The 56,738-nt window shown below is 71.5% G+C and carries 49 protein-coding genes and 1 pseudogene (2 of these 50 cut by a window edge); 20 read left to right on the top strand and 30 right to left on the bottom strand.

From position 1 onward, the window contains the following. On the top strand, positions 1-145 hold the 3' portion of the coding sequence (locus tag ACZ5WE_RS21495; protein ID WP_467691283.1) for a winged helix-turn-helix transcriptional regulator. Its footprint begins 263 nt before the window's first position; only the last 145 of its 408 coding nucleotides appear in the window; its start codon lies beyond the left edge, outside the window; its stop codon occupies positions 143-145. Here ACZ5WE_RS21495 and ACZ5WE_RS21500 read toward each other — a convergent pair. Beyond that, complete coding sequence (locus ACZ5WE_RS21500) at positions 142-567, bottom strand: hypothetical protein (RefSeq protein WP_467691285.1); 426 nt, start codon at positions 565-567, stop codon at positions 142-144. The genes ACZ5WE_RS21495 and ACZ5WE_RS21500 overlap by 4 nt on opposite strands. 231 nt (positions 568-798) lie before the next feature. Between ACZ5WE_RS21500 and ACZ5WE_RS21505 the strand changes: the two genes are divergently transcribed. Genes ACZ5WE_RS21505 through narI form a run of 4 tightly spaced genes read left to right on the top strand, consistent with a single transcriptional unit; the run spans position 799 to position 7,396 of the window. Continuing rightward, complete coding sequence (locus tag ACZ5WE_RS21505; RefSeq protein WP_467691286.1) at positions 799-4,491, top strand: nitrate reductase subunit alpha; 3,693 nt, start codon at positions 799-801, stop codon at positions 4,489-4,491. Positions 4,492-4,494: 3 nt separating this feature from the next. Further along, on the top strand, positions 4,495-6,108 hold the full coding sequence (narH, locus tag ACZ5WE_RS21510) for a nitrate reductase subunit beta (RefSeq protein ID WP_467691288.1): 1,614 nt from the start codon (positions 4,495-4,497) through the stop codon (positions 6,106-6,108). Then, positions 6,105-6,674, top strand: a complete 570-nt coding sequence (gene narJ / locus ACZ5WE_RS21515) for a nitrate reductase molybdenum cofactor assembly chaperone (RefSeq protein ID WP_467691290.1) — start codon at positions 6,105-6,107, stop codon at positions 6,672-6,674. The genes narH and narJ overlap by 4 nt, the downstream gene beginning before the upstream one ends. Further along, complete coding sequence (gene narI, locus ACZ5WE_RS21520) at positions 6,674-7,396, top strand: respiratory nitrate reductase subunit gamma (protein WP_399391052.1); 723 nt, start codon at positions 6,674-6,676, stop codon at positions 7,394-7,396. Before narJ ends, narI begins: the two co-directional genes overlap by 1 nt. A 72-nt stretch (positions 7,397-7,468) precedes the next feature. Here narI and dnaK read toward each other — a convergent pair whose 3' ends face one another. Together dnaK and ACZ5WE_RS21530 are read right to left on the bottom strand one after the other, a co-directional pair. After that, positions 7,469-9,340, bottom strand: coding sequence for a molecular chaperone DnaK (gene dnaK / locus ACZ5WE_RS21525; protein ID WP_467691293.1), 1,872 nt, complete (start codon positions 9,338-9,340; stop codon positions 7,469-7,471). A 160-nt stretch (positions 9,341-9,500) separates the two neighbouring features. Next, positions 9,501-9,926 (bottom strand): OsmC family peroxiredoxin, encoded by a 426-nt coding sequence (locus tag ACZ5WE_RS21530; protein WP_467691294.1) that lies wholly within the window; start codon positions 9,924-9,926, stop codon positions 9,501-9,503. Positions 9,927-10,171: 245 nt separating this feature from the next. Here ACZ5WE_RS21530 and ACZ5WE_RS21535 point away from each other — a divergent pair, with 245 nt between their 5' ends. Continuing rightward, complete coding sequence (locus ACZ5WE_RS21535; RefSeq protein ID WP_467691296.1) at positions 10,172-11,806, top strand: DUF6345 domain-containing protein; 1,635 nt, start codon at positions 10,172-10,174, stop codon at positions 11,804-11,806. 13 nt (positions 11,807-11,819) lie between these two features. Here ACZ5WE_RS21535 and ACZ5WE_RS21540 read toward each other — a convergent pair whose 3' ends face one another. The 3 genes from ACZ5WE_RS21540 to ACZ5WE_RS21550 all read right to left on the bottom strand — a co-directional run bounded on the left by ACZ5WE_RS21540 (position 11,820) and on the right by ACZ5WE_RS21550 (position 15,999). Then, positions 11,820-13,247 carry an amino acid permease gene (locus tag ACZ5WE_RS21540; protein WP_467691297.1) on the bottom strand — a complete coding sequence of 476 codons (1,428 nt, stop codon included), beginning with the start codon at positions 13,245-13,247 and terminating at the stop codon, positions 11,820-11,822. 82 nt (positions 13,248-13,329) lie between these two features. Continuing rightward, positions 13,330-15,477 carry a phage holin family protein gene (locus tag ACZ5WE_RS21545; protein WP_467691299.1) on the bottom strand — a complete coding sequence of 716 codons (2,148 nt, stop codon included), beginning with the start codon at positions 15,475-15,477 and terminating at the stop codon, positions 13,330-13,332. Positions 15,478-15,576: 99 nt separating this feature from the next. Then, positions 15,577-15,999, bottom strand: coding sequence for a hypothetical protein (locus ACZ5WE_RS21550; RefSeq protein WP_467691301.1), 423 nt, complete (start codon positions 15,997-15,999; stop codon positions 15,577-15,579). A gap of 99 nt (positions 16,000-16,098) precedes the next feature. Between ACZ5WE_RS21550 and ACZ5WE_RS21555 the strand changes: the two genes are divergently transcribed. Continuing rightward, positions 16,099-16,887 carry an MBL fold metallo-hydrolase gene (locus ACZ5WE_RS21555; protein ID WP_467691302.1) on the top strand — a complete coding sequence of 263 codons (789 nt, stop codon included), beginning with the start codon at positions 16,099-16,101 and terminating at the stop codon, positions 16,885-16,887. After that, positions 16,884-17,501, top strand: a complete 618-nt coding sequence (locus tag ACZ5WE_RS21560) for a DedA family protein (protein ID WP_467691304.1) — start codon at positions 16,884-16,886, stop codon at positions 17,499-17,501. The genes ACZ5WE_RS21555 and ACZ5WE_RS21560 overlap by 4 nt, the downstream gene beginning before the upstream one ends. Here the strand turns inward: ACZ5WE_RS21560 and ACZ5WE_RS21565 are convergent. Together ACZ5WE_RS21565 and ACZ5WE_RS21570 are read right to left on the bottom strand one after the other, a co-directional pair. Further along, entirely contained in the window at positions 17,498-18,703 is a 1,206-nt protein-coding gene (locus tag ACZ5WE_RS21565; protein ID WP_467691306.1) for an aminotransferase class I/II-fold pyridoxal phosphate-dependent enzyme, read from the bottom strand. The genes ACZ5WE_RS21560 and ACZ5WE_RS21565 overlap by 4 nt on opposite strands. A gap of 93 nt (positions 18,704-18,796) precedes the next feature. After that, positions 18,797-19,516 carry an ANTAR domain-containing response regulator gene (locus ACZ5WE_RS21570; RefSeq protein WP_467691307.1) on the bottom strand — a complete coding sequence of 240 codons (720 nt, stop codon included), beginning with the start codon at positions 19,514-19,516 and terminating at the stop codon, positions 18,797-18,799. 75 nt (positions 19,517-19,591) lie between these two features. Here ACZ5WE_RS21570 and ACZ5WE_RS21575 point away from each other — a divergent pair, with 75 nt between their 5' ends. Further along, positions 19,592-20,716, top strand: coding sequence for a PAS domain-containing protein (locus ACZ5WE_RS21575; protein WP_467691309.1), 1,125 nt, complete (start codon positions 19,592-19,594; stop codon positions 20,714-20,716). On the opposite strand, the gene ACZ5WE_RS21580 is transcribed toward ACZ5WE_RS21575, so the two are convergent. Next, the gene (locus ACZ5WE_RS21580; protein WP_467691310.1) at positions 20,713-21,510 is read right to left on the bottom strand and encodes an RNA polymerase sigma factor SigF; all 798 of its coding nucleotides are present in this window, start codon (positions 21,508-21,510) and stop codon (positions 20,713-20,715) included. The two genes, ACZ5WE_RS21575 and ACZ5WE_RS21580, sit on opposite strands and share 4 nt — an antisense overlap. 327 nt (positions 21,511-21,837) lie before the next feature. Between ACZ5WE_RS21580 and ACZ5WE_RS21585 the strand changes: the two genes are divergently transcribed. Continuing rightward, positions 21,838-22,209 (top strand): CBS domain-containing protein, encoded by a 372-nt coding sequence (locus tag ACZ5WE_RS21585; protein ID WP_467691311.1) that lies wholly within the window; start codon positions 21,838-21,840, stop codon positions 22,207-22,209. A 258-nt stretch (positions 22,210-22,467) separates the two neighbouring features. Here the strand turns inward: ACZ5WE_RS21585 and ACZ5WE_RS21590 are convergent, their stop codons facing one another. From ACZ5WE_RS21590 to ACZ5WE_RS21600, 3 genes are read right to left on the bottom strand one after another with little or no spacing between them, the layout of a single operon-like run. Further along, positions 22,468-23,457, bottom strand: a complete 990-nt coding sequence (locus ACZ5WE_RS21590) for an AraC family transcriptional regulator (protein ID WP_467691313.1) — start codon at positions 23,455-23,457, stop codon at positions 22,468-22,470. Between the two features lie 45 nt (positions 23,458-23,502). Beyond that, positions 23,503-24,114 carry a TIGR03086 family metal-binding protein gene (locus tag ACZ5WE_RS21595; RefSeq protein ID WP_467691315.1) on the bottom strand — a complete coding sequence of 204 codons (612 nt, stop codon included), beginning with the start codon at positions 24,112-24,114 and terminating at the stop codon, positions 23,503-23,505. Between the two features lie 58 nt (positions 24,115-24,172). Continuing rightward, positions 24,173-25,792 (bottom strand): ABC-F family ATP-binding cassette domain-containing protein, encoded by a 1,620-nt coding sequence (locus ACZ5WE_RS21600; protein ID WP_467691316.1) that lies wholly within the window; start codon positions 25,790-25,792, stop codon positions 24,173-24,175. Between the two features lie 193 nt (positions 25,793-25,985). Here ACZ5WE_RS21600 and ACZ5WE_RS21605 point away from each other — a divergent pair, with 193 nt between their 5' ends. Then, a complete protein-coding gene (locus tag ACZ5WE_RS21605; RefSeq protein ID WP_467691317.1) occupies positions 25,986-26,795 on the top strand; it encodes a class I SAM-dependent methyltransferase in 810 nt (269 codons plus the stop codon). A 69-nt stretch (positions 26,796-26,864) separates the two neighbouring features. Further along, positions 26,865-27,035, top strand: a complete 171-nt coding sequence (locus ACZ5WE_RS21610) for a hydrophobic protein (protein WP_190080846.1) — start codon at positions 26,865-26,867, stop codon at positions 27,033-27,035. 27 nt (positions 27,036-27,062) lie between these two features. On the opposite strand, the gene ACZ5WE_RS21615 is transcribed toward ACZ5WE_RS21610, so the two are convergent. The 3 genes from ACZ5WE_RS21615 to ACZ5WE_RS21625 are packed head-to-tail and all read right to left on the bottom strand — an operon-like array spanning position 27,063 to position 30,679. Then, positions 27,063-27,818 (bottom strand): GvpL/GvpF family gas vesicle protein, encoded by a 756-nt coding sequence (locus ACZ5WE_RS21615; protein WP_467691319.1) that lies wholly within the window; start codon positions 27,816-27,818, stop codon positions 27,063-27,065. A gap of 60 nt (positions 27,819-27,878) precedes the next feature. Further along, positions 27,879-28,826, bottom strand: coding sequence for a non-homologous end-joining DNA ligase (ligD, locus tag ACZ5WE_RS21620; RefSeq protein ID WP_467691320.1), 948 nt, complete (start codon positions 28,824-28,826; stop codon positions 27,879-27,881). Then, positions 28,823-30,679, bottom strand: coding sequence for a transketolase (locus tag ACZ5WE_RS21625; RefSeq protein ID WP_467691321.1), 1,857 nt, complete (start codon positions 30,677-30,679; stop codon positions 28,823-28,825). Before ACZ5WE_RS21625 ends, ligD begins: the two co-directional genes overlap by 4 nt. Positions 30,680-30,989: 310 nt before the next feature. Between ACZ5WE_RS21625 and ACZ5WE_RS21630 the strand changes: the two genes are divergently transcribed. The 4 genes from ACZ5WE_RS21630 to ACZ5WE_RS21645 all read left to right on the top strand — a co-directional run bounded on the left by ACZ5WE_RS21630 (position 30,990) and on the right by ACZ5WE_RS21645 (position 34,788). Beyond that, positions 30,990-32,090, top strand: coding sequence for an enolase C-terminal domain-like protein (locus ACZ5WE_RS21630; protein WP_467691323.1), 1,101 nt, complete (start codon positions 30,990-30,992; stop codon positions 32,088-32,090). 98 nt (positions 32,091-32,188) lie between these two features. Further along, entirely contained in the window at positions 32,189-32,542 is a 354-nt protein-coding gene (locus tag ACZ5WE_RS21635; protein WP_467691324.1) for a VOC family protein, read from the top strand. A 52-nt stretch (positions 32,543-32,594) separates the two neighbouring features. After that, a complete protein-coding gene (locus ACZ5WE_RS21640) occupies positions 32,595-33,278 on the top strand; it encodes a GntR family transcriptional regulator (RefSeq protein WP_467691326.1) in 684 nt (227 codons plus the stop codon). A gap of 214 nt (positions 33,279-33,492) precedes the next feature. Next, the gene (locus tag ACZ5WE_RS21645; RefSeq protein ID WP_467691327.1) at positions 33,493-34,788 is read left to right on the top strand and encodes an amidohydrolase family protein; all 1,296 of its coding nucleotides are present in this window, start codon (positions 33,493-33,495) and stop codon (positions 34,786-34,788) included. Positions 34,789-34,826: 38 nt separating this feature from the next. Here the strand turns inward: ACZ5WE_RS21645 and ACZ5WE_RS21650 are convergent, their stop codons facing one another. From ACZ5WE_RS21650 to ACZ5WE_RS21690, 9 genes and pseudogenes are all read right to left on the bottom strand, one after another. Next, entirely contained in the window at positions 34,827-36,806 is a 1,980-nt protein-coding gene (locus tag ACZ5WE_RS21650; RefSeq protein WP_467691329.1) for a DUF5107 domain-containing protein, read from the bottom strand. Between the two features lie 81 nt (positions 36,807-36,887). Then, a pseudogene (locus tag ACZ5WE_RS21655) lies at positions 36,888-37,022 on the bottom strand (GNAT family N-acetyltransferase); the annotation flags it as partial. Between the two features lie 11 nt (positions 37,023-37,033). Further along, complete coding sequence (locus tag ACZ5WE_RS21660) at positions 37,034-37,282, bottom strand: LapA family protein (RefSeq protein WP_467691331.1); 249 nt, start codon at positions 37,280-37,282, stop codon at positions 37,034-37,036. 131 nt (positions 37,283-37,413) lie between these two features. Continuing rightward, positions 37,414-39,234 carry an alpha/beta fold hydrolase gene (locus ACZ5WE_RS21665; protein ID WP_467691332.1) on the bottom strand — a complete coding sequence of 607 codons (1,821 nt, stop codon included), beginning with the start codon at positions 39,232-39,234 and terminating at the stop codon, positions 37,414-37,416. A 151-nt stretch (positions 39,235-39,385) separates the two neighbouring features. Continuing rightward, positions 39,386-40,309, bottom strand: coding sequence for a S66 peptidase family protein (locus tag ACZ5WE_RS21670; protein WP_467691333.1), 924 nt, complete (start codon positions 40,307-40,309; stop codon positions 39,386-39,388). Further along, on the bottom strand, positions 40,306-42,300 hold the full coding sequence (locus ACZ5WE_RS21675) for an LpqB family beta-propeller domain-containing protein (protein WP_467691392.1): 1,995 nt from the start codon (positions 42,298-42,300) through the stop codon (positions 40,306-40,308). The genes ACZ5WE_RS21670 and ACZ5WE_RS21675 overlap by 4 nt, the downstream gene beginning before the upstream one ends. A gap of 36 nt (positions 42,301-42,336) precedes the next feature. Then, the gene (locus ACZ5WE_RS21680) at positions 42,337-43,689 is read right to left on the bottom strand and encodes a M20/M25/M40 family metallo-hydrolase (RefSeq protein ID WP_467691335.1); all 1,353 of its coding nucleotides are present in this window, start codon (positions 43,687-43,689) and stop codon (positions 42,337-42,339) included. Next, positions 43,682-44,515, bottom strand: a complete 834-nt coding sequence (locus ACZ5WE_RS21685; RefSeq protein WP_467691336.1) for a M55 family metallopeptidase — start codon at positions 44,513-44,515, stop codon at positions 43,682-43,684. The genes ACZ5WE_RS21680 and ACZ5WE_RS21685 overlap by 8 nt, the downstream gene beginning before the upstream one ends. 171 nt (positions 44,516-44,686) lie before the next feature. After that, on the bottom strand, positions 44,687-46,087 hold the full coding sequence (locus tag ACZ5WE_RS21690; protein ID WP_467691394.1) for an MFS transporter: 1,401 nt from the start codon (positions 46,085-46,087) through the stop codon (positions 44,687-44,689). 254 nt (positions 46,088-46,341) lie between these two features. Here ACZ5WE_RS21690 and ACZ5WE_RS21695 point away from each other — a divergent pair, with 254 nt between their 5' ends. Then, the gene (locus ACZ5WE_RS21695) at positions 46,342-47,283 is read left to right on the top strand and encodes a LysR family transcriptional regulator (RefSeq protein ID WP_467691338.1); all 942 of its coding nucleotides are present in this window, start codon (positions 46,342-46,344) and stop codon (positions 47,281-47,283) included. On the opposite strand, the gene ACZ5WE_RS21700 is transcribed toward ACZ5WE_RS21695, so the two are convergent. Continuing rightward, the gene (locus ACZ5WE_RS21700; RefSeq protein WP_467691340.1) at positions 47,267-47,458 is read right to left on the bottom strand and encodes a hypothetical protein; all 192 of its coding nucleotides are present in this window, start codon (positions 47,456-47,458) and stop codon (positions 47,267-47,269) included. The genes ACZ5WE_RS21695 and ACZ5WE_RS21700 overlap by 17 nt on opposite strands. A gap of 116 nt (positions 47,459-47,574) precedes the next feature. On the opposite strand from ACZ5WE_RS21700, the gene ACZ5WE_RS21705 reads away from it, so the two are divergent. Then, entirely contained in the window at positions 47,575-47,877 is a 303-nt protein-coding gene (locus tag ACZ5WE_RS21705; RefSeq protein ID WP_467691342.1) for a hypothetical protein, read from the top strand. Positions 47,878-47,937: 60 nt separating this feature from the next. Here ACZ5WE_RS21705 and ACZ5WE_RS21710 read toward each other — a convergent pair whose 3' ends face one another. The 4 genes from ACZ5WE_RS21710 to ACZ5WE_RS21725 all read right to left on the bottom strand — a co-directional run bounded on the left by ACZ5WE_RS21710 (position 47,938) and on the right by ACZ5WE_RS21725 (position 54,486). Beyond that, a complete protein-coding gene (locus tag ACZ5WE_RS21710; RefSeq protein WP_467691344.1) occupies positions 47,938-48,663 on the bottom strand; it encodes a class I SAM-dependent methyltransferase in 726 nt (241 codons plus the stop codon). 155 nt (positions 48,664-48,818) lie between these two features. Next, a complete protein-coding gene (locus tag ACZ5WE_RS21715) occupies positions 48,819-51,245 on the bottom strand; it encodes an ATP-binding SpoIIE family protein phosphatase (protein WP_467691346.1) in 2,427 nt (808 codons plus the stop codon). A 159-nt stretch (positions 51,246-51,404) separates the two neighbouring features. Beyond that, positions 51,405-53,825, bottom strand: a complete 2,421-nt coding sequence (locus ACZ5WE_RS21720; protein WP_467691348.1) for an MFS transporter — start codon at positions 53,823-53,825, stop codon at positions 51,405-51,407. Between the two features lie 217 nt (positions 53,826-54,042). Further along, positions 54,043-54,486: an SRPBCC family protein gene (locus ACZ5WE_RS21725; protein WP_467691350.1), complete on the bottom strand. Its 444-nt coding sequence runs from the start codon at positions 54,484-54,486 to the stop codon at positions 54,043-54,045. 164 nt (positions 54,487-54,650) lie between these two features. On the opposite strand from ACZ5WE_RS21725, the gene ACZ5WE_RS21730 reads away from it, so the two are divergent. Next, positions 54,651-55,694 carry an Rv2578c family radical SAM protein gene (locus tag ACZ5WE_RS21730; RefSeq protein ID WP_467691352.1) on the top strand — a complete coding sequence of 348 codons (1,044 nt, stop codon included), beginning with the start codon at positions 54,651-54,653 and terminating at the stop codon, positions 55,692-55,694. 10 nt (positions 55,695-55,704) lie between these two features. On the opposite strand, the gene ACZ5WE_RS21735 is transcribed toward ACZ5WE_RS21730, so the two are convergent. After that, positions 55,705-56,274, bottom strand: coding sequence for an adenylosuccinate lyase (locus tag ACZ5WE_RS21735; RefSeq protein ID WP_467691354.1), 570 nt, complete (start codon positions 56,272-56,274; stop codon positions 55,705-55,707). Positions 56,275-56,620: 346 nt separating this feature from the next. On the opposite strand from ACZ5WE_RS21735, the gene ACZ5WE_RS21740 reads away from it, so the two are divergent. Further along, on the top strand, positions 56,621-56,738 hold the start of the coding sequence (locus ACZ5WE_RS21740; protein ID WP_467691356.1) for a 3-hydroxyacyl-CoA dehydrogenase family protein. The gene runs 1,664 nt beyond the window's last position; the window shows 118 of its 1,782 coding nt (coding positions 1-118); it begins with the start codon at positions 56,621-56,623; its stop codon lies beyond the right edge, outside the window.

Consider the following 56,738-nt stretch of genomic DNA (forward strand, 5'->3'; position numbering starts at 1 on the left):
CGAGTACCACCTGACCGAGGCGGGCGAAGGGCTGCTCGCCACGGTCGACGGCATGTGCGCCTGGACGCACCGGTACCTCGCCGAGATCGAGGCCGCCCGCAGCCGCTTCGACGCGCGCGGCACCGAGCCGCCCCTCAAGGCCTAGGAGCGAAGGCCCCGCAGCGCCGCGTACTGCACGGCGGCGAAGCCCCCGACGGTCACGGCCTGGAGCGGGATCCACACGGCGCCCGCGGTGCTGGGCGAAAGCCAGGCGATGAGGGCGACGACACTGAGCACCGCCCAGGCCGCGTTCGCCTCGATCACCGCCCGGACGGGCAGCGCGGGCGGGCTCTTGCGTGACGCGAGGCAGCCGACGCCCACGCCGTACAGCGTGAGGAAGACCCCCAGGCCGAGGAGGAGCCCAGCCTCGACGCCGAGGAAGTGGCCGAGCGGGCCCGAGGCGGCGGCGTACGCGAGGCCGTTCCCGGTGGTCACGACCGCGTCGAGGGCGAGGAAGCGGCGCAGCATCGTCTTCGGGTCGTTCGTGCGGGCCAGGGCGGTGAGCGGGTGCGCGGAGTACGTGGACATGACGGGTGGCCTCCAGGCAGCGAAGGAGAAGAGGGGGCCGGATCCGGTCCGGAGTGCGCCGGACCGGGTCCGGTGGGGCCACCCTGCCGGGACCGCGGGCGGGGGTCGATTACCTCAGGGGTAAGCGCCGATGCCACGAGCGTCCCCCGCAACCCGTACGGCGGTCGCCGCCGTGTGCCCCCGCCGCCCCGGACCTAGGTTCGTTGAAAGGCAGACCTAGGGAGCTCAAGGGTGACAGAGACGACCGAGCCCGGCGCCGCGCTGCTGCGTGCGGGGAAGTTCTTCCGCCGCGGCACCGCCGCCCCCGACCTGCACAGCATCGGTCTTGTCGGCGGCCGGGACGCGGACGCCTTCTACCGGGACCGGTGGAGCCACGACAAGGTCGTGAACTCGACGCACGGCGTGAACTGCACGGGCTCCTGCCGCTGGAAGGTGTACGTCAAGGACGGCATCATCACCTGGGAGACCCAGCAGACCGACTACCCCTCCGTCGGCCCCGACCGCCCCGAGTACGAGCCGCGCGGCTGCCCGCGCGGCGCCGCCTTCTCCTGGTACACGTACTCGCCGACCCGGGTGCGCTATCCGTATCTGCGGGGCGTGCTCCTCGAGATGTACCGGGAGGCGAAGTCCCGCCTCAAGGACCCGGTGCTCGCCTGGGCCGACATCCAGGGCGACCCCGAGCGGCGCCGCAGATACCAGCAGGCGCGCGGCAAGGGCGGTCTCGTGCGGGCGACCTGGGACGAGGCAGTCGAGATCATCGCGGCGGCGCACGTCCACACGATCAAGACGCACGGCCCCGACCGGGTCGCGGGCTTCTCCCCCATCCCCGCGATGTCGATGGTGTCGCACGCGGCGGGCGCCCGCTTCATGTCGCTGATCGGCGCTCCCATGCTGTCCTTCTACGACTGGTACGCGGACCTGCCGGTCGCATCCCCGCAGGTCTTCGGCGACCAGACCGACGTACCGGAGTCGGGTGACTGGTGGGACGCCGCGTATCTGATGATGTGGGGCTCGAACGTCCCGGTGACGCGGACGCCCGACGCGCACTGGATGGCCGAGGCGCGCTACCGCGGCCAGAAGGTCGTCGCCGTGTCGCCGGACTACGCGGACAACACGAAGTTCGCCGACGAGTGGCTGCACCCGCACCCCGGCACGGACGGGGCGCTCGCCATCGCGATGGGCCACGTCATCCTCAAGGAGTTCTTCGTCGACCGGCAGACGGACTTCTTCACCGACTACGTACGCAAGTTCACCGACCTGCCGTTCCTGGTGACGCTGACCGAGCGCGACGGCGCGTACGTCCCGTCGAAGTTCCTGCGCGCCACCGACCTCGGACAGAGCGGTGAGGGCGGTGACTGGAAGACGGCCGTCCTGGACGAGAACACCGGGCAGCCCGCCGTCCCGAACGGATCGCTCGGATTCCGCTGGACCGAGTCGGGCAAGGGCAAGTGGAATCTGGAGCTCGGCAACATCAGGCCGCAGCTCTCCCTGCACGACTCCGAGGTGGCGACCGGCGTCGAGGTACTGCTCCCCCGCTTCGACACCGAGGGCGGCACGCACGGCCAGGGCCGCGGCGAGATCGTGCGCCGCGGAGTGCCCGCCACTCGGCTCGGCGGGCAGGACGGCCCGCTCGTCACGACGGTCTTCGACCTGCTCCTGGCGCAGTACGGCGTCGGGCGCGAGGGCCTCCCGGGCGACTGGCCCGCTTCGTACGAGGATGCCGACGCGCCCGGCACCCCGGGCTGGCAGGAGGCGCACACCTCGGTCCCGGCCGCGAAGGCGGTGAAGATCGCGCGGGAGTTCGCGCAGACCGCCGAGAAATCGCGCGGGCGCTGCATGATCCTGATGGGGGCGGGGACCAACCACTGGTTCCACTCCGAGACGATCTACCGCGCGTTCCTGGCTCTGCTCCAGCTGACCGGCTGCCAGGGCCGCAACGGCGGCGGCTGGGCGCACTACGTGGGTCAGGAGAAGTGCCGCCCCGCGACCGGCTGGGCGACGCTGGCCAGCGCCAACGACTGGAGCAGGCCGCCGCGGCAGATGATCGGCGCCGCGTACTGGTTCCTGAACACCGACCAGTGGCGCTACGACAGGTTCGCGGCGGACGTGCTCGCGTCGCCGCTCGGCGAGGGGCGGTTCGCGGGGATGACGGGCGCCGACTGCCTGGCCCTGTCGGCACGCACCGGCTGGATGCCCTCCTACCCGACCTTCGACCGCAACTCCCTCGACCTGGGCGAGACTTCAGGAGCTTCGGGCGACCCGGTGGCCAATGTCGTCGACGAACTCAAGGCGGGCACCCTCAACTTCGCCTGCGAGGACCCGGACGCCCCGGAGAACTGGCCGCGTGTCCTGACCCTGTGGCGGGCCAACCTGCTCGGCTCGTCGGCCAAGGGCGCGGAGTACTTCACCAAGCATCTCCTTGGCACGCACTCCTCGCTGCGGGCCGAGGAGGCGGCGCCCGACGAGCGGCCCTCGACGGTGACGTGGCGGGACGAGGCCCCCGAGGGGAAGCTCGACCTGCTCGTCTCGCTTGACTTCCGCCAGACGTCCTCGACGCTGCTCTCGGACGTGGTCCTGCCCGCGGCCACCTGGTACGAGAAGCACGACTTGTCCTCCACGGACATGCACCCCTACGTCCACTCCTTCACCCCGGCGGTCGACCCGCCGTGGCAGGCCCGCACCGACTTCGACACGTTCAAGGCGATCGCGGACCGGCTCAGCGAGCTGTCCGTCGACCATCTCGGCGTACGCAAGGACCTCGTCGCCACCGCGCTCCAGCACGACACCCCCGGCGAGACGGCGCAGCCCGGCGGTGTCGTCCTGGACTGGCGCAAGGGCGAGTGCGAGGCGATCCCGGGCAAGACGATGCCGGGCCTGACGGTGGTCGAGCGGGACTACACGGCGATCGGCGCGAAGTTCGCGGCGCTCGGCCCGCTCGCGGAGAAGCTGGGCCTGCCCGCGAAGGGCATCGCCCTGCGGCCCGACCAGGAGGTCGACGAGCTGCGCGAGCGCAACGGCGTCGTGCGCGGCGGGCCCGCCGACGGGCGGCCCGCCCTGGACACGGCGGTGAAGGCGGCGAACACCATCCTCGCCCTGTCCGGCACGACCAACGGCCGCCTCGCCACGCAGGGCTTCCACACCCTGGAGGAGCGCACGGGCCAGGAGATGGCGCACCTGGCCGCCGAGCACGAGGGCAAGCGCATCACATATGCCGACACACAGGCGGCGCCCGTCCCCGTGATCACCTCACCCGAGTGGTCGGGCAGCGAGGCGGGCGGGCGGCGCTACACGGCGTTCACGCTCAACACCGAGCACCTCAAGCCCTGGCACACGCTCACCGGCCGCCAGCACTTCTTCCTCGACCACGACTGGATCCACGAGCTGGGCGAGGCGATGCCCGTCTACCGGCCGCCCCTGGACATGAACCGCCTCTTCGGAGAGCCACGGCTCGGCCCGGACGGCGAGAAGGAGGTGACGGTCCGCTATCTCACCCCGCACAACAAGTGGTCCATCCACTCCGAGTACCAGGACAACCTCTTCATGCTGTCGCTCTCGCGGGGCGGCCAGTGCATCTGGATGTCACCGCAGGACGCGGAGGCGATCGGCGTGAAGGACAACGACTGGATCGAGGCGGTCAACCGCAACGGCGTCGTGGTCGCGCGCGCGGTCGTCTCGCACCGGATGCCGGCCGGCACGGTCTACATGCACCACGCGCAGGAACGCACGGTCAACGTCCCCAAGACGGAGACCACCGGAAAGCGCGGCGGTATCCACAACTCCCTGACCCGCCTGATCCTCAAGCCGTCCCATCTCATCGGCGGCTACGCCCAGTTGTCGTGGGCCTTCAACTACCTGGGCCCGACGGGTAACCAGCGCGACGAGGTGACGGTCATCCGCCGCCGCTCGCAGAAGGTGGAGTACTGACACATGCGCGTCATGGCACAGATCGCGATGGTCATGAACCTCGACAAGTGCATCGGCTGCCACACCTGCTCCGTCACCTGCAAGCAGGCGTGGACAAACCGCGACGGCATGGAGTACGTCTGGTTCAACAACGTCGAGACCCGTCCGGGCCAGGGCTATCCGCGCCGCTACGAGGACCAGGAGAAGTGGCGCGGCGGCTGGGAGCTGAACAAGAAGGGCGCCCTGAAGCTCAAGAACGGCGGCCGCATCAAGGCTCTCCTGGAGATCTTCTCCAACCCCAAGCTGCCGGAGATCAAGGACTACTACGAGCCCTGGACATACGAGTACAAGAACCTCACCGACGCCCCGCTCGGCGACGACTACCCGGTCGCCGAACCCCGTTCGCTGATCAGCGGCAAGCCCATGAAGATCGAGTGGTCCTCGAACTGGGACGACAACCTGGGCGGCGCCACCGAATACGGCGACCTCGACCCGATGGTGGCCAAGACCCGCGAGAAGGCCGCGGAGAAGGTGAAGTTCGCCTTCGAGCAGACCTTCATGTTCTATCTGCCGCGGATCTGCGAGCACTGCCTGAACCCGTCGTGCGTGGCGTCCTGCCCGTCCGGGGCGATGTACAAGCGCGAGGAGGACGGCATCGTCCTGGTCGACCAGGACAGCTGCCGTGGCTGGCGCAAGTGCGTGACCGGCTGCCCGTACAAGAAGGTGTACTTCAATCACCGCACCGGCAAGGCCGAGAAGTGCACGATGTGCTACCCGCGCCTGGAGGTGGGTCTGCCCACCGTCTGCTCCGAGACGTGCGTGGGCCGCCTGCGCTACCTCGGAGTGATCCTCTACGACGCCGACAAGGTGACGGAAGCGGCATCGGTCAAGGACGACAAAGCGCTGTACGAGGCCCAGTTGGGGGTCTTCCTCGACCCGGAGGACCCGGAGGTGCGGCGGGAGGCCGAGCGGGCCGGGATCGGCCACGACTGGGTCGAGGCGGCACGCCGCTCCCCCGTGCACGCGCTGATCAGCACGTACAAGGTGGCGCTTCCGCTGCACCCGGAGTACCGGACGATGCCGATGGTCTGGTACATCCCGCCGCTGTCACCGGTCGTGGAGGCACTGAGCGAGACCGGACACGACGGTGAGGATCTGGACAACCTCTTCGGGGCGATCGACACCCTGCGCATCCCGCTCGAATACCTGGCGGAGATCTTCACGGCCGGTGACGTGGGCCCGGTGCGGGCCTCGCTGGAGAAGCTGGCGGCGATGCGGGCGCACATGCGGGCGATCAACCTCGGGGACAGGCCCGATCGTTCGGTCGCCGAGGCCGTCGGCATGTCCGGCCAGGAGATCGAGGCGATGTACCGGCTGCTCGCCATCGCCAAGTACGAGGACCGTTACGTCATCCCGACCGCTGCCGTGGGTGACGCGCAGCGCCTGGAGGAGTCCGCGCTGCCCGACTCGTGCAGCCTCGACTTCGAGGGCGGCCCCGGGGCCGGCGGTGACGGCCCGTTCGGTCAGGACTCGGGGCGCAAGCAGCTGCCCCTGGTGACCATCGAGAACTTCCACACGCTGCGGGACCGGCAGACCGCCGACGAGCAGCCATCGGCCACCGACAAGGACACCCTGTGAGCGAGAACGCCGTGCTCTACCAGGCAGCCGCGCACTGCCTGTCCTATCCGGACGAGGAGTTCCGCGGCCTCTTGCCCCAACTGGTTGCTGCGGCACCTGAGTTGGACAGCTTTCTGGCACACGCCACGGCGGCCGACCCGTCCGAACTGGCCGCGCACTACGTCCAGGTCTTCGACTTCAAGAACCGCCACAGCCTCTACCTGAGCTGGTGGCGCGACGGTGACACGCGGCGGCGCGGGATGGCCCTGGTCCGCTTCAAGGAGGTCTACCGGGAGCACGGCCTGGAGTTCACGGGCGAGGAGCTGCCGGACTTCCTGCCCGCGGTCCTCGAGTTCTCCGCGCACGCGGGGCCCGTCCTCCTTCAGGAGCACCGGCCGGGCCTGGAGCTGCTGCGGCTCGCCCTCACCGACTTCGGCACGCCCTACGCGTCCGTCCTCACGGCTGTGTGCGCGACGCTGCCGGGGCCCTCGCCGAAGGACCGGGCCGAGGCGCAGGCGCTTGCCCGGTCCGGGCCGCCGCGGGAGGACGTCGGCCTCGAACCCTTCGCACTGATCGGGGAGCACTGATGAGAACGCTGCTGTGGGGCGTCATCCCGTACGTCGCCTTCGTCCTCCTGGTGGCGGGCCTCCTGTGGCGCTACCGCTACGACAAGTTCGGCTGGACGACGCGCTCTTCGCAGGTGTACGAGTCGAAGCTGCTCAATATCGCCTCGCCGATGTTCCACTACGGGATTCTGTTCGTGCTCGTCGGGCATCTGGTGGGTCTTTTCATCCCGGAGTCATGGACGGAGAAGGTGGGCGTGAGCGAGCACACCTATCATCTGTTCTCGCTGTACGGAGGCACGGCGGCGGGAATCCTGCTGGTGCTCGGCATCCTGCTGCTGCTCTACCGGCGGCGCACGAACGCGCCGGTGTTCCGGGCGACGACCGCCAACGACAAGCTGATGTATCTCGTGCTGTTCGCGGCGATCGTGCTCGGCATGGTGGCCAAGCTGACACACGCGTCCGGCGAGGGCTACAACTACCGCGAGTCGATGGCCCCTTGGGCGCGCAGTCTGTTCACCCTGCAGCCGGACACGGACCGGATGGCGGGAGTGCCGGTCATGTACCAGATCCACGCGGTGGTCGGGATGGCGCTGTTCGCGCTGATTCCGTTCACACGGCTCGTGCACATGTTCAGCGCGCCGGTGCAGTACCTGTTCCGGCCGTACGTGGTGTACCGCAGCAAGGACCCGCGCCGGGTGGGGGCGCGTCCGGAGCGGCGGGGGTGGGAGAAGACGGGGTCGTGATGACCGGACGGGCTGGATCAGCCCGTCCGGCGTTCGAGGACGAACTCGGCGAAGCCGGTGATCGACGGTGCGCTACTCCCCGGCCCGCTTGTCCTGCTCCCCCGGCTTCTCGTCGTCCACGATCTCCGCGTCGACCACGCTTTCCTCGGCAGGGGCTCCTGGGGCTCCCCGGTCCTGCTGGGCGCCCCCGCCGGAATCCGCGTACATGGCCTGGCCCATGCGCTGACTGGCGGAGGCCAGCTTCTCCGCGCCCGCGCGCAGCGCCGCCGTGTCGTCTGCCTTGTCCTTCAAAAGTCCCTTCAACTCCGTGGCCGCCGACTCGACTTCGGCCCTGGTGTCCGCGGGGATCCGCTCCTCGTTCTCCCGCACGAACCGCTCCGTCTGGTAGACGAGCTGCTCCGCCTGGTTGCGGGTCTCCGCGGCATCGCGCCGCTTGCGGTCCTCCTCCGCGTGCTCCTCGGCCTCGCGCACCATGCGGTTGATGTCGTCCTTGGGCAGCGCGGAGCCGCCCGTGACCGTCATGCGCTGCTCGCGCCCCGTCGCCTCGTCCTTGGCGGACACGTGCATGATTCCGTTGGCGTCGATGTCGAAGGTGACCTCGATCTTGGGCACGCCGCGCGGCGCCGGGGGCAGTCCCGTCAGGTCGAAGACACCCAGCCTCTTGTTGTACGCCGCGATCTCCCGCTCCCCCTGGAAGACCTGGATGCCGACCGACGGCTGGTTGTCCTCCGCGGTCGAGAAGGTCTCCGAACGCCGGGTGGGAATGGTCGTGTTGCGTTCGATGAGCTTGGTCATGATGCCGCCCTTGGTCTCGATCCCGAGGGACAGCGGCGTCACGTCGAGGAGCAGGACGTCCTTCACGTCACCCCTGATCACACCGGCCTGGAGCGCCGCGCCGAGCGCCACCACCTCGTCCGGGTTGACCCCCTTGTGGGGCTCGCGCCCGGTGAGTTCCTTGACCAGTTCCGTCACCGCGGGCATCCGCGTCGAACCGCCCACCAGGATCACGTGGTCGACGGCGGAGAGCTGCACGCCCGCGTCCTTCACCGCCTGGTGGAAGGGAACGCGGCAGCGTTCCAGCAAGTCCGCGGTCAGCTCCTGGAACTGAGCGCGGGTCAGCTTCTCCGCCAGGTGCAGGGGGCCCTCCGCCGACGCCGTGACGTACGGCAGGTTGATGTCCGTCTCGCTCGACGACGACAGCTCGATCTTCGCCTTCTCGGCGCCCTCCCGCAGTCGTTGCAGCGCCATCTTGTCCTTGCCGAGGTCCACTCCGTGCGCGTTCTTGAACTGCCGCACCAGGTACTCGACGACGCGCTGGTCCCAGTCGTCGCCGCCCAGCTGAGTGTCCCCGTTGGTGGCCTTCACCTCGATGACGCCGTCGCCCATCTCCAGGAGCGAGACGTCGAAGGTGCCGCCGCCGAGGTCGAAGACGAGGACCGTCTGGTCGTCGCCCTTGTCCAGGCCGTACGCGAGGGCCGCTGCCGTGGGTTCGTTGATGATGCGGAGCACGTTCAGGCCAGCGATCTCGCCGGCCTCCTTGGTGGCCTGGCGCTGCGTGTCGTCGAAGTACGCGGGGACCGTGACGACCGCGTCCGTGACGTCCTCGCCCAGATAGGACTCGGCGTCACGCTTGAGCTTCTGCAGGACGCGGGCCGAAAGCTCCTGCGCGGTGTACCGCGTGCCGCCCACGGACCCGCCCTCCGGGAAGCGCCAACTCCCGTCACCCATATGGCGTTTGACGGAGCGTGCGGTGCGCTCCACGTTCGTGACCGCCTGCCGCTTGGCGACCTCTCCTACGAGCACGTCGCCGTTCTTCGCGAAGGCGATGACCGAAGGTGTGGTGCGCGCTCCCTCCGCGTTGGCGACGACCGTGGGATCACCGCCCTCCAGGACGGCCACCACCGAGTTCGTCGTACCGAGGTCGATCCCGACTGCACGTGCCATGTCCAGTCTCCTTCCACCGCGAGCCCGTTTCCCGGCGTACTTCGACCTCCATCACAAAACTTGAGCGGCACATTGTCAATGCCACCCATGACGGTGCCGCCGCCCCGGGAGGGACGGCGGCACCGCGGAGAATGGCCAAAAAGCCGTGCTTCGGCCTGCGTCAGGCCAGCTTCGCCGTCAGCGTGATCGTCGTGCCCGTCAGCGCCTGGCTCACGGGGCAGTTCGCCTTGGCGTCCTCGGCGGCGGCGGTGAACGCGGCCTCGTCGATCCCCTCCACCGTGCCCTCCACGGTGAGGTGGATGCCGGTGATGCCGGTGCCCGGCTGGAAGGTCACGTCGGCGGACGTCACCAGGCGGGTCGGCGGGGTGCCCGCCTTGGCCAGGCCGTTCGAGAAGGCCATGGAGAAGCAGCTGGAGTGCGCGGCGGCGATCAGCTCCTCCGGGCTGGTCTTGCCGTTGGCCTGCTCGGCGCGGGACGGCCAGGACACGGGCTGCTCCCCGATCCCGGAGGAGTCGAAGGTGACCGTGCCGGAGCCCTCCAGCAGGTTGCCTTCCCAGACCGTGTGCGCGGAGCGCGTGGTAGCCACGATGTAGATCCCTTCAGTGCGGTTCCGAGATGCGTTTCGGAACGTCCGTGCGCCCATCCGATCACACCCTGAGTCGGCGCACATGGAAGACCGGCCCCACGGGGAGGCCGGGGCGCCTGAGGCGGTGCGGGAGTCGCGGGGCGCGGTCGCTATGGCCGAAATGCCAACTGTGCAAGGCGCGTCCGCGGTGACACTTTGAGGCCCCCCTCGCCCACGGGACGAGGAGTCCACTCAGGGGGTTTGCCATGCGCATGAATTACTCGGAACACGGTCCGTCTCCGCTGGAAGGGGCGAAGCCGGGAGCAGCCGGTGACCGTGACTCGACGTTCGGCTGGTGGGGTGCCTTCAGCATCCAGAAGTTCGTCAACCAGTCGCCTCTCTTCCACACGCACGCCGACGCCACGGGGTGGCTGGCGTACCTCCAGCAGTTCTACGACCGCAACTTCTGGTTCGCGGACGGCGGGGCGCAGGTCTGGGCGTACGAGGAGACGTACGACAACTGGCAGGACCGCTACGGCATGGACGCGGTGGTCGCCGTGTACCACTCGGGCCACGGCGGCATGGACGGCAACGGCGTCTTCTTCGCGCCGCTCGGCGCGGTCTGGGACGGCCGCAGCGACGCGATCTCCAACCGGATGGCGCTCGGCAACGAGAAGGCCAACTACGTCTTCTGGTCCACGTGCACCTCGCTGCGCGTCCTCGGCGGTCACTCGCCGATCCGCACCTGGGCGGGGCCCAACATCGGCTTCCGCATGATCTTCGGCTTCGAGACGGTCAGCATCGACAGTCCCGACTACGGCAAGAAGTTCTGGGAGAAGTGGCGGGCCGGGCAGACCTTCACCGACGCGTGGCTGAACGCCAGCTGGGACATCCACAAGGGCCAGGCGCCGTCGGTCTGCGCGGTCGGCGTCAACCAGGCCGACGCGAACGCCCGGCTCAACGGCGAGCGCACCCTCTACCGCGAGCACGTGCAGGACAACTGGTACGCGTGGCGCTGGTACAACGCGCGCGAGACCCTCAGGGAGCCGCTGACGCAGGCTCCGACCAGCCCGCAGATCGTGCAGCTCGCGCCGCGCGACCCGGGCGAGGAGCTCACGAAGATGGGCCGCATCGCCGACTTCCCGTCGGCGGCGCTGCAAGAGGTGCAGGTCGAGCGGCAGGGCGTGCTCAGCGCCAGCTCCGGTGACCGGACCGTCTCCACGGCTCCGCACGCCGTCCGCTGGGTCAAGCTCGCCGAGGCCAACCACCGCAACCTGCGGCAGCTGCCCACGGAGCAGGCGGTCGAGGCGGCGCGGGCGTTCGCCGAGCAGCACGCCGACGGCGCCGAGCTCATCGTGGACAGCGTGCACGACCTGATGCAGAACTCCGGGGCGAAGGACGGCTCCGAGCTGGGCGAGCCGGTGTCGCTCGAGACCCATGTGACGTTCCGGCAGGTCTTCGACGGCATACCGGTCATCACGCCCGACCGCGGTCTCATCCGCGTGGCCCTGGACAACGACGCGACCGTCGTCCAGGCGCAGATCTCCACGCGCGAGACCACCGGCACGACGCGCGAGCCGAGCACGGGCATCTCGCCGCCGCCCGAGGGCGCGTCGGCGACGGTCGCCGCGCCGCGGGCCCGCGACCCGCACGAGGCTCTCGCCGCGGCCCAGCGCAGGCTGCTCGCCGAGCTCGCCGTCGTCACGGCCGGCGAGCAGGGCGGCCAGGGTGCCGCCGCCCAGCGGGAGCCCGAGGTCAGGGACGTGCCGGGCACCTTCGACGTCGGCTATGAGATCGAGGGCAACGAGGCCTACCCGGCCGCCCGCAAGGTGATCGAGATCGGGTCGCCCGACAGCATGTTCACGACCCGCCGCTGGGTGGTCGCACCGCTCGCCAGGTAGCAGATCAGTGGGATCAGTGGGTGGCGGTCCGCTCCTTGCGGGCCGCCATCCACGCGTAGACGAGCACGCCCGCGAAGAGGAACAGGACGCCCTGGTAGACGGCCGCGTATCCGGACCCGGCGACCAGCCACATGGAGAAGCCGAACGCGACGCCCGCGAGGATGCCGTCCCGCGCCAGGCGGGCGCGGTTGACGCGCTCGCCCCTCCCGGAGACGAGGAAGTAGATCTGCGCGGCGGTGGCCAGGAGGTAGGGCACGGTCGCGGTGAACGTGGTGATCAGGACGAGCGACTCGAAGACGCCGCTCGATCCGGCCGTGTAGTTGTAGACGGTGAGCAGCGAGGCGAGGACGACGGTGACGACGACGCCCACGGTCGGCACGCCGCGCTTCTTCCTGCCGAAGGCGGCGGGGAAGAGGCCGTCCCTGGCGGCGGCGTACGGCGCCTGGGCGCTCAGCAGGGTCCAGCCGTTGAGGGCGCCGACCATCGAGACGAGCGCGGCGAGCGCCACGGCCGTACCGCCCCAGGAACCGCCGAACATGACATTGACGGCGTCCGAGAACGGCGCGGTGGAACCGACGAGCTTGTCGTGGGCGACGGTGCCGAAGACCGCGAGGGTGCCGAGCAGGTAGACGAGGGCGGCGCCGAGGGTGCCGAGGATGGTGGCACGCCCGACGTTGCGGCGCGGGTCGCGCACCTCTCCGGCGCTGACGGCGGCCGACTCGACTCCCAGGTAGGAGAAGAGCAGGATCGCGGCGGAGGCGGAGACCGCGCCGACCGGGCTGTCGTCACCGGCCTGGAAGGGCCCGAGGTTGGCGCTGTCGAAGAAGAAGAGCCCGCCGACCGCGACGAGCAGCAGGGGCACGAACTTCAGTACGGTGGCGATGAGTTGGACCGCGCCGACGTACCGGGTGCCCGCGAGGTTGGCGAGCGCGGGCAGGAGTTGCAGGACCAGGGCGGCCAGGCAGGCGGTCCACTTGTGGTCGTTGACCGGTATCAGGACGTCGAGATAGCCGACGGCGGCGACGGCGAGCGCGGCGTTCGACACCCAGGTGGTGGCCCAGTAGGACCAGGCCGCGAGGAAGCCCGCGAAGTCGCCGAACGCGGCGCGCGCGTAGACGTACGGTCCGCCGGTGCGCGGATCGCGCCGCGCGAGCCGGCCGAAGACCAGGGCGAGGGCGATGGCGCCCGCGGTCAGAACGCCGAACGCGACGAGGCTGATGGTCCCGAACGGGGCGACGGAGGCCGGGAGCAGGAAGATGCCGCCACCGATGATGTTGCCCATGACCAGGCAGGTGGCGATGGGAAGGCCGAAGCGACGAGCGTGCCTGCTGCCGTGCTCTGCGTGCTCTGTGTGCTCTATGTGCTCGGCGTGCTGCTCTGTCCGCTGTGCTTCCTGGTCGGGGGCCGGAGCCGGCTTGATCGCGGTTCCGGTGTCGTGCATGGGGTGGTGCCTCTCATCGCGCGGGACGCCCGGGATCACCGGGGCGAGAGACATGGTCGGGCACGGCGGGGACCGTACAAAATCAGTGTGTATTGTCCTGCGCGGCAGGGTCGGCGACCGCAAAAGCTGTGCCCTCCAGGTCGCCGGGCCGGGAATCGTCCGCAGCCCCGGCGACCCCTGTGACCAGCGGAATCTCGGGACCCAGATACTCGCCGAGCCAGCGCCGGAGCACGTCGTGGACGCTCTCGGCCCCGACGAGTTCGTCCTCCTCCTCGACGGGCGTGGAGAGCACGAGGGGGGAGAGGAGGAACGGGCGGGCCTGGGCCCCGCCGAGTCCGCCGTGCGAGCCGATCTGCTCCTCGAAGGCGAGGACTTCGCCGTCCTCGGGGTCGTACCAGGAGTTGACCATGATGTCGGCGACATGCGGGAAGCCGTCGGTGCGGCGCACCGCGTCGGCGGCGCCGGGCCCGAAGTCGGCGAGCGGCCCGAGGTCGGCGGGGTCCTCGTCGAGGTGGACCTCACCGCCTCGCGCGCCGAGGACGACCGGGCCGCGCTCCTTGCTGCGTACGAGGAGGAAGCCGACGCCCGGATGGTTGGCGAGGGTGGGAAGCAGCGCCGGATGGCGCAGGTCGATCTCCTCGCGGGTCATGCGGTGCGCGACATCGGGGAAGGACACGAGGCCGAGGTTGCCGGAGGCCAGCACGATGGGCTCCGCGCGGCGGGCGGGGCGGTGCTGCCCCGCGCCCTCCTCGACGGGGCGGCGCAGGGCGGCGCGGACCGTCGAGCGCGCCTCGGCACCACTGTGCGTGCGCTGCGCCTTGCGCGGCACGGGCAGTCCGCAGCCGGCCCTGACGAGGTCGCCGAGGGTGAGGCCGTAGCGGGCGTGGAAGGTCTCGCCGGGGCTCTGGCCGTGGTCGGAGAGGACCACGATGCGGTAGGCGCGGGGGGCGTGTTCGGCGACCTTCGCGATGAGCGCGAGGGACCGGTCGAGCCGCTGGAGCACCTTGTCCACGTCGCTGCCGCGGGGACCGGAGTGGTGGGCCACTTCGTCGTACGCGACGAGGTCAGCGTAGAGCGCGCTGCGCCCGGCGAGCATGTCCCCGATGACCGCGGCGACGACGACATCGCGCTCGACGACGGTCGCGAAGGCACGGATGAAGGGGTAGAGACCGCCCCTGGCGACGCGCGGGCGCCGCTTCCTGATCCGGGCGCGGGTCGACTCGCCGATCTCGCGGCCGACTTCGGCGACGAAGGACAGGGCGGTGCGCACGGCGTTGGCGGGGTCGCAGAAGTAGGCGAAGTACCCGGCGCGCGAGCGGTTCTCCCTGCCGCGGCGTGCGGCCATGGAGAGCACGAGCGCGACCTGCTCCGCGCCGCCGCTGAAGAGGTTGCCGCGGCTGGCTCCGTCGAGGGTGAGGAGGCCGCCGTCGCCGGTGCGCTCGATGGCGCGGCGCTGGAGCTCGACGGCCGATGCGGGCCGGTTGGAGACCATGACCTCCCCGGTGTCCTTCTCGTACCAACGGAAGGCGGGGACATCGTGGTTGGAGCCGTGCAGGATGCCGAGCTGGCTCGCCCCGGTCTGGCTCGACCAGTCGGTGCGCCAGGGGGTGAGCCGGTGGGTGGGCTCGCGCCCCTGGCCGAGCCAGCCCGCGACGGTCGGCATGAGCCCCTTGTCCACGGCCGAGCACAGGACGTCGTGGCCGACGCCGTCGAGCTGGATGAAGACGGTGCCGGGCGGGACGGGGCCGGGCCGCCCTTCGGCACGGCGGCGGCGCCTGCGGTCGGCGAGGCGGTAGAGGCGGCGGCGGTAGGCGTCGTCGTCGCGGACGGCGAGGGCACCGCCGGTGGCGGAGGCGACGGCGGACATGACGGCGGCGACCACGACCGCGGTCTCGGCGTTGGCCTCGCCGCGGCCGTCCGGGATCAGGCCGAGGGCGAGCAGGAGCAGCGACCCGTTGAGGAAGAAGGCGAGAAGGCCGAGCACGAGCGCGGGCACGAGCAGCAGCGCCCGCACGAGCAGGGGCCACACCAGCGAGGAGAGCAGACCGAAGGCGCCGGCGCCGAGGGCGGCGGTGACGGCGATGCGGGTGGCGCTGTCACCGTCGTCGGACTGCAACTGGAAGTCGGGCAGGATGCCGGCGAGCGCGAGCATGGTGAGCGTACTGACCAGCCACACGGCGACGGAGCGCCACAGAGCACTGCCGACCGCCCGCCATCGCCCTCGCCCCACGCCGTGCCGCCTCACGTTTCATGACAGATCAGGACACCAGCGTGTCACAGGGTGTACGGGTCGGTGGGCGGGGTCGGGTCAGGAGCCGTCGGGGTCGGGTCAGCGGCCGTCGTACCCCGCTGTCGGCATGGAGAGCCGCCGGTGGACATGGGCCTTCATCACCGCGTCGTACGAGGGTTCCGCGAGGCCCGCCGTCTCGATCCGCACCCCGCGCCGCCCGCACTCCGCGGTGAACTCGTCCGGCGACCGCAGCGCGAGGTCGAGGACCCGGCGGCTCGGCACGACGAAGAGGTCCACGAGACCCTTGTCGACGTCGGCCCAGAGCACGGCGTGGTCGGCGGGCAGCCCGCGGACGACGAGTTCCCGGGTGACGACGTACCCCCTGGCGGCGGCCCACCGCGCGCACATCGCGTGCTGGCTGCGGGAGTCCACCAGGAAGGGATCGGCGTCCAGCTCCTCCAGCGGTGTCAGGCTGGCGATCGCCGCGACCCGCACGACTGTCGCGCTTGCGGTGTCTCCCATCGCGTCCCCCTCACCTCCTGCGTCCTCACCACTGGCGTCAGCCGAAGACCCTACTCCTGGCCGTAGGCTCGTAGACAGTCGCGCGAAGGAGGAACCGGAGTGCCGGTGGAGATCACCTGGTGGGGTCATGCCACCTGCACGGTCGAGGATTCCGGGCTTCGGGTGCTCACCGACCCGCTGTTCGCCCGCCGCCTCGCCCATCTGCGCCGGCGCAGGGGCGAGCTCCCGCCTCCCGAGGCGGCAGTCGCCGACGCCGTGCTCCTGTCCCATCTGCACGCCGACCATCTGCATCTGCCCTCCCTCGCGCGGATCGCCCCCGGCACGCGGGTGCTGCTGCCGCGCGGCGCCCGCCGGCAGGTGCCGGGGCTCGCGCGCAGGCTCTCCCATCTGCACCTCATCGACGTCGTGCCGGGGGACGAGGTCCGGATCGGCGACCTCGTCGTCCGGGTGGTGACGGCGCGGCACGACGGGCGGCGGCTGCCCGTGGGGCCGCACGCCACGCCCGCCCTCGGCTTCGTGGTGCGGGGTGAGGCGCGGACGTACTTCGCCGGGGACACCGGTCTTTTCGACTCGATGGCCGATGAGGTCGGGGATGTCGACGTGGCGCTGCTGCCGGTCGGCGGCTGGGGGCCGTATCTCGGCCATGGTCACCTGGACGCGGGGCGCGCGGCACTCGCCCTCGCCAGGATCGCGCCGCGCAGCGCGGTGCCGGTGCATTACGGGACGTACTGGCCGATCGGCATGGACGCCGTACGGCCCCATGAATTCCACACGCCGGGCGAGGAGTTCGTCCGCCAGGCCGCGCTGCTCGCACCCGAAGTGGCGGTGCACCGCCTGGGGCACGGAGAGAGCGTGCGGCCCGAGGTCACCAAGGGAGAATCCCAGTGATCCTCGCCCTGACGACCCAGGTGACACCGGAGTCGACGCAGCAGGCCGTCGGCTATCCGTCGCTGTTCCTGCTCATCGTGGTCGGCGCGCTGGTTCCGGTTGTGCCGACGGGCGCGCTTGTCAGCTCGGCCGCCGTGGTGGCCGTGCACCAGGAGGCGCCGTTCGCGCTGCTCGTGGTGTTCGGGGTCTCGGCGTTCGCCGCGTTTCTCGGGGACGTGGCGCTGTACTGGCTGGGGCGGCGCGGCATGCGTTCGAAGAACGGTTCGCGCTGGCTGGCGGCGATCCGTGACCGTGCGCCCGAGGACCGTCTCGCGCAGGCTCAGGACAAGCTCGCGGACCACGGCGTCCTGGTCCTCGTCCTGTCCCGGCTCGTGCCCGCCGGGCGGATTCCGGTGATGCTGGCCTGTCTGATGGCGAAGATGCCGCTGCGCGAGTTCGCCCGGGGCGACGTGCCCGCGTGCCTCGCCTGGGCCGTGACGTACCAACTGATCGGCATTCTCGGCGGCTCCCTCTTCAAGGAGCCGTGGCAGGGCGTGGTGGTGGCGGTCGGTCTGACGGTGCTGATCAGCACGGCGCCGACGGTGTGGCGCAAGGTGCGGCGTACACAGTCCTAGCCGAAGGCCGCTGCGAGCTTGCTCAACGCCCTCTCCACGTGCGGCAGTTCCAGCGCGTCCGGCGCGGTGAGAGCGGCCAGGCGCTCCTGCCGGGTCGCGCCGAGCAGGGGTCCGGTGGAAAGGCGCACGTGCAGTGCGTCCAGCTCGTCGCCGAAGCGGTGGCCGCCGGGCGCGGGCATGGCGAGGCGTGCGCCGAGGTAGTCCTCCAGGTCCTGTGAGTCACCGACACCGCGCGCGGCGAGGGCGGTGCGCAGCGGGCCGAGGTCCACGTAGAAGTGGCGGCCCGCCGCCGGGGGCCGGGCCAGCGCGCCCGCCACGAGCACCGCGTGCTGCGCGGCGGCGGCCACGCGCGCGTGCAGGCGGGTGGCGCGGACGAGGCGGTCGGTCACCTCGTCCGGCTCGCCCAGGGCGTACGACGCCGCCGCGCCGACCGGCGCCGCGACGCACGCGCCGAGCGCGGTGAGGACGTCCAGGGTGCGGGCCCGCAACGCCGAGCCCCGCGCACCGGCCGGGAACCGGGCGACCGCGGCGGGCCAGCCCGGCGGCAGGAACGCCCCGGAGAGATCGGTGAGGACCGTCACCCGTTCCGGGTCCATCTCGGCGGGGCTGACGAGCACGGTGTCGTGCGGGCGGTGCAGGGTGTCGCGCCAGGTCTCGTCGCTGACGATGTGCAGCCCCTCGTCCGCGGCCGCCTCCACGGCTTCGTGCAGCACCTCCGGCGGCGGCACGGTGGCGGTCGGGTCGTCGGCGACGGAGAGCACGAGCAGGCGCGGGGCGCCGCCCTCGGCACGGATGCGGCGGACGGTCTCCATGAGGGCGTACGGATCGGGGACGCCACCGCACTCGGCGGGCGTCGGCACGTGGTACACCGACCGGCCGAGCAGCCGCACCTGCGGCGTCCACCAGGCGGGACAGGGTCGCGGAAGCAGCACATCGCCGCCGAGTGCGGCGGTCAGCGCGAGCAGCAGGGGCGCGGCGCCCGGCGCGGCGACGACGTGATCCCGCTCCACCGGCAGGCCACGCCGCCCCCAGTAGCCGCTCGCGGCGTCCAGGAGAGCGGGCCCGCCGCCGGGTGGTTCGGCGTGGGCGCGGCCCGCGGCACCGGCGAGCGCGGCGGACAGCTGCGGCAGGACCGGGAGGCCCGGCTCCGGCAGGGGAGGTCCGTACCGGACAGGGCCACGGCCTTCGGGTTCCGTCCGCATGCGTCAATCGAAGCGCGGCGGGCCGCTTCGCGCGCGCGGGGGCTTCCGGCCGAGTGGTTCCTTCCCCGGATGCGCCCGACCGCTGCGGGGCTGTCAGTCGTCGGCGGCCAACCCCGCCAGCTCCCGCTCAAGACCCTTCCCTCGCGTCCGGACCACCGCCGACGCGACGTCGGCCAGCTTGCGGTTCGTCGTCTGGGAGATGCGGCGCAGCACCGCGAAGGCCTTGTCCACGTCGCAGGTCAGGACGTGCATGATGATGCCGCAGGCCTGGTCGACCACGGGGCGGGTGCGCAGGGCCGTGCCGAGGTGGTCGAGTTCGGTGAGGGCCGCGCGGTAGCGGCGGTCGCGGACCAGGCCCGTCGTGGCGAGGTCGCCCAGCGCCTGGGCGGGGCCGTGCCGGACGTCGTCCAGGGCGCCGGGGCGGAAGCTGAACAGGGTCAGGGTGACCGTGAGTCCCGCGCGCCGGAAGGGGAGCGTGACGCTGGAGCGCACGCCGGAGTCGAGCGCCATGGCGCGGTACTCGGGCCACCGTTCGTCCCGCAGCAGGTCGCCGGTCTCCACCGGCGTGCCCCGCTCCTGAGCTGCCGGGATGGGTCCGTCGCCCGAGCGCAATTGGACGGAGACGAGGCGGGCGAGGTCGGGGTGGGTCACCGAAGCGGGGTGTTCGCTGCCGCCTTCCGATACGGTCGTGCCCGCGCCGCAGCACGCGGTGGTGCAGCGTATGGCCTGTTCCGCGAGCTCCGAGAGCCTGCGTCCCGGCAGAGCGGCTTCGGGTCCTGCCAGGTCGAGGTCCGGTTCCGGTATGCGGGGCATGGTGTTTTCCTCCTCCTTCCCTCCGCCTTCCCGCGAGGCCCCCCGGAAAACGGCCGCAACGGATACGTTCGGCACATGGCGCAGACGGAGGAGTTCGGTGAGGAGATCGCGGACTTCGTGCGCCGCGTCGCCGAGTTGAAGTCGGCACGCTCCGTACCGACGGACGACCTCGGCACGGTTCTCGACGCGGCGATCTTCGAACTCGACCACGTGGCCGACCAGTTGAGGCCTCTTTACGAACGGCTGGCCGCCGACGGGCACTTGGGCAGCGGCGTGCCCGACCGGGACGAGCAGCGGCTCCTGCGGGCCATCTTCCAACGCCTCCCCCTGCCCGTGGCCCTGATCGACCGGGAATCGGTGGTCCGGCGGATGAACTTCGCCGCGACCGGCATCACGGGCGTACGCGCGGGCTACGCCACCGGCAGACCCCTGACCGGATTCCTGCTGCACGCGGACCGCGTGGCGTTCCGCTCACAGACGGCCGCGGTCGCACGCGGCGAGGGAGACCGCAGCCTCACCGTCCATCTGCAGCGCGATCCGCACCTCCCGGTCCGCGCGACGCTCACCGCGCTGCGGCCCGGCGCCGAACCGCGCCCGGCGGTCCTGGTGGTGCTTCAGCCGGGCACCCGGCCCGCGGGCTCGCGCGCAGCGGCGCAGGAGACCTTCCGGCCTCCCGCCCCCGACCTCGGCGAGGCGACCCGGCACGCGGCCCGCATGGACCTCGCGGATGCCATGACCACCGCGCTGCTCACCGCTCCCGCCGGTGACCGCGTGGCCGTACTCGAACGGGCGGCCGGTGTGCTGCACCCGCGGTTCGCGGACTGGGTGATCGCCGACGAGGGGGCCGCGCGACAGCGGCGCACGACCGTCCTCGGGCCGAAGGACGCGCCGGTCGGTGACGTCCTCGCGCAGGCGCCCGCCGCGTGCCCCCTCGTCGTCGAGGCGGCACGCGGCGGGGCGCCCATGCTGCAGGTGCGTCCAGAGGACCCGGACTCCTTCGGCCGTGACGCGTCCGGCGCCCCCGTCCTCGTACGCGCGCAGGTGACGTCCCTGCTGTGCGTGCCGTTGAGGGGACGCTCGGACGGGCCGGTGGAGGGTGTGCTCACGCTGTTCAGGAGCGGGGCGCGGCTCGCCTTCTCGATGGCCGAGGCACAGTCGGTCGACGTGATGTCGCGCCACATCGCGCTGGCCATGACCTAGGCGGCGTCCTGCATGACCTCTGCGCGCAGGCGGTCGCAGCACCGGCTGATCAGGCGCGACACGTGCATCTGGGAGATGCCGAGCTGCTCGGCGATGCGGCTCTGCGTCATGTCGCCGAAGAATCGCATGTAGAGGATGTCGCGCTCCCGTTCGGGCAGCGCCGCGATGCGGGGCTTGACGGCCTCGCGGTCGATGACGACGTCGAGCGCCGGGTCGGGGGCGCCGAGTGCGTCGCGCAGCGCGTAACCGTCCTCGCTGCCCGGCAGTTCGGCGTCCAGGGAGAGCGCGGTGAAGCTGTCGAGCGCCTCGAGACCGGCGGCCGCGTCCTCCTCGGAAAGCTGCGCCTTCTCCGCGATCTCGGCGAGGGTCGGCGCGCGCCCGGGGATGGTCTGGGTCAGGTCCTGGCGGGCGAAGCGCACCCGGTTGCGCAAGTCCTGCACACGGCGCGGCACATGGAGGGTCCACATGTGGTCACGGAAGTGGCGCTTGATCTCGCCGGTGACGGTCGGCACGGCATAGCTCTCGAAGGCGCTGCCGCGCTCGGGGTCGTAGCGGTCGACGGCCTTGACCAGGCCGAGGGCCGCCACCTGACGCAAGTCGTCAAGGGCTTCGCCGCGGTTGCGGAACCGGCCCGCGAGCCGCTCGGCCATCGGCAACCAGGCCCTGACCAACTCCTGGCGCAGTGCGTCTCGTTCCGGACCGTGCGGCATCTCGGTGAGCCTGCGGAAAGCGGCTGCGGTGTCGGGGGCGTCGTCGTGCGGATGGCGCTTCGCCTGTCGCGCGTCGGATCGCATGATGCGTCGCAACTCCCTGTTAGGTGCCCTGGGTTGAAGAGTCACCGTGGGGTGCACGCGGCATTGCGACGGGGCACACCCGGGCGAGCGCGAACTGCTCCCACGGACGTGCCTCCGGTCCGAAGCACTGTGAACTGCGCCTGCCCCGAGGTCCGGGAGGCAAACACACGTGCGTGACGACGACGGCACCCGCGGGAGCGGCGTCCCGGCCACCCGTGGGGGTCGCAGGGGCCGGGTCTCCCCACTTCCTCCGGGTAAACCCGCATGGTCCGTCCCCACAGGGGTACTGCGGCAAAGCGACTCACCCCCCACAGGAAGGGCCCCACCATGGCTGTCGTCGTAAGGGACGTCATGACACCGGGCGTCGTGGCGGTCGGTCCCGATGCCTCGCTGGTGGAAGCCGCCCAGCTGATGCGCGCGCAGGACATCGGTCATGTCCTGGTGGCCACGGCCGGCCGGCTGGTCGGCGTGCTCACCGACCGGGACATCACGCTGCGGGCCGTCGCCGACGGCGCCGATCCCCTCACCGTCAGCGCGCAGGCCATCTGCACCCCGAACCCGGTGATGGTCGCTCCGGACGACGCGGTGTCGTCCGCGGTCAGCCTGATGCTGGAGAACGCCGTACGCAGGCTGCCCGTCGTCGAGGACGGACAGCCGGTGGGGATGGTGACCCTCACGGATCTCGCGGCGTCGGCGTGAGGGAGCGGGTCCGGTTGCACGGTGGCGCAGGGGGAGCGACCGGACCCGCGGCGCGGGCCCGGCCCGGCCTGAGGCCGGGCCGGATCGTCCCCGGTGGTCCGTCACGGTCGCGCCCCCTGGGGCGGGTTATGGACCCGTGGGCAGCGACCGGCCCAGCCGGTGACAGATAAAACGGTAATTCAGGGGCCCGGCGGTCACGAGCCGCTCAGCGCGGCCACTGTCCGGATAACGCACGGTCCGCTCGGTGCGGGCTCCGTCTCACCTCCGCAGCGTCTGGGACGGCAGCTCACCGAACCGTGCGTGGTACTGCTCGGCGAACCTCCCCAGATGACCAAAGCCCCACCGGTGCGCCACTTCGCTCACACTGAGCGCGCCGGTCTCCGCGGCCCGCAGTTCGTCCCGCACACGGGTCAGCCGCACGTCCCGTACGTACGCCATGGGAGACATGCCCACGTAGCGGCGGAAAGCCTCCTGGAGCCAGCGCACCCCGACCCGCGCCTCGGCGGCGAGCCCGGCCGGCGTGAACGGATGCTCGGGCCGCTCCTGGACGGCGTCCATCGCGCGTTTCACCGGCGCCGGGCGCAACCTCTGGGCCGGAGCGGCGAGTTCGGCGCGGTAGGGGTGCTCCGCGGCGAGCAGCAGCCCGTTCAGTATCGCCTCCTGGAGGGGCGCGGCGATCAGGGGTGTGTACAGCGACGCCTGGTCCCGCGGAGCGCCGGGCTCCGCGCGCAGATCCTCGATGACCGTGGCGACGAGCCGGGCCCAACTGCGGCCGGGACCACGGGTGGTGTCCAGTGCGGGAGCGAGTGTCAGCGGGGCGCGCAGGGGCCGGCCGATGAGCTGCTCCAGGCGCTGGTCGAGCGCCTCGCGGTCCATCTTCACCGCGAGGACCCGGCAGTCACCGGTCCACCGCTCCACCACCGTGTCGCCGACGGGCTGGAAAACCCCGGCACGCTCCGCCGTCAAGACGATGCCCACGCCACCGCCCTGCCGGACGCGCATGTGGCCGCCGAGCAGTATGTTCACGTGGTACGCGCCCAGTTCGCCGAGCCGCATCCGCACATCGGCGCCGCAGCTGAGCTCGCCGACGGTGAGCGCGCCCAGCTGCCCGATGTCGAACTCGGCGCAGAAAGAGCGCGGCCCCTCGATGACGTCCATGAAGTTGCTGTAGAACGTGGCACCGATCATCTGCCGTGCCTCGTCCACGTCCGCGGTCCTGAAGGACGTCCTCAGCGCTTCGGCACTCACGCGTGACTCACCCGCTCCCCCGACCTCACTCGTGCTCCCCCGCGGCTACACCCGGCGCCCCAGCAGACTCAGCAGCTCCGTCTGCACATCGGCGCCCTGCGGTGGTTCCACCGCGGCGGCGAAGAGCCCGCTCTTCGCCAAGTCCGCAGCGTACGGCTTGGTTTCGCGCAGGGAAAAGGCGACGAGGTCTTCCGGAAGCTCTTCGTCCGCGCCGATGGCCCGGGAGAGGTCCCAGGCGTGCACGACGAGGTCGGTGATCATCTGCCCGCAGTAGAAGTCGGCCGCGGTGTCGCCGAAGGACAGATGCACCGTGCGGTAGATGGCGCCCGGCTCGCTGAACGCCTCCCGAGCAGCGGCTGCTGCCGTGTCCCAGGAGGCGACGGGGTCGGGGCCGAGCACGTCGCCGTCGAAGGCGTCGCCGACGGATTCGATGGTGGCGCCGTCGCGGACGAGCGAGGGGACCCAGAGCTGCTCGGTGGTCAGGTGATCGACGAGGTCGCGCACGGACCAGTCGGTGCACGGCGTCTGCGCGTCCCACTGGTCGGCTCCGATCGCGTGCACCCGGTCGCCGAACAGGTCGAGGGCGGCTGCGTGCCGGTCGAGGAGCTCCTGGTCGTTCAGTTCGGACGGTCCGGCTGTACCAGTCGTGTCTGCCATACCCGCCATTGTCCTCCTGGAGCCGGGAGGCGCTACCGCTTCCGCTCCCCCGGAGGCGCTACCGCTTCCGCTCCACGCGCCGCTCGTCCCAGACCGGCTCGGGCGTCTCGCGTACGAGACCGTCGCTGCCGAAGACCAGATAGCGGTCGAAGGAGCGGGCGAACCAGCGGTCGTGCGTCACGGCGAGGACCGTTCCCTCGTATGCCTCAAGGCCCTCCTGGAGCGCCTCGGCCGACTCCAGGTCGAGGTTGTCGGTGGGCTCGTCGAGCAGCAGGGCGGTGGAGCCCTCGAGCTCCAGGAGCAGGATCTGGAAGCGCGCCTGCTGGCCGCCCGAGAGCCGCTCGAAGCGCTGCTCGGCCTGCCCGGTGAGCTCGTAACGGCGAAGGCGCGACATCGCGGGGCCCTTGGCCTGGGCGTGCTCGCGCCACAGGATGTCCAGGAGCGTGCGGCCGAAGAGCTCCGGGTGGGCGTGGGTCTGTGCGAAGTGGCCCGCCACGACGCGCGCGCCGAGCTTCCAGTCGCCGGTGTGCGCGACGTCGCCACCGGCGAGGAGGCGCAGGAAGTGCGACTTGCCCGAGCCGTTCGAGCCGAGGACGGCGACCCGCTCGCCGTAGAAGACCTCCAGGTCGAAGGGTTTCATCAGGCCGGTCAGTTCGAGGTCCTTGCAGGTGATGGCCCGGATGCCGGTCCGGCCGCCCTGCAGCCGCATGGTGATGTCCTGCTCACGGGGCGGCTCGGGCGGCGGCCCCGCCTCCTCGAACTTCCGAAGCCGGGTCTGCGCGGCGGCGTACCGCGAGGCCAGCTCGTGGCTGATCGAGGCGGCCTGCCGCAGGCTGAGCACGAGCTTCTTCAGCTGGGCGTGCTTCTCGTCCCAGCGCCTGCGCAGCTCCTCGAAGCGCGCGAACCGCTCCTTGCGCGCCTCGTGGAACGTGGAGAAGCCGCCGCCGTGCACCCAGGCATCGGCGCCCGCGGGCCCCGGCTCGACGCTGACGATCTTCTCGGCGGCGCGGGAGAGGAGTTCGCGGTCGTGCGACACGAAGAGGACGGTCTTGCGTGTCTCCCCCAGCCGCTCCTCCAGCCAGCGCTTTCCGGGCACGTCGAGGTAGTTGTCCGGCTCGTCCAGGAGCAGCACCTCGTCGCCGCCGCGCAGCAGGGCTTCGAGGACGAGCCGCTTCTGCTCGCCGCCGGAGAGTGTGCGGACCTCACGGAACTGCGCCTTGTCGTACGGGATGCCGAGCGCGGCCGTGGTGCACATGTCCCAGAGCGTCTCGGCCTCGTAGCCGTGCGCCTCGGCCCAGTCGGAGAGCGCCTGGGCGTACTGGAGCTGGGCGGCCTCGTCGTCGACGGTCATGATCAGGTGCTCGGCGACGTCCACGGCCTTCGCGGTCTCGCGGATGCGGGCGTTCGAGACGGAGACGAGCAGGTCGCGCACGGTCGTCTCGTCGCGCACAGAGCCCACGAACTGCGGCATGACGCCGAGGCCGCCGCTGACGGTGACGGTGCCGCCGTGGGGCTGGATCTCGCCCGAGATCAGGCGGAGCAGCGTGGTCTTGCCCGCGCCGTTCGCCCCGACGAGGGCCACGATGGCGCCCTCACCGACACGGAAGGAGACATCGCCGAGCAGAGCTCGACCGTCCGGCAGGTAGTACTCGATGTGCGCGGCTTCCAGATGTCCCATGCGGGGGATTCTCCGTGGGGGGTGCTGGTTGCTGCAAATGCGTTTCGGATCCCTGCCCGCGCCCTGACCGTGTACCGGCCGCTCCCCTCCACGCGCCGACCACATACTGATACACGGGTCTCACTATCCGACATGGCGGCGTACCGTTCGATCCACCGCAGCGAGCGGCAGCGAACACGAAGGAGTTCCCGTCATGCCGGAGGAGACCGCCGTCTACACGCACGGACACCACGAGTCGGTCCTGCGCTCCCACACCTGGCGGACCGCCGCCAACTCGGCCGGCTACCTCCTCGACGCGGTGAAGCCGCACATGCGGATCCTGGACATCGGCTGCGGTCCCGGCACCATCACCGCCGACCTGGCCGAGCTCGTCCCCGAAGGCGACGTCACGGGTGTCGACCAGGCGCCCGGAATCCTGGACCGGGCCCGCGCGACAGCATCCGAACGCGGCCTGCGGAACGTGGAGTTCGCCGTCGCGGACGTGCACGCCCTGGACTACCCGGACGACTCCTTCTGCGTCGTGCACGCGCATCAGGTGCTGCAGCACGTCGGCGACCCGGTGCGCGCCCTGAGCGAGATGCGGCGCGTCTGCGCACCGGGCGGCATCGTCGCCGCCCGCGACGCGGACTACTCGGCGATGACCTGGTTTCCCGACTCCCCCGCCATGGACGGCTGGCTGGACCTGTACCGGCGGGTGGCCCGCGCCAACGGCGGCGAGCCGGACGCGGGGCGCCGCCTCAAGTCCTGGGCGCTGGAGGCCGGTTTCGACGACGTCACCGCGAGCGCGAGCACCTGGTGCTACAGCTCGCCCGAAGAGCGCGCCTGGTGGAGCGGGCTCTGGGCGGACCGCACGGTCGCCTCCACCTACGCCGAACGCGCCGTGCGGGGCGGGCACGCCGACGCCGGCGCACTGCGGCAGGTCGCCGACGCGTGGCGGGAGTGGGGGTCGCGGGACGACGGCTGGTTCGCCGTGCTGCACGGGGAGATCCTCTGTCGGAAGTGACCGGAAGTGCTCAATTCGCTGCGTAGTACGGCCAGTTGCGGATACCCGGACGGCAGGAGGTAAGACACTATGGTTCCCATCCTGCTTGTTCTTCTGCTGGCCCTGCTGCTCTTCGGCGCGGGGTTCGCCGTGAAGATCCTCTGGTGGATCGCCATCGCCGTGCTCGTCATCTGGCTGGTCGGATTCCTGATGCGCAGCACGACGGCCAGCGGGACGAGGTCCCGCTGGTACCGCTGGTAGACCCGGAAGTCCCCGAGCCCGCGGGCCTCAGCCCGCGGGCTCGGCCCTGCCCGGGTCGACGAAGCTGTACGGCGGCAGCGGACCGCGCACCCGCAGGTCCAAGTGGGGCTGGTCCACGCGCAGTTCGGCCACGGCGGACAGGAAGCCCGCAGCCGCGTCGCGGTGCACGAGGAAGGAGATGTCGGCGAGCCAGCCCGTCCCTCTTGGCCCCGCGCAGGCCGCTTCGGCGGTCGGTTCGAGGGCCCGCAGCACATGGTCGGCGTCACCGGCCTCCCTCGCCCGCACGGTGGCGCTCACCTTCTCGCCGAGCTGCAGCTTCTGCTCGTGATCGCCGCCCCCGGCAAGCTGGTTGGCCTCGACCATCGCGCGCAGCTCCGGGTTCTCGGCGAGGACCTGATGCAGGACGACCCGTTCGTTGTGCGAGGCCTTCACGTTGTACTCGACCCTGCTGTCCAGGGCGCGCAGTCGCTCCGCGTAGTGGTCGGCCCGCTCCGCGAGGACCGCGAGGACCGCTTCGTCGTCGGGAGCGAGGCTGCCGAAGCGCATCGGGAGGACGGGGCCGTGGTTGCCCGCCTCGGACAGGACGTTGTGGTGCGCGAGCAGATCGCCCTGCTTGGGCTCCAGATCCACGGGAGCGTCGCTGACCAGCGCCGCGAGCTCACCGCGCCGCACGGTCCGGACGGGGTGGGGCGGTTCACCGATGCCGTCCATGCCGTCCGCGCTGCCCGGCGGATTCGTCTGCGCATGCGGGCTTCTGACGATGCCGTATATGTACGTGCTCACTGGTCTCGCTCCTCACTCCGCGCGCACACTCCGGGTGGCCCCGCGCGCCCTGGCCAAACCTCAGCCGCTCAGGGCGCGCAGCTTGCGGCGGGCCGGGCCGAGGGCGCGTCCGGAACGCAGGAGGCCCGCCCAGGGATCGGTGCGTGCCTGCTCGACGGCGTCCGCGATGGTCCAGCGGCGGGCGCCGAGCGCGGGGTCGTCGAGGTCCTCCCAGGCGACGGGCACGGCGACCGGCGCACCGGGTTTGGCGCGGACCGAGAAAGGGGCGACCGCGGTCTGCGCGTACGCGTTGCGCTGCACGTCGAGGTAGAGGCGGTCGCCGCGCTCCTTCTTGCGGGCGGCCGTCGTGAGCTGCTCGGGGTGGGCCCGCGCGAGGGTTTCGGCGACGTCCTTGGCGAAGGCGCGTACGTCGTCGAAGTCGTGGCGGCCGTTGAGGGGCACGATGACGTGCAGTCCGCGCGAGCCCGTGGTCATCAGGGCGGACGGCAGTCCGACGTGGTCGAGCAGTTCACCCAGGAAGCGTGCCGCCTCACGGACGGGACCGAAGTCGTCCTTGGCGGGGTCGAGGTCGAAGACGAGCCGGTCGGGATGGGTGACGCCGCCGACCCCGCCGACGCGGGAAGTCCAGCGGTGCAGCGTGAGGCAGGCCTGGTCGGCGAGGTAGAGGAGCGTCGCGGTGTCGTCGCACACCGTGTGGGTGACCGTGCCGCCCTCCTTGGCGACCTCCACGCGCGTTATCCAGTCCGGGTAGTGGTCGGGGGTGTCCTTCTGCATGAAGCGGGGTCCGTCGACGCCGTCCGGGTGCCGCTCCAGCATCAAGGGGCGACCGCGCAGATGGGGCAGCATGAACGGAGCGACGGCCCGGTAGTAGTCCGCGAGGTCGCCTTTCGTATGGCCCCCTCCACCGTCGGCCGGGAAGAGCACCATGCCGGGCCGGTGCAGACGCACGGTGCGGCGCCCCGCCCGCAGGGTTCGTTCGCTGGTCGTGCGGGGGTCTTCGTCGGTCACCGCACGACCGCCTGCTCCACGAGCAGCCGCGCCGCCGCCGCGATGGACTCGGCGTCGATCCCGGCGGCGTGCAGCTGCTCCTCGGGGGAGGCCGAGCCCGGCATCGTGCTCACCGCGAGCCGCACCAGGCGTGGCACCGGGCCCCCGTCGGCGAAGGCCTCGGACACGGCGTCTGCGATGCCACCCTCCGGCCGGTGGTCCTCGACGGTGAGCAGGCAGCCGGTGCGTTCGGCGGCCTCGCGCAGGGTGGCGCGGTCGACGGGCTTGACCGAATAGAGGTCGATGACCCGCACCTGGATGCCCTCGCGGTCGAGGAACTCGGCCGCGGTCAGCGCCTCGTGCACGGTCACGCCCGCCGCGACCAGCGTGAGCCGATCGGCTTCGCCGGAGCGCAGGACCTTGGAGCCGCCGACGGGGAACTCCTCGCCGGGCCCGTAGATGACGGGCGTGTCCCCACGTGACGTACGCAGATACCGCACGCCGTCCAGGCCCGCCATCTGCGCGACGAGCTTCCCGGTCTGGTGGGCGTCGCACGGGTACAGGACCGTCGAACCGTGTACGGCGCGGAACATCGCCAGGTCTTCGAGACCCATCTGGGAAGGGCCGTCCTGGCCGATGGCCACACCCGCGTGCGAGCCGACGATGTTGATGCCGACGCCGCTGACCGCCGCCATGCGGACGAAGTCGTGGGCCCGGGTGAGGAACGCGGCGAACGTCGACGCGTACGGCACCCAGCCGCGGACCGCCAACCCCACTGCGGCGGCGACGAGTTGCTGCTCGGCGATGTAGCACTCGAAGTAGCGGTCGGGATGTTCCTTGGCGAAGTACTCGATTCGCGTGGAGTCGCCGACCTCCCCGTCGAGGGCCACGACGTCGCCGCGCGCGGTGCCGAGCGCGGTCAGCGCCCGGCCGAAGGCAGTACGGGTGGCGACGGAGTCGCCCACCTCGTGGCGCGGCAGCTCCAGATGGCCGCTGCGCGTCGCGTGCAGCGTTCGCGCGGCGGCGGGCTTGCCCACCTCGACGCGCACGCCGTCCCCGCCGTCCACGCCGCCCAGCTCCTCGATGGCCGCCGCTGCCTCCGGCAGCGGTTTGCCGTGCAGGCCCTCGCGGTCCTCGGCGGCGGCGACGCCCTTGCCCTTGACGGTGCGGGCGAGGACGACCGTGGGCTGCCGGGTGGTGGAGCGGGCCTCCTGGAAGGCGCGGTCGACGTCCTGCAAGTCGTGTCCTTCGACCTCGACGACATGCCAGCCGAAGGCGGCGAAGCGGCGCGCGTAGGCGTCGAGATCCCAGGCGTGGCGGGTGGGGCCGCGCTGCCCGAGGCGGTTGACGTCGACGACGGCGGTCAGATTGTCCAGGCGCTCGTACCCGGCGTGTTCGACGGCCTCCCACACCGAGCCCTCCGCCAGCTCGCTGTCGCCGCACAGCACCCAGACCCGGTACGGAACGCGGTCGAGCCGCTTTTCCGAGAGGGCCATGCCGACGCCGATGGGGAGCCCCTGGCCGAGGGAGCCGGTGGCGACCTCGACCCACGGGATGCAGCGCGGCGTCGGATGCCCTTCGAGGCGGCTGCCCTGCGCGCGGAAGGTCAGCAGCTCGCTGTCGGTCACGACGCCGGCCGCCTTGTACGCCGCGTACAGGAGGGGCGAGGCATGCCCCTTGGAGAGGATGAAGCGGTCGTTGCCGGGGTGGTCGGGCCGGTCGAAGTCGTACTGCAGATGGCGTGCAAGGAGCACCGCCATCAGGTCGGCCGCGGACATCGACGAGGTGGGGTGCCCGGACCCCGCGGCGTCCGCGGCACGGACGGAGTCGACCCGCAACTGCCGGGCGAGCGGAGCGAGTTCACTGGTGATCATGGCGGGCCCTCCTTGGCCTCGGTCCTTCGGTTCCGGCGGTTCGCCGGTCGCGTGGGCCGTCGGTCTGGCACGCGCTCCCGACGGCCCTGGCGTGCGGCCTCCCGACGACCCTGGCGCGCGGGCCCTTCGGGTTGCCCCTGCGAACCCCCGTCAAACACCGTGGAAACCCCGGCCCGGATCCGGCGCAGGACCGGTTTGCCCGCCGGGCTTCGGGATACCCGTACCGGGCGCCGTCGCAGGTGCGGGGGGTTTCGAGCCGACCCTGCCCCGCTCCGCGCCCCCACCCCGCATGTGAGCCAGGACGGTCCCGATGAAGGTCGCAGTGCCCATCGAAAGCCCCGCCTTGTCCGCCTACTCGGTCCCCGCGGACGCCCCCGAGGCGGACGGCACCTTCGCGTGGGAGAGCACGACCATCGTGATCGTCGAGATCACGGCCGGCGACGCGACCGGCACAGGCTGGACGTACGGTCCCGCGTCCACCGTCTCCCTGCTGGCCGAGCAGCTCGCCCCGGCCGTCACGGGTCTCGACGCGCTCGACATCCCCGCGGCGCACACGGCGATGACGAAGGCGGTCCGCAACACCGGCCGCCCCGGAGCCGCGTCGAGCGCCGTGTCGGCGATCGACATCGCCCTGTGGGACCTGAAGGCACGCCTCCTGGAGATCCCGCTCGTACGTCTCCTGGGTGCGGCCCGCGACGAGGTCCCGGTGTACGGGAGCGGCGGCTTCACCACGTACCACGACACGCATCTGGCGGCCCAGCTGAACGGCTGGGTGCACGGCCAGGGCATCCCCCGCGTCAAGATCAAGGTGGGCGAGGCCTGGGGGCGGGCCGCGGCCCGCGATGTGCTGCGGGTGCGCACCGCGCGCGACGTCATCGGCTCGCAGGCCGAGTTGTACGTCGACGCGAGCGGCGGTTACACCCGCAAGCAGGCGATCCGGGTGGGCCGCGTGCTCGCCGAGCACGGTGTCGGATGGTTCGAGGAGCCGGTGCCCTCGGACGACCTGCGGGGGCTCGCACTGGTGCGGGACGCGCTGGTCTGCGACGTGGCGGCCGGCGCGTACGGCTATGACCTCGCGTACTTCGCGCGGATGATCCCCTCCGTGGACTGCCTCCAGCTGGATGCCACGCGCTGCGGCGGACTGACCGAGTGGCTGCGCGCCGCCGCCCTCGCGCAGGCGCACGGAATCGAGGTCTCGGCCCGCTGCGCCCCGCACGCGCATGCCGCGGTCGCCGCGTGTGTGCCGAATCTGCGGCACATCGAGTGGCTCCACGACCATGTGCGGATCGAGTCGATGCTCTTCGACGGCGCCCTCGACCCGACGGGCGGAGTCGTCCGCCCCGACGGGGGCGTCGGCCATGGTCTCGAGCTGCGGCGCACGGAGGAGGTCGAGGAGTACCGGGTCGCGTAGGTCAGCGGCCGTTCGTCGTGGTGGCCGCCACGGGATGGAACCCCCGGAAGTCCGCCGAAACGATCTCGGATGCCGGCCGGGCCAACTAGGCTCGCCGTATGGAGATCCTGGGAGCCACGCTGCGTATCTGCGTCGAGGACCTGGAGTCCTCGGTCGCCTTCTACGAACGCCTCGCGGGCGGTACCGCGCACCGTTTCGAGCGAGAGGGCGTCTCGGTCGCGGCGGTCGGCTGCTTTCTGTTGATGAGCGGGCCCGAGCGCGAGCTGGAGATCCTCCGGAAGGTCTCGGCGACGATCGCGGTACCGGACGTCGACGAGGCCTACTCCGTCCTGAACGCGTCCGGCGCCCGTGTCATCGCGGGCCCCGTCCCGACGCCGGTGGGCCGCAACCTCATCGCGGTGCACCCGGACGGCACGGTCTTCGAGTACGCGGACCGGCGCCCCGCGACCTGACCGGTCTGCCCGTATCCTCCACGGCAGGCAGGCCGAACGGAGGACGGTGCACGTGGCGGGCAGTACGGCGGACGGTACGGAACGGGTTTCGTTGAGCGCCCAGGCGCGCGCGGCCGTCCGGCAGCGCATCGTGGACCGCCGCTATCCGCTGGGCTCACGTCTCGTGGAGCGTGAGGTCGCCGAGGAGCTGCGGATGTCGCGGGTCCCCGTGCGGGAGGCGATGCGCGCGCTGGTCGCCGAGGGCCTGCTCGAACTCCTGCCGCACAGCGGGGTGCGGGTGCGCCGCCTGGAACGTTCCGACGTGCGGCACTTGTACGAGGTGTGGGAGCCGCTCGCGGTCCAGGCGTCCCGGCTCGCGGCGCGCAGGGTCGCGCAGAGCGCGCCGGACGAGCCGCCGGGTCTCGACGGGCTGCGGGCCACGCTCCACCAGGCCGAACAGGCGTCGGACGTGGACGACGGCGCGCGCGAGGTCGCCGCGCACACGGCCTTCCACGAGGGCATCGTGACGCTTTCCGGCAATCCGCTCCTGGCCCGCACGATGGAGCAACTGAGCTGGCAGCTCCAGCTCCTGTTCGGCATGCGGGCCGAGCCGGACCACATGCGGGCCCAGCATGACCTCATCTACCGCCAGATCGCGTCGGGCGACGAGGAGACGGCGGCGGCGAGCACGCTGCTGCACGTGCGGGACAGCCAGGTGGTGGCACTGCGGTCGCTCTTCGAGGAAAGCGGCACCTGAGAGCAGCGCCTGAGAGCAGCCTCTGTGAGCGGCACCCGAGAGCAGCATCTGTATACCAAGCTTTCCTCACGTGAACGCCAGCCCCGAGTATCTCCCCGCAATCCCCTCCATAAACCTGCATATTTCCATCCCACCCTTGCGGGCCCACTTCGGCTTGGTATACAAACTGCGGACGCGTTCCCTCCCCGCGCACCAGCCCCCTGAAGGAGCCCCCATGACGCCCCTCACCCGTCGCGGCGTACTCGGCGCCGCCGCCGCGTTCGCGGGCACCGGAGCCGCCGTGTCGGCCGGTTCGCCGGCCACTGCCTCGTCCCGCGGTGGCGGTCGCCGGTCCAAGGCCGTGGTGTTCCGCGACGTCCGCCCCTTCGGCGCGAAGACTCCCGTGGACCTCACGGTCGTCGACGGCCGGATCACGAGCGGCCGGGCGCCCGAGGGAGCCAGGGTGATCGACGGTGGCGGCCGGGTCGCCCTGCCGTCGCTCGTGGACGCCCACATCCATCCGGACAAGACGACGTGGGGCGGCTCCTGGGTGACGCGCAAGCCGGCGAGCGGCATCGCCGACTACTGCGCCCAGGACGTGGAGCTGTTCAAGAGCCAGGCACGTCCCGTCGGCGAGCGCGCGCACGGTCTGATGGCGCACGCCGTGACCCGTGGCACCCGCGCGATGCGCGCCCACGTGGACGTGGCACCGGCCTACGACCTGGCCGGCGTCGAGGGCGTGAACGCGGCCCGCGAGCGGCTGCGGGACGCCCTGGACGTGCAGATCGTGGCGTTCCCGCAGCACGGCGTGATCCGGACCCCGGGCACGGCCGAGCTCCTGGAGGAAGCGGCCCGCTCCGGCGCCATCGACCTGGTCGGCGGCATCGACCCGATCAGCTTCGACAACGCCATGGACGAACAGCTCGACCTGGTCTTCGGCCTCGCGGACCGCCACGGGGTCGGCGTGGACATCCACCTCCACGACCGCGACGAGAAGGGTACGAAGGTCCTGCGGGCCATCATCGACCGCACCCGCGCGCTCTCGCTGCGCGGCAAGGTCACGGTCAGCCACGTCTTCTGCCTGCCGAATCTCTCGGACTCCGAACTGGGCGAGATGGCGGCCGACTTGGGCGAGCAGGACATCTCCCTGACCACGGTCGCGCCGAACGAGTCGCTGGTCCTGCCGATCGCGAAGCTGCGCGAGCACGGGGTGCGGGTGGGGCTCGGCTCGGACGGGGTGCGCGACGCGTGGAGCCCGTTCGGCAACGCCGACATGCTGCACCGTACGCACATCCTCGGCTGGGTCACCGACGTCCGCCTCGACGACGAGCTCGCCGACTGCTACCGCGTGGGCGCGCACGGCGGCGCCGACGTGATGGGCCTGGACCACGCGGACCTGAAGCCCGGCGCTCCGGCCGACTTCATCCTCGTACGCGGGGAGTGCCTGGCGCAGGTCCTGGTGGACATGCCGCAGCGGGACAGGGTGGTGCACGGCGGTCATGTCGTGGCCAGGGACGGCGAGTTGGTGTAGTCGGTCGCCTGGGGGCGGCCGGCCCCGCCCCCAGGACCTCACTCGTCGCCGGCCTCCCGCATCCGGTAGTCGTACCGAGCGGGCAGCGGGTCGTCGGACACCGCGCGCCACAGCTCGCCCAGGATTTCGGCGCCCTCGCGCAGGTCGGCCACCTCGAAGCCCTCGTCGAATATCGCCCGCGCCCGGGTCTTCTCCCCCTCCGCGACGAGCAGTTGGACCTCCACCAGACGGAAGCGGCCCTCGGCGCGTGTGTCGGGGTGCAGGCGCTCCCACACGCCGCGTGCCGCCGTCGTTCGCCCCGCCGCGAGCAGGACACCTGTCGCCTCCCTGCCGAGCGCGGCGCTCGCGGCCGTCCACAGGGCTCCGTCGTCGCGCCGCTCCTGGCACAGGTCGTCGAAGGCCTCCGCGTACCGGTCGGCGGCACGCTCGATGTGGCCCGAATCCTGGTCGGCGACCGCGAGGCACCGCAGCAACGGCCAGCGTGACGGCGCGAGTTCGAGGCCTCGCTCCCAGCTGCGCACCGCCTGGGCCAGGTCGCCCGCGTGCCACTGCGCCACGCCCAGGTGGTACTCCGCGACCGGCCTCGCGGGCGCCGTCTCCAGCATGTCGCGCCAGTGCGGGGCGACCAGGGTCGGCCCCGGCGGCGCCACCCGGCGCGGCTCGGGGACGGCGCCGGAGTGCAACAGCTCGAGCCACGGCTCCTGTTCGGGGCCGAGCGTGGACTCGGCGAACGGCGTGCCCGGCACCTTGTAGCCGGCGCGCAGGACTTCGAGCGCGCCCCAGCCGGACCCCGTGGCGAGGACCTCGCCCGGCTCGGTGTCCGCGCTCGGCCGCCAGGCGTCGTACGCCGCCTCCACGGCGTCCCGAGGCAGGGCGTCCGTGAGCCGCCCCGACACCTCGTCGCGCGCGGCCCGCCAGTCGGAGCCGTGCACCGGGCCCGGGTCCGCCGACAGCGGTCCGTACGACTCCAGCCAGGCGAACTCGCCCTCCGCGTCCAGGCGTACGTGCTCCAGCTGGGTCCGTGCGAGGCCCGCCTGGATCTCCGCGTACCCGCCGGTGCCCGGCTCCGTCAGCCACTCCTGCCAGCGCCGCCCGCCCGTGCCGGATCCCCATACGAAGAGCTTGCGACCCCGCAGCAGGTCGGTCGACGTCTGGACGAGGCCGTGCCCGTCGTCGTCGAGCGCGGCGATCCACCGGCGCGTGCGGTCCGGTACGTCGTAGAAGTAGTCGGCGGCGTACTCGCTGCGCGGCGGATAGGTCCGGTCCACCCCGTCGGTCTCCGGTACCGGCACCTTGCGCAGCACGCCCGAGTAGCCGAAATGCCAGGCCTCGTCGGCCGGGGCTATGACCCGGCGCTCCTGCGGGACCGCGATGTTGGACCACCAGTAGACCGGCACCGCCTTCTCGTGCGGATTGCGGATCCGCACGCCGACGTGGAGGAAGTCGGAGCCTTCGGGCAGCCACAGGTCCACCTGGAAGGGGACGTCCCGCAGCCGCTCCCACTCCCAGAGCCGCAGCATCTCGCCGCCGTCGGGCGCCGTCACCCGCGCGGCGTGCACGGGCGCGCAGGACAGCGTCGTATGGCCGGTGGCGCCGATGTTCCACTCGATGCCGCCGGAGAACCAGGCGCCGTTCAGCGCGAAGGCGGCGGGCTGCAACACCGGGTTGCTGTAGAGGAGTTCACGTCCGGTCGGCTTGTGGAAGAGGGAGTGGACGCGACCGCCGAAACCCGGCAGAACGGTGGCGCGCAGCCGGTCGTTCTCGATGACCAGCGTGTCGAGCGTCGTGTCGGTCCGCTCGCGCCCGTACCCGTCGAGCACCCGCGTGGGCAGGACGCCGCGCAGCGGCGCGTACCCGAGCTGCCGCGCCATGTCACGCGGCAGCCCCTGTCTGCCGCGCCCGTCCAGCGTGTGCACTTCACGGAGCGGCCGCAGCGGCGGCAGCGGGTTCTCGGGGCCCAACGGGGCTGCGGGCAGCGTCAGTACGTCACGTCGCACGGTGGTCGTCACGATCACCATGGAACACGCTCGACGCCGTGCCGACCAGGGGCTGTCCCGGTCAGGATTCCGCAAAGGCGCGCGGCGTCGGCCACGGCACGGCTAATCCGTGGCGGTCAGCGCCCATCGTTCGTGGTCGCGCCGGGCGCCGTCGGTGTGGAGGAAGTCCGGCGAGAAACCCTCGAGCCGGCAGCCGCAGCGGCGGGCGAGCGCGATCGACGCGGTGTTGCCCGGGCGGGGCCCCGTCCTCACTTCCGTCGCCGCATGAAGTACGCCCCGCACAGCGCGCCGATCAGGCCGGTGCCGAGGAGTGCCACCCACAGCGGCATCGTCACCTCGGGGATCAGGAGTCTGATCTTGGTGTGGTGGGTGTTCTCGAAGATGAGGACCAGGGTGAGGACGGCGACCACGAGGACGGCGATCCTGCCGGGTGTCATGACGCCACCGACGCCGCCCGCGCCGCTCTTCGATCCGCCCGTGGAGGAGCTGGGACTCATGCGTGGACCTTTCCCTCGGAGCATCGACCGGCCTCCCCCGGTGACCAGCATGGGCAGCTGGACCGGGTTTGCGCGCGGTGGATGCCCCTCCGGGGCGGGGGTGGGGGCCGTACGGGTGAGCCCGGGCCGGGTCAGCCCACCACGGGCAGCTCGACCACCCCGGTGTCCTCGGGCGCGCTGGTGACGGTCACCGGCTTCACACCCCTGTTGCCCCCGTACGCGTCGTCGCTGGCAGCCACCACGAACTGCAGCTTGTGCCCCGCCTCGTACCGGTGCACGATCCCTGGCAGTGAGACGGTGAACGGCTTCGTCACGTCGGGCACGCGCACCGGCGCCACGAGGCGGTGCACCAGCGTCTTCCTGCCGTCGGGCGCGATGTCGTACAGCTTGGCGAAGAGGACCAGCTTGTCGGCCGCGTCGCCGGAGTTCTGCACCCGCTCGGTCCTCGGCGAGACGACCTTGAGGGTGGCCTTCGCGGAGCCCACCACATCCACGGCGGCGCTCAGCGGCTCCGTCGTCCAGTCGAGATAGGTGCCCTTGGTGTCGCGCGGCGCGGGGTCGGGCAGGCCGATGAGGCCGGCGAGGGAGCTCTCGGAGTGACTGGTGGGGATGAGCCAGTTGCGGTACTCACGGCTGCCGCGCGCGACCTTCTCGCGGGCGTCGACGAGCTTGCCGTCACCCGACAGGTACAGCTTCCGGCTCAGGGCGGGCACTTTCGCGGCGGTGGCATAGGAGCCGTCCGGTCCGCTGTCGGCGGGCACCCAGTCCTGGTGGTAGGCGAAGGCGGGCCCGGTGTCGACGCCCTTCTTCTGCCGGAGATAGCGGTCGAACCACGACAGGACGCGCTTGCCGACGTAGCTGGTCTCCAAGTTCCCTTCGGAGAGGTCGAGTTCACCGGACCCGGGGTCGGTGAGGCCTCCGCTGTGGCCCCCGTACTGCCAGATCATCTTCGTCGTGGTGCCCTGCGCCTTGAGCGTCTCGTACGTCGCCTGCGCCTCGTTGAGATTGAAGAGGCTGTCGGCCTGGCCCTGGATCAGCAGCGTCGGCGCCTTGACCTGCGGCAGGTAGGAGACGGGCGAGACGCTGCGGGCGTACTCCTGGAGGGCCTCGGTCTTGTCGGCCGGGTAGCGGCCCGAGTTGAGCGTACGGATCGTCTCGCAGGCCTTGGTGACGAAGTGCAGGCAGGTGAGGGAGTTGACGCGGGAGGGGTCGAGGCTCGGTTCGAGGAGCGGCTGGCCCTCGCCGATGAGGTAGAAGCCGTTCATCCACTGCCACTTGGCGGCGCCGGGCACGCCGCGGTCGGTCGCGTTGTTCGGGTCGAGCGAGTAGCCCAGGTCGTTCCAGGTGATCATCGGTACGAGGGCGTCGACCCGGCGGTCCACGGCGGCCGTCGCCAACTGGATCGCCCCGCCGTAGGAACCGCCGATCATGCCGACCCGCGGATCGGCTGCGGCGTCCTTGGTGACGTAGTCGACCGTCGTGCCGTCGTCGGCCGCGCGCTTGCCCGCGAGGAAGTCGACGAGTCCGGATGCCGCCCTGCCGTCGGTCTTCGGGTCGTCGAGGGAGATCAGACAGCCGGACTTGCCGAAGCCGAGCCCGGAGTAGACGAGCCCGACATAGCCGCGCTCGGCGAAGGCCTTGCCGGCGGCCGCCGTCGAGCCGTCCGACTTGCTGCCCCCGAAGCCGTTGGTGGTGAGGACGGCGGGGGCGGGGTGCGCGGCGTCCACTCCGGCGGGGCGGTAGAGGTCGGCGTCGACCGAGCAGCTCCTGCCGCCCGCTTCGACCGTGAACTTCAGCGGGGTGACGGTGAACTGACCGGTGGCGCTCGCGGGAGCGGGCGCCACGACGGCCAGCGGCACGGCCAGTGCGGCACCGACGGCGAGGGCGAGCGGCGTACGGGAGCGGGAGCGGGAGCGGGAGCGGGCACAACGGGGTGCGGTACGACGGGACACGAGACCTCCACGCTGAGGACAGCCGACTACCGACCGGTAAGTAACCGGCCAGGGCCATGTTGTGACACGTGTCAGGTCCGGGTCAACGCTCGGGACGGGAGTTTGTCGCAGAAATTGACGGAAATTCAGCGAGGGAGGCGACCGCGCGTCCTCACGTCAGGGCGGGCACATCCAGCGTCAACGTCCCCGCCCCCGCGTCGAGTTCACCCGCCACCCCGAACGGAATCGTCAGCGCCCCGTCGCAGTGCCCGAACCCGAACTCCTCGACGATGGGCACCCCGAGCCCGCCGAGCCGGTCGAGGAACAGCGCCCGCACCGTGTCGTACGGCTCGCAGTCCACCCACGAGCCGAGCGCGACCCCGCGCACCCCCTCCAGCCACCCGGCACGCAGCAGCTGCGTGACATAGCGGTCGATGCGGTACGCCTCCTCGCCTATGTCCTCCAGGAAGAGCAGCCCGCCCCGCGCCGACGCACGCACCTCAGGGGCGCCGACGTCCGAAGCCAGCAGGGAGAGGCAGCCGCCGAGCGTGATGCCCCGCGCGCGGCCGGGCACGAGCGCGGCTCCGCCCGACGCGATCACCTGGACCTGCTCGGGCGCGAGGAGCGTGGCCCTCAAGTGCTCCTGAGCACGGGCGCTCTTGAGGAAGTCGAGGGCCGCGACCATCGGGCCGTGCAGCGTCGCGAGGCCCATCCGCGCCGCGAACGCCTCGTGCAGCGTGGTGATGTCGCTGTAGCCGACGAACACCTTAGGGCCCGCCGCCCGCATCGCCGACCAGTCAAGCAACTCCACCATGCGCAGGGCACCATAGCCGCCGCGCGCGCAGAGCACCGCGGAGACGGAAGGGTCGCACCACGCCTCCTGGAGGTCACGGGCACGGTCGGCGTCCCTGCCCGCGAGGTAGCCGAACTCCCCGCCCACGTCCAGGACATGGGGCATGACGACCGGCTCCAGATCCCAGCCGCGCAGGATGTCGAGGCCCGTCTGGAGCCGCTCCTCCGGAATGGGACCGCTGGGCGCCACGACGGCGACTCGCGCACCGGGGGTGAGCCGCGCGGGACGCGTCAGGGACTTCACTTGGCGAGCTCCAAGGTGGGCGCGGCCCCGGACAGTTTCAGGCGGAACACCTGCGCGTACAGGGAGAGTTCCGCCTCCAGGGCCCGGATCAGCGTGTCCGCCCGGCGGAAACCGTGTCCCTCGCCCTCGAAGGCGATGTAGGCGTAGGGCACGCCGCACCCCTCCAGTTCGGAGACGAACCGCTCGGCCTGCTCGGGCGGACAGATCACGTCGTCAAGACCCTGGAGCAGCAGGAAGGGCACACTGACCCGGTCGGCGTGCTCGGCGGGGGAACGCTCCACGTACCGCGTGGGCACCTCGTCGAAAGGACCGATCATCGAGTCCAGATAGCGCGACTCGAAGTCGTGGGTTCCGCCCGCGGCCCATTCCGTGAGGTCGAGCACGGGGTAGATGATCGTGCCACAGGCGTACACGTCCGTGGTGGTCAGCGAGGCGGCCGTGGTCCAGCCGCCCGCGCTGCCGCCGCGGATCGCGAGGCGGTCGCGGTCGGCGGTGCCCTCGTCGGCCAGGGCCAGGGCGACGGCCGCGCAGTCCTCTACGTCGACGATGCCCCACTGCTCGCGCAGGCGGTTGCGGTACGCGCGGCCGTAACCGGTCGAGCCGCCGTAGTTGACCTCGGCGACGCCGATGCCGCGCGAGGTGAAGTAGGCGATCTCCAGGTCGAGCACGAGCGGGGAGCGGCTGGTGGGGCCGCCGTGCACCCACACCACGTACGGCGGGAGTTCCTCGTCGGGAGCCATGCAGGCCGGGTGGTGCGGGGGGTAGACGTGCGCGTGGATCTCGCGGCCCTCCGGGCCGCTGAAGGTGCGGATGCGCGGCTCGGGGTAGTACGCGGTGTCCACCGGGTCGTCGTGCGCGGCGCCGATCACGCGGGCGCGGCCGGTGCTCGCGTCCAGCTCCACGACCTCGTACGCGCTGCGGGGGCTCGCCGCGACGCCGACGGCGCGGGTGCCGTTCACCGCGACGGTCGCCGCCCACTCCGTCCAGGGGCCCGCCGCGTCGACGACTTCGCCGGTCTCCGGGTCGAGCACGCCGAGGGCGGTGGCGCCCTTGCCGTGCACGACGGCGACAAGGCCGCTGTCCAGGGGCGCGAACCAGTTGGAGCCGACCTGCCAGAGGGGGCCGCCGAACTCCTCCTCGCGCGGACAGAGCGGTACTCCCGACGAGAAGCTCCCGCCGTCAAAGGCGTCACCGCGGTAGAGGTTCCACCACCCCGTGCGGTCGCTCGCGAAGAGGAGGCGCCCGTCGGCGGCCCACTCCACCTGCGCGATGGACTCCTCCGGGCCGCCGGCGAACACCCGCGGCGCACCGAACGTGCCGTCCGCGCGGACCTCGGCGACCAGCAGCTCCGTGCCGTCCCACGGCATCCGGGGGTGGTCCCAGGCGATCCACGCCACGCGGGCGCCGTCCGGTGAGAGGCGGGGCCCGGTGATGAACCGGTGGCGTTCGTCGGAGAGTTCACGCACCGCCGCGCGGTCACCGGCCGCCGATCCGTCGAGCGGCACGGCGACGATGACCCGCCGTACGTCGGTCGGCCCCTCCCCCGTGAACTCCTCCAGGACACACCAGACCTCGCCCCGGTCCAGGTGCACGCACGGGTCGATGTACCGCAGGCCGCCGCCCACGTCGGAGAGCGGGGTCAGCGGACGCGGCGCGGCCCCGGGGGCGTCGGGCGCGTACGCGTACAGCCGCTGGTCCGAGAAGTCGGCGAACACGACCAGCGGCCCGTCAGGGCCATCGGCCCCGGCCCATGAACGCCCCCCGTACTCCATGACCCGGCTGCGCACGTTCCACGGCTCGGGCAGCACGGACTCCTCCGTGCCGTCCGGACGCCGCCGCACCAGAGCGCGCCTGCCGCCTTCGGCGGGCCTCGGCTCGGTCCACCACGCCTCGTCCCCCACGAAACCCACATGGGCCGGGGAACCGTCGTGGGCGGCGGCGAGCGCCGCGTCGATGGGCGACGGCCATGATCCGTAAGCCTGGGTCTCCATCATGTCCTTTTCTTCCCCCATGATCGGTTGTGTTCCCTAGGCCGTTCTCAGATAGCGGTCGAGTACACGGACGCCGAAGTGCAGCGCGTCGACCGGAACGCGCTCGTCGACTCCGTGGAAGAGCGCTTGGTAGTCGAAGCCCTCCGGTGTCCTCAGCGGCGAGAAGCCGTAGCCGGTGATGCCGAGTCGCGAGAACTGCTTGGCGTCCGTGCCGCCGGACATGCAGTACGGCACGACCCGTCCCTCGGGTGCGAACTCCTCGACGGCTGCCCGCATCTTCGCGTACGTCGAGGAGTGCACCGGCGCCTGCAGCGCCACCTCACGGTGGTGGAACTCCCAGTCGACGTCCACTCCGGTGAGCCGGTCAAGGGTGGCGGCGAACTCTTCCTCGCCACCCGGCAGATACCGGCCGTCCACGTAGGCGACGGCCTCCCCGGGGATCACGTTGACCTTGTAACCCGCGTGCAGCATCGTCGGGTTGGCGCTGCCCCGGACGGTCGGCGCGACGAGGTCTGCGGCCTGGCCGAGCTTCAGCAGGAGCGCGTCCACGTCGAATCCGGGCACGTCCAGGTCGGCGTGCTCCCCGTACAGCGCGGCCAGTTCGCTCAGGGAGGCCCGGACCGTCGGCGTGAGCCTCACCGGCCAGCGGTGCTCACCGATGCGGGCGATCGCGGCCGCCAGCTTGCTCACGGCGTTGTCCGGGTTCACCTTCGAGCCGTGGCCCGCCCTGCCGCGCGCGGTCAGCCTGAGCCAGCCGGTGCCGCGCTCCCCCGCGGCGATGGGGTAGAGCTGGTTGCCGCGGCCGTCGTGGAAGGTGAAGGCACCGGACTCGCTGACGCCTTCCGTGCAGCCCTCGAAGAGGGACGCGTGCTGATCGGCGAGGAAGCCGGACCCGTCCTCGGCGCTCGCCTCCTCGTCGGCGGTGAACGCGATCACGATGTCCCGCCGTGGCCGCACTCCCGCACGCGCCCAGCCGCGCACCACGGAGAGGATCATCGCGTCCATGTTCTTCATGTCGATGGCGCCGCGGCCCCACACGACGCCGTCGCGGATCTCCCCGGAGAAGGGGTCCACGCTCCAGTCGGCGGCCTCGGCCGGCACGACGTCCAGGTGACCGTGCACGAGGAGCGCCTCGGCAGAGGGGTCGGTGCCCTCGATGCGTGCCACGACGTTCGTACGGCCCGGTGTCCGCTCCAGGAGCCTCGGTTCGAGCCCGGCTCCGGCGAGACACTCGGCGGCATACTCGGCGGCGGGCCGCTCCCGGCAGTCGCCGCCGCCCCTGTTCGTGGTGTCGATGCGAATGAGGTCGGAGGTGAACCGGACGACCTCGTCGAGCGCCTGCTCGTCGACGTGTCCGGTGGCCCGATGCCCCGGCTGCTCCTCAGCCATACTGCTCCTCCACGGCCGCCGATGCGATCGTCGTGACCGCCTTGAACGTACGAATGCCCTCGTACATGGTCTCGCTGGTGTACGCGATCTTCCGCTCGCCGGTGCGCCGCACGCCCGGCACCACGGTGGACGCCATCGACAGGTGCTCGGCATCGAACTCGAGCTCGACGGTGAAGGGTCCGCCCTGGACCGGCTCGTGCCGCACCGCGAGCGGCGCCGCCTCCTTCGCCGCGGCCCGGATGTCGGATGCGGTCCGCCGCGGGGTGCGGCAGACCGCCGCGTACCGCGACACGTGGTCCTTGACGGCGACCTTCAGCGCGCCCGGCGCGTAGCCGAGCGCGTCGTCGCAGGCCAGGTCGTCGCCGGTGACCAGGATGACGGGTACTCCGTACTCCGCGACAACATGGGAGTTGAGCAGCCCCTCACTCGCCCGGTCGCCGTTGACCCACACTCCGGTGATCGAGTTGGCGAGGTAGGTGTGCGCGAGCACGCCCTCCATGCCGGCGCCCGCGTGGTAGCCGATGAAGGCGATGCCGTCCACGTCGTCGTGCTGGACGCCCTCGACCATGGAGAGGGACTTGTGCCGCCCGGTGAGCATCTCGGCCCGCTCGTCCAGGTTCTCGAGGAGCAGATTGCGCATGGTCCAGTGCGCTTCGTTGACGAGCACCTCGTCGGCGCCCCCGTCGAAGAAGCCGAGCACGGCGGCGTTGACGTCCGAGGTGAACATCGAACGGCACCGCTCCCACTGCGGCGTACCGGGCAGCACGTCGGCCGGCCACGTGACACCTGTGGCCCCCTCCATGTCTGCGCTGATCAGGATCTTCATGCCGCCTCACGCTACGCGGTCGCCAACTCCTGGACCAGATCCGTCGGCGACCGCGTCGCGCGCCGGTCACCAGAGGGTGCTGCGCAGGTCCGGGTGCGCAGGCCCCAGGCGTGGCGCCGGGAGGCCTCGTCGGCGGCATGTCGGGTGCTCCTTCCCGGGCGGGGTGGCGGTTCAGCGGGCCGCGGGGATCTCGGGGGTGCGCCCGGCCGCCGGTTCGCCGGCCGCCGTCACCGTGCCGGGTCGCGAGCGGAGACCGAAGGCGCTGATCAGCGCGGCGAGCAGGGCCGCGGCGAGCGGGACCCAGAGGGCCGCGCGGTAGCCGTCGAGGAGCGCGGAGGGCGAACCCGACGTGGTGGCCGCGACGTTGACGGTGGTGACCGTGGAGAGGCCGAGGGCGGCACCGAACTGGAAGGCGGTGTAGAGCAGCCCGCCGGCCAGGCCCTGCTCCTCCTCCTTGACGCCCTCGGTGGCGACGATGGTAAGCGGACCGTAGGTGAGGGCGAAGCCGAGGCTGAGGATGATCAGGCTGGGGAACATCGCCAGGTACGTCCAGTCGGCGCCGACCGGCAGGAACAGGGCGTAGGAGAGCGCGGCGAGGAGCAGACCGCCGAAGATCACCCGGGCGTTGCCGAAGCGCTCGACCAGCTTGGGGGTGACGGTGGGCGAGAGCACCGCGTCGAGACCGATGACGATCATCGCGAGGCTGGTCTGGAGCGTGGACCAGTCGCGCAGCTCCTGGAGGTAGAGGACGACCAGGAACTGGAATCCGAAGAAGCCGCCCGCGAAGAAGAGACCCGCCAGGTTGGCGCGGACCAGGGCGCCGCTGCGGAAGATCCCGAGGCGCACGAGCGGGGAGGCGGAGCGGCGCTCGGCGGCGACGAAGACGGCGAGGAGGGCGAGGCCCGCCCCGAGGGTGCCGATCGTGGCGGCGGCGCTCGCGTGGGAGGCGCGCTCCACGCCGAGGACGAGCAGCACGATCGCGGCGGTGACCGTGAGGGCGCCCACCAGGTCGACGCTCTGCCCGGTGCGGTCGGGGCGCGGGGACTTGGGGACGTAGGCGAGCGCGGCGGCCAGGATCAGGGCGGAGAGCACCACGGGCACGAAGAAGACCCAGCGCCAGCCGACCGCGGTGAGCAGACCGCCGACGACCAGGCCGATGGAGAAGCCGCCTGCGGCGGTACCCGAGTAGAAGAGCAGCGCCTTGTTGCGGCGCGGGCCCTCCTCGAAACCGGTGGTGATGATGGAGAGGCCCGCGGGGGTCATGAAGGCCGCGGCGACGCCGGTGACGAAGCGGGCGACGATCAGCATCCAGCCCTCGGTGGCGAATCCGCCGAGCCCGGAGAAGACCAGGAAGACGGAGAGCCAGAGGACGAACATCTGCCGCCGCCCGAAGAGGTCGGCGGCACGGCCGCCGAGCAGCATGAAGCCGCCGTACCCGAGGACGTAGGCGCTCATGACCCACTGCAGGGAGCCGGTCGACAGGCCGAGGTCGGCGCGGATGGAGGGCAGGGCCACGTTGAGCATGGCGACGTCGATGCCCTCGAGGAAGATCGCGCCGCACAGGACGAGCAGGACGCCCCACTCGCGGGGCCTGAAGGTGACAGGGGAGGCGGCCGGGGACGCGCTCGGCGCCGCGGCTGATGATTCTCTTCGCGAACTCACGTCTGTTCTCCGTCAGTTGACCGATGGTGCGGGGATTTCCCGGCTCACTCACCCTCGATCAGGGCGTGCGGCGGAACAACGGTGAAGATCGCAACGTTCGTTCAACCAGGCTTACCGATCCGAGCCAGATCCGAGCCAGATCCGAGCTGCCTGGGGGGACGTCGATGGAACGCGATGAACTGGAGTGCTTTCTGCTCCTTGCCGATGAGCTGCACTTCGGCAGGACGGCCGAGCGCATGCGGCTGTCCCGCGCCCGGGTGAGCCAGCTGATCCAGCGCACCGAACGCCGCGTCGGCGCACCGCTGTTCGTCCGCACGAGCCGTCGCGTCGGCCTCACGGCCCTCGGCCGCCAGCTCCGCTCCGATCTGGAACCGCATCACCGGGCGATCGACGCCGCCGTCGAGCGGGCCGCGGCCACCGCGCGCGGCATCGACAGTGTGCTGCACGTCGGCTTCGCCAATCCGCTGGCCGGCGAGATCGTGATGCGGGCGACGGAGGCGCTGCGCGTGAGCCATCCGGGGCTCGCCGTGGAGATCTGCGAGGTGCCGCTCGGTGATCCGTACGGTCAGTTGCGCAAGGGTGAGTTCGACGTGCAGCTCACGGAGTTCCCGGTGCGCGAGGAGGACCTGGGCGGTGGTCCCGCGCTGCTCGCGGAGGAGCGCGTCCTGGCGATCGCTTCGGCGCATCCGCTGGCCGGTCGGGACGCGGTGTCCCTCGAGGACCTGGCCGACGTGCCGCTCCTGACGATCGAGGGCGAGGTGCCCGACTACTGGCTGGAGCAGCGCGTACCCGCGCGGACCCCGTCCGGCCGTCCGATCGGCCGCGGTCCCGGCGTGACCAACATGCAGGAGGCGCTGATGATGGTCGCGGGCGGCAAGGGCGCCTTCCTGGCTCCCGCCCACACCGGGACGTACTTCTCACGGCCCGGAGTCGCGTACGTGCCCTTCGCCGACTCCGAGCCGGTCGGGTACGGCCTGGTGTGGCGGGCAGGGCACGGCACGGGAGCGATCGAGACATTCGCGAGGACCGCCCGCGAGGCGGCCCGTGAAGTGGCGCAGGGAGATCCCAGGAGTGTGGTGCCGGGGGCCTTCACCGCGGCGGGCTGAGGCCGGCTGGAGCCGGGGACCCGGCGCGTCCGCGCGCCGCGCGCGCCGAACGGACCGCGCCGACGGCGACGAAGGCCCAGACCGCGAGCGCCGGCCAGAGCAGCACCTTCCCGCAGGTCCAGAGCGCCGGAACGTCCGCGGCCGTGGAGACGGAGAGCGCGGCGACGGCGGTCATGCCGAGGGGGGAAGACGGTGGCCCAGCGGCGTACGTCGTAGTAGGGACGTGGCCACCGCAGTTCACAGGCTACGAGCAGCGCGTACCAGGCGAAGGCGAGGCCGAGCGCGACGAGGGTGAGGACGCGCAGGACGTCGTGCGCCGGAGTCGCCCAGCGCAGAGCACCGCCGGGCACGGCGGCGGCGACCAGCTTCGATCCGGCGAGGGCGGAGATGACCATGGCCCCGGCGATGATCCAGTGGTCGCCCCGCCCGGAGGCGAGTTGGCGGAAGTCGAAGCGGAGCAGCACCACCGCGTACAGGACGAGGCCGATGGCGGAGAGGACGAGGGCGGGCCACATCAGCCACGCCTGCCGGTCGGCGGTGGCCACCGTGGCGGCGAGGACGACGATGGCCTGGGTGGCCACGCACACCAGATAGGCGGCGCCCGGCACCCTGCTCTGCCAGTGGCGGACCACATGGGACATCAGGAGCGGCCACTCACCCCGCCCGGCCCACCACCAGCCACCTGGACGGCAACTCGATCCGCGTACCGTCCGGGGTGAACTCGGTGGTGATGAGCGGCAGTTCACCGTCCGCGAGCACCGAAAGGCCCGCCCCCGCGACGTACTCCGGCACCGCGGCGTCCTCGACCTCGCCCGGCGCGATGCCGTGCGCGAACACCGGCGCCAGCTTCGGCGGCGGTCCTTCGGGGCTCTGGGCGAGGCCTTTCAGGACCGTCCCCGCGGCCTCGGCGAGCTCGACGACGAACGCTCTGCCGCGCTCGCCGAGGAGCGCCGCGATGCCGTCGACGAGCGGCTGGCGGTCGTCGGGATCGCACTGGTGGAGCACCCCGCGCATATAGACGTTCACGTCGCCGAGTTCCGCGTGCAGCTGCTCGGCCTCGGCCTTCTCCGCGGCGTCGACCTGCCGGAACTCCACCTGTCCCGCCGGGTCGGCGTTCCGTGCGTGGCGCAGGGCGGCGGCGGACAGATCGGCGCCCAGGACGCGTGGGTAGCGGTCGGCGAGGAAGCGCGTCTGGGTGCCGTTGCCGCAGCCGAGGTCCACGAGGGGCAGTCCCGCGGCCGCCACGTGCGGTTCGAAGAGGGAGAGGTGGATGCCGACGGTGAGCGCGGGTTCGGCGTCCCAGAAGACCGCACCCGGTTCGCCCGGAGCCTCCCGCCAGAACCCCTCCCAGGCCTCCCTGTACCGACTCGTGACGCTCATGCCCAGCTCCCCAGGATGCGACGACGACCGCCGAAGCCGACGGCAAGATCGGTCTATCGCGCCCGGGGTGCATGGACAAGTCACCGGCGCAATCAATCGGAGCGCCTTTGCTACGTTCCCTCCTCGCGCACGCCCCCGCGGGGCGTGCTGAGCCCTCACTTGCGCGGCGGCCCCATCTCGAACCACACGGTCTTGCCGGAGGCCGTACGGCTGGTCCCCCACTCCTTGGCGAGCACGCTGACGATCCGCAGTCCGCGCCCGAACTCGTCGCCGGGGCCCGCGTTCAGGAGTGTGGGCAGGGTGTGGTCGTCGTCCTCGACCTCACAGATCAGTGTGGCCCCCGAGCGGACCAGGCGGAGTTCCACGCGGCCGCCGCGCGAGTGCCGTACGGCGTTGGTGACGAGCTCGCTGACCAGGAGCTGCGCGGTCTCGGACAGCGTGTCGCGGGCCCAGGCGCTCAGTTGGTCGCGGACCAGCTCGCGCGCCCTGCTCACCTCGCTCGGGTCGAGTGCGAGCCGCCAGCTCGCTACGTCCTCGTCCGCGACACCGTTCAGGCGAGCCATCAGGAGCGCCACGTCGTCCTTGCGGCCGCCGCGTGTGTTGAGGGCTCGGATGATGGTGTCGCAGGCGGCGTCCATGGAGGCGGCCGGGTGGGCCGCGGACTCGGTGAGCGTGGCGAGGCCGACCCCGATGTCCTCGCCGCGGACCTCGACGAGTCCGTCGGTGCACATCAGGAGCCGGTCACCGGGCGCGACGCGCACGGTGACCGCCTCGAAGGGCACGCCTCCCACGCCGATGGGTGCTCCTGTGGGCAGGTCGAGGAGTTCGCTGCGGCCGTCGTCGGCGCGGACGAGGACGGGCGGGATGTGGCCCGCGTTGGCGAGGTGCAGCTCGCTCGCGATGGGGTCGTAGACCGCGTACAGGCACGTCGCGAGATAGTGCTCGCCGAGGCGCTGTGCCAGGTCGTCGAGGTTGCGCAGGAGCTGGGCCGGCGGCAGGTCCAGGGCGGCCATGGTCTGTACGGCCGTGCGCAACTGGCCCATCATCGCCGCCGAGTTGAGGCCGTGCCCCATCACGTCGCCGACGACCAGCGCCGTACGCGATCCGGGCAGCTTCACGGAGTCGAACCAGTCGCCGCCGACCCGGCCGAGGAGCGTGCCCGGCAGATAGCGCGTGGCGATGTCGCAGCCCGTCATGCGCGGCTCGATGTGCGGGAGCATGCTGTCCTGGAGGGTGTCGGCGACGCTCTCCTGGTAGGTGTACATGCGGGCGTTGTCGAGCACGAGGCCCGCGCGTGCGGCGAGTTCGGCGCCGGTGACGCGGTCCATGTCGTTGAAGACGGGCCGCTCCTGGTGGCGCAGCAGGATCATGAATCCGAGCACCACATTGCGGGCCTTCAGGGGCACGACGAGCATCGAGCGGTGGTTGATGAGCGGGCGGATGTCGCGCTTCTCGAACTGCGAGGCGATCGCGTTGCCCATCTCCTCGGTGATGCGCGGCACGAGGACCGGATCGCCGGAGGTCATGCACTGGAAGAACGGCGTGTGCGACGGGAACGGCATGGATTCGCCGACGGGTACGACGTCGTCCCAGCGGCCCGGCTCGTCCGTGTGCTCCACGGCGACCCGGTGCCACAGCGTGGTCTCGTCCGGCGGCCCCTCGGGGAAGCCCTCTCCCGCGACGACCTGTTCGCGCAGGTAGGTGCCCGCGACGTCCGTGAACCGGGGCACGACGGCCCGGCTGACCTCGAGGATCGTTCGCGAGAGGTCGAGGGAGGAGCCGATGCGCCCGCTGACCTCGTTCAGGAACTCCAGGTGCTCGCGCACCGCCGCGTATTCGAGGTCCTCGACCTCGTCGGACGCGGCGGGCCGGGGCGGGAGGCCGGCTGCCGCGGCCTGCTGGGCGCGCAGCCTGCGTGCCTTGCGCTCGGCGCGGCGCGGCACACCCCAGTCGGGGGTGACGGGTACACGGTCGTGCTGGCTGAACTCCAGGACGGGATAGCCCAGTTCAAGGACCTGCGCCACGATGCGCGAGCTCTCGCCCACGCTCATGCTGGGCAGGATCTCGGGCAGCCGCTCGGCCAGCTCGTCCGCCCCGGGGAAATCCGTGTGCAGGGCGAACCCCGGGGCTATCCGCTCGACTTGGCCCGGATCCCGATCGTCGTCGTCGGCCAGCCGGTCGGCGTCCGCCGCGAGTACGAGCAGGCGCTCCGGTCCGGGGCCGATGAGGGGGTAGGCCCACCACAGGACGTCCACGCGGTGGTGGTCGCCGCCGGGGACGGAGAGCCGCGCGCGTCCGGCGGCCGGGTACGAGATGCGTCCGTCGAGGGAGGTTTCCAGGTCGGGGCCGAGACCGTCGTACTCGCCGTAGTTCGCGTGCCCCTCGGGGATCGCGCCGGCCACCGGAAGCAGGTCGCCCGCCGGGCTTCCGACGGCCGCCTCCTTGGCGTACCCGAACAGCTTCCGCGCGCCGGTGCTCCAGTGCGAGACGAGGCCCGCGCCGTCGATCACGACCACGGCGAGTGGGATCCGGCCGGCCACGGCATGTTGCGCCACCGGCCCGTCCGGGGTGCCGTATTCCATGGCCAACGCTCCTTCCGGCGGCACCGCGAAGGCCTGGGCCGCCCCGACCACCGTACGACCGGCACAGGTTGCCGTGCGGGGCAATGGGGGAATTGGGCTCCGCGGGGGCGCCTCCGGCGGGTGTTTCCCCTCCGCCCCGCCGGACAGCTCCCGGCAGGGCTAGTCCTCGTGGCCCAGCTGGAGATCCCGCTCCGTGCGCCCCCCGCCCGCGACCTGGAGCACGGTCGCCACCGGCGGGTAGCCCGCGGCGATGACGGTGTACTCGCCGGACGACAGGTCGATGAACCGGAAGGTGCCGTCCTGACTGGTCGTGAGGGTGTCCACGACATTGCCCGCCGCGTCGAGGAGCGTCACGCGGGCGTCCTCCACGGGGCGCCCGCCACTGGCCCGCACGGTCCCGCGCAGGACGGCACCGCCCGCGAGCTCGACGTCCTGCCGGGTCTCGCGGGATGCCTGCACGCTGACGGGCAGGGCCGCCGGGCGGAAGGCGGGTGCGCTGGCGGCCAGGGTGTACTCGCCCGCCACCAACTCCGTGATCACATAGCCGCCTTCGCGCCCGCTGCGGGTGGTGGCGACGACCTCGCCGCGGACGTCGGTGAGGGTCACCGCGGCGTCCCTGACCGGAGTGCCGTCCGCGGTGACCACGCTGCCGGCCAGGCGTCCAGCGCCGCCGAGCACCACGTCGAGCTCCACGGGACGCTCGCCGACGGTCACGGTGACCGCCTGTGGCTGGTGACCGCCCGCGGCCGCGATCAGGACGAACGATCCCGAGCCCGGCGTGGACAGGGCGTACCGCCCGTCCTCGCCGCTCGCGCCGCGGCCGATCTGCCGGCCCCCGACGTCGATGAGGGTCAGGGCGGCGCGGGGCACCACGGTGCCGTCCGGATGCTGCACGGTGCCGCAGACGGGCACCCCGGCGGCGTACGACGTGCGGGCCTGGGGGATGGGCGTGGGCTCGGCCGTGGGGGCGTCCTGGGACGCTGCGCTGGACAACAGGGGTGTCTCCTTGAGGAAGAAGGTGATCAGCATGCCGAGGACGAGCACCGGCACCAGGTAGAGGAAGATCCGGGGCATCGCGTCGGCGTACGCCTGGATGTAGCCCTCGCGCAGCGGGGCGGGCATCGCGTGGACGAGCTGCGGGGTGATGGCCTCGGGGTCCGGAAGACCGGCCCCGGCCGGGATGCGGTCTTCGAGCGTGTCCGCGAGCCGGTCGGCGAAGAGCGTGCCGAAGATCGCGGCGCCGACGCTGCCGCCGATCTGCCGGAAGTAGTTGTTGGCGCTGGTGGCCGTGCCGAGGTCGGACGGACGTACCGCGTTCTGCACGGCGAGGATGAGCACCGGCATGACGAGGCCGACTCCCGCGCCGAGTACGGCCATCCAGATGCTGTAGTGCAGCCGGGATGTGTCGGCTTCGAGCCGGGAGAGCAGCCACATGCCGATGACCGACAGGATGCCGCCGATGACCGGATAGATCTTGTAGCGGCCTGTGTGGCTGATGAGCTGGCCCGAGAGGATCGAGGCGCCGACGATGCCGCCCATCATCGGGAGCATGAGCAGTCCGGACTCGGTGGCGCTCGCGCCGTCGACCATCTGCAGGAACGTCGGCAGGTAACTGGCCGCTCCGAAGAGGGCGATGCCGACGACCACGCCCACGAGACCGGTGACGTTGAAGACCGGATCGCGGAACAGGCGCAGCGGGATGATCGGTTCTGCGGCGAAGTGTTCGGCGACGACGAAGAGCACGACCGAGGCGAAGGCCCCGGCCGCGAGCCCCAGGATGACGCGCGATCCCCACGCGTACTCGGTTCCGCCCCAACTGGTCAGGAGCACGAGGCAGGTGGAGGCGGAGGCGAGTAACAGCGCGCCGAGCACGTCGAGTCGGGCCTTCGCGGTGGGCTTGGGCAGCTTCAGCCCCAAGCTGACGACAGCGAAGGTGAGAAGGCCGAAGGGCACGTTGAAGTAGAAGCACCAGCGCCAGGTGACGTGGTCGGTGAAGAACCCGCCGAGCAGCGGTCCCGCGACCGACGCGAGGCCGAACGCGGCACCGATCAGGCCCATGTAGCGGCCGCGTTCCCGGGGCGGGACGATGTCCGCGATGATCGCCTGTACGCCGATCATGAGGCCGCCCGCGCCGATGCCCTGAAGGGCACGGAAGGCGATGAGCTGGTCCATCGTGCGCGACCAACCGGCAAGCGCGGAGCCGATGATGAAGATGAGAATCGCGAACTGGAAGACGCCTTTGCGCCCGAAGAGATCCCCGAGCTTGCCGTAGATGGGCAAGCCGATCGTGGACGTGAGCAGATAGGCGGTGATCGCCCAGGACATCTTGTCCAGGCCGTGCAGCTCACCGACGATCTTCGGGAGCGCGGTGGCGACGATCATCTGCTCGAGCGCGGCGAGCAGCAGGGCGAGCATGAGCCCGACGAAGACCATCCGGACGCGCCCGGGGCTGAGCCCCGCCACCGCCGATGCGTGCTCCTGGGGCGGTGGCGCCTCTTCGACGCCCAGAGGGTCCGAAGGCCCCACAGCCGCCGCCAAGTCCCCCCGCTCGGCGCCCTTCACCAGCGTCGTGCCGCCCACGTCCTGCTCCCCTCGTCTGCGCCTGCGCCGCATTTCTCGCATTACGCGACAACTGCGAGCAAGCGCGACGAGTCGCCCCTGCGTGGGGTTCGGCGCACGTATGCGCCGGTGGGAGCCCTACGCCGTACAACTGGCCCGAACGGAAAACCACTCGAAACGGTGAGCGTGACAACAACCCTTATGGGTTACCGGAGTTGAGGACCTCTCAGATGCCGGCTCACTTCTCGACCTCGGCGGCGAGCTTGCCGAGCACCTCGTCGTAGATCCGGCCGAGCCCCTTGGGGGCGAAGGTCTTCTCGAAGAAGCCGCCGATGCCGCCCGCGCCGTTCCACACGGTGGTGACGACCACGCGCGCCTTGCCCTCACCGGCCGGAGTCACGGTCCAGGTGGTGACCATGGAGGAGTTGCGGTCCTTCTCGACGAGCTCCCCGTCGGTCGGCTCGCTGACCTCGAGGAGGCAGTCCCGGATGCGCTTGCTGGTGGCCTGCAGCTTCCAGTGGACGAGCGTCCCCTCGCCGTCGCCGCCCTCGCGCACCTCGAACTCGCTGAAGTGCCCCGACAGGATCTTCGGACGCGTGCCTTCGTAGTCGGCGAGCGCGTCGAAGACGCCCTCCGGCTGCGCCGCGATGATCCGCTCCGTGGTCGCCTCGACCTGCGCCATGGCACTTCCTCCAGCACTTGGTTGTTCAGGGTGATCCCCGGAAGCCAACCACCCTGCGTACCGGGCCCCCAAATCGGGGTCGCCGAGGGACCGGGTCGCCACCGGGTCGCACGATCAAGGGAACGTATGTTCTATTCTGTGGTCAGTGCTACCGAGGAGGCGTCATGCGCTGGGAGAACCTCGCCGACGGGCCGTCACGGGGTGCCGCGGATGCCGCGCTGTTCGGCGCGGACGCGGTCACCACGAGGACCTTCGACACCCCTGAGTTCCGTGGGATCACCTTCCACGAGATCCGGGCCAGAACGATCGTGAACCGGGTGCCCGGAGCGTCCCGCATGCCCTTCGAGTGGACGGTCAATCCGTACCGGGGCTGCACGCACGCGTGCGTGTACTGCTTCGCCCGCAAGACGCACAGCTATCTGGACCTGGACACGGGGCTCGGCTTCGACAGCCAGATCGTGGTCAAGGTCAACGCCCCCGACCTGCTGCGCCGGCAGCTCGCCTCGCCCCGCTGGCACGGCGAGCACATAGCGATGGGCACGAACGTCGACTGCTATCAGCGGGCCGAGGGGCGCTACGGCCTCATGCCCGGCATCATCGCCGCCCTGCGCGATCACGCGAACCCCTTCTCCATCCTCACGAAGGGCACGCTGATCCTGCGGGACCTGGACCTGCTGCGGCAGGCCGCCGCCGTCACCGACGTCGGGATCTCCGTGTCCGTGGGCTTCGTCGACCAGGACCTGTGGCGCACCGTGGAGCCGGGTACACCCGCTCCGGAGCGGCGCCTCGATGTCGTACGGACGCTGACGGATCACGGCATCGGGTGCGGGGTCCTGATGGCGCCGGTGGTCCCGTTCCTCGGGGACAGGCCCGAGCAGCTGCGGGCGACCGTGCGGGCCATCGCCGCGTCGGGGGCGACCTCCGTGACGCCACTCGTGCTGCATCTGCGGCCCGGAGCGCGCGAGTGGTTCATGGCCTGGCTGGAACAGCATCATCCGCATCTCGTGCGGCGCTACGAACGGCTGTACGCGGAAGGCGCCTACGCACCCAAGTGGTACCAGCGCCGGATCACCCGCCAAGTGCACGAACTGGCCGAGGAGTTCGGCATCGGCCCCGCACGCGCGGGCGCCACGCGCCGCATCCGCGTCCCCGAGCAACCCGACCCCGCGCCGGCCTCACCCGGCGGCACTCAGCTCACTCTGCTCTGAACCCGCCGACCTAGCCCGGCAGCCGGGCAAGCGCCGCGGACGCTGCCGCCGCGAGGCGTGGATAGCCGCAGGCCTGTGTCAGGACGGGGCGGGCCCGTGGGTCACCCAGCGCCCCCAGACCCTCCACGCACGCCAGGGCGATCTTGCCGTACGGATCGTGCGGGGCGAGTCTGCGCTTCAGCGTGGTGATGAGGGCGGGCGCCGATTCGGGCGCGCGCAGCTCGGTGAGCAGACGCACGGGGTGCAGGGCGTAGGCGACCCGCAGCTCATTGGTGGCCAGGGCGGCTGCCGCCCGTGCCGTACGGGGATCACCCAGCCTGGCCAGGGCGTACGCGGCGGCCGCGCAGCGTGATGGATCCCGGTGGTTGAGGAGCAGCACGAGGGACTCGAAGGCCCGGCTGTCCCCGGCGGCACCGAGGCGGACCGCCGCGAGCTCCCGTGCCCACAGTGGCTGACCCGCCGCGGCGAGCACCTCCGCCAGCTCCTCCGCATCGCCGGTCGCGACCAGCCTTTCGTAACTCTCCGAGACCCCCGCCTCGCGGCGTAAGCGTTCCGTCACCGTGCGCAACTCCACGTCCATGACGGGGAGCCTATCCGCGATGTAGATCACAAACCCTGGGGACTGGCGCGCTCGTTACTCGCCGGTTAATCTCATGTGAGCGGGGCACACTCCTCGTCAGCAGTTCCTCATCCTCGTAGCGGCCTGGTGACGCAGCCGGTGCGAGTGCCTGTCGGTTCGGTGCTCCGAGCACCTCAGCTCCACCCAGTACGACGCGGCTTCGGGACAGAGCCGGTCGACTCCTCACGGGCGTACGCGTTTCGCCGCCCGGTCACGACACGCAGCAGCTCACCTCCCGTACGCCGCGCCGCCGTTGCCGCGCACCGCGTGCACCCCTCAGTCGTCACTCACTTCCTGGAGTCCACGCATGGACACTCCCTTGAACACCGTCGCCGTGATCGGTCTCGGCACGATGGGCACCGGCATCGCCGAGGTCCTGGCCCGCGCGGGACGCGAGGTCATCGGCATCGACATCAGCGAGGCCG

Source organism: Streptomyces sp. NPDC033180 (assembly GCF_055577645.1).

Excerpts from the sequence above, each read along its gene's own strand:
- ACZ5WE_RS21500 (WP_467691285.1), bottom strand. The coding sequence starts at position 567 with ATGTCCACGTACTCCGCGCACCCGCTCACCGCCCTGGCCCGCACGAAC.
- narH (WP_467691288.1), top strand. The coding sequence starts at position 4,495 with ATGCGCGTCATGGCACAGATCGCGATGGTCATGAACCTCGACAAGTGC.
- narI (WP_399391052.1), top strand. The coding sequence starts at position 6,674 with ATGAGAACGCTGCTGTGGGGCGTCATCCCGTACGTCGCCTTCGTCCTC.
- dnaK (WP_467691293.1), bottom strand. The coding sequence starts at position 9,340 with ATGGCACGTGCAGTCGGGATCGACCTCGGTACGACGAACTCGGTGGTG.
- ACZ5WE_RS21535 (WP_467691296.1), top strand. The coding sequence starts at position 10,172 with ATGCGCATGAATTACTCGGAACACGGTCCGTCTCCGCTGGAAGGGGCG.
- ACZ5WE_RS21540 (WP_467691297.1), bottom strand. The coding sequence starts at position 13,247 with ATGCACGACACCGGAACCGCGATCAAGCCGGCTCCGGCCCCCGACCAG.
- ACZ5WE_RS21550 (WP_467691301.1), bottom strand. The coding sequence starts at position 15,999 with ATGGGAGACACCGCAAGCGCGACAGTCGTGCGGGTCGCGGCGATCGCC.
- ACZ5WE_RS21565 (WP_467691306.1), bottom strand. The coding sequence starts at position 18,703 with ATGCGGACGGAACCCGAAGGCCGTGGCCCTGTCCGGTACGGACCTCCC.
- ACZ5WE_RS21570 (WP_467691307.1), bottom strand. The coding sequence starts at position 19,516 with ATGCCCCGCATACCGGAACCGGACCTCGACCTGGCAGGACCCGAAGCC.
- ACZ5WE_RS21575 (WP_467691309.1), top strand. The coding sequence starts at position 19,592 with ATGGCGCAGACGGAGGAGTTCGGTGAGGAGATCGCGGACTTCGTGCGC.
- ACZ5WE_RS21580 (WP_467691310.1), bottom strand. The coding sequence starts at position 21,510 with ATGCGATCCGACGCGCGACAGGCGAAGCGCCATCCGCACGACGACGCC.
- ACZ5WE_RS21585 (WP_467691311.1), top strand. The coding sequence starts at position 21,838 with ATGGCTGTCGTCGTAAGGGACGTCATGACACCGGGCGTCGTGGCGGTC.
- ACZ5WE_RS21595 (WP_467691315.1), bottom strand. The coding sequence starts at position 24,114 with ATGGCAGACACGACTGGTACAGCCGGACCGTCCGAACTGAACGACCAG.
- ACZ5WE_RS21600 (WP_467691316.1), bottom strand. The coding sequence starts at position 25,792 with ATGGGACATCTGGAAGCCGCGCACATCGAGTACTACCTGCCGGACGGT.
- ACZ5WE_RS21605 (WP_467691317.1), top strand. The coding sequence starts at position 25,986 with ATGCCGGAGGAGACCGCCGTCTACACGCACGGACACCACGAGTCGGTC.
- ACZ5WE_RS21610 (WP_190080846.1), top strand. The coding sequence starts at position 26,865 with ATGGTTCCCATCCTGCTTGTTCTTCTGCTGGCCCTGCTGCTCTTCGGC.
- ACZ5WE_RS21625 (WP_467691321.1), bottom strand. The coding sequence starts at position 30,679 with ATGATCACCAGTGAACTCGCTCCGCTCGCCCGGCAGTTGCGGGTCGAC.
- ACZ5WE_RS21630 (WP_467691323.1), top strand. The coding sequence starts at position 30,990 with ATGAAGGTCGCAGTGCCCATCGAAAGCCCCGCCTTGTCCGCCTACTCG.
- ACZ5WE_RS21635 (WP_467691324.1), top strand. The coding sequence starts at position 32,189 with ATGGAGATCCTGGGAGCCACGCTGCGTATCTGCGTCGAGGACCTGGAG.
- ACZ5WE_RS21645 (WP_467691327.1), top strand. The coding sequence starts at position 33,493 with ATGACGCCCCTCACCCGTCGCGGCGTACTCGGCGCCGCCGCCGCGTTC.
- ACZ5WE_RS21650 (WP_467691329.1), bottom strand. The coding sequence starts at position 36,806 with ATGGTGATCGTGACGACCACCGTGCGACGTGACGTACTGACGCTGCCC.
- ACZ5WE_RS21660 (WP_467691331.1), bottom strand. The coding sequence starts at position 37,282 with ATGAGTCCCAGCTCCTCCACGGGCGGATCGAAGAGCGGCGCGGGCGGC.
- ACZ5WE_RS21675 (WP_467691392.1), bottom strand. The coding sequence starts at position 42,300 with ATGGAGACCCAGGCTTACGGATCATGGCCGTCGCCCATCGACGCGGCG.
- ACZ5WE_RS21680 (WP_467691335.1), bottom strand. The coding sequence starts at position 43,689 with ATGGCTGAGGAGCAGCCGGGGCATCGGGCCACCGGACACGTCGACGAG.
- ACZ5WE_RS21685 (WP_467691336.1), bottom strand. The coding sequence starts at position 44,515 with ATGAAGATCCTGATCAGCGCAGACATGGAGGGGGCCACAGGTGTCACG.
- ACZ5WE_RS21695 (WP_467691338.1), top strand. The coding sequence starts at position 46,342 with ATGGAACGCGATGAACTGGAGTGCTTTCTGCTCCTTGCCGATGAGCTG.
- ACZ5WE_RS21700 (WP_467691340.1), bottom strand. The coding sequence starts at position 47,458 with ATGACCGCCGTCGCCGCGCTCTCCGTCTCCACGGCCGCGGACGTTCCG.
- ACZ5WE_RS21710 (WP_467691344.1), bottom strand. The coding sequence starts at position 48,663 with ATGAGCGTCACGAGTCGGTACAGGGAGGCCTGGGAGGGGTTCTGGCGG.
- ACZ5WE_RS21715 (WP_467691346.1), bottom strand. The coding sequence starts at position 51,245 with ATGGAATACGGCACCCCGGACGGGCCGGTGGCGCAACATGCCGTGGCC.
- ACZ5WE_RS21725 (WP_467691350.1), bottom strand. The coding sequence starts at position 54,486 with ATGGCGCAGGTCGAGGCGACCACGGAGCGGATCATCGCGGCGCAGCCG.
- ACZ5WE_RS21730 (WP_467691352.1), top strand. The coding sequence starts at position 54,651 with ATGCGCTGGGAGAACCTCGCCGACGGGCCGTCACGGGGTGCCGCGGAT.
- ACZ5WE_RS21735 (WP_467691354.1), bottom strand. The coding sequence starts at position 56,274 with ATGGACGTGGAGTTGCGCACGGTGACGGAACGCTTACGCCGCGAGGCG.